The following is a 54,015-nucleotide window of genomic DNA, read 5'->3' as shown; positions in this document are numbered from 1 at the left end:
TGAAAGGGCCGGGGTACGCAGCGACGGGGCCAGGATCTACAAGTCGAAGTCGGGCACGACGTTCTTCGACGAGGGCGACCACTGGGACATCCTGTTCAGGTGACAGGGCCACGGCGCGCACCCATGAAAAAAGGTGTGACGCCGCGCAGGACGCACGACGCCACACCCTTCGGCTGAGGATCAGAACTCGGCAGCCACCAGTTCGGCGATCTCCGCCGCGTTGAGCGCCGCCCCCTTGCGCAGGTTGTCACCGCACACGAACAGGTCGAGCGTGTTCGGGAAGTCGATCGCCTGGCGGACGCGGCCCACGTACGTCGGGTCGTTGCCCACCACGTCGAGAGGCGTCGGCCAGATCCCGTTCTCGGGGTCGTCCATGAGGACCACCGTCGGAGCCGCCTCCAGGATGCGGTGCGCGTCGGCGACCGTGATCTCACGCGCGAAGCGCGCGTGCACGGCCAGCGAGTGCGTCGTGACCACCGGCACGCGGACGCAGGTCGCGGAGACCTTCAGGTCGGGAATGCCGAGGATCTTGCGGGACTCGTTGCGGAGCTTGAGCTCCTCCGAGGCCCAGCCGTCGCCCTTGTTGGACCCGGCCCACGGCACCACGTTGAACGCGATGGGCGCGGGGAACGGCGACTCCTCGGGCAGCTTGTTGGCCAGCACCTTGCGCACGTCACCGGCGCTCTGACCGACCGTACGGTCACCGGCCAGCGCCTCGATCTCGTCGTACAGCCGCGCGGACCCCGCCACCCCGGCGCCGGAGACCGCCTGGTAGGAGGCGACGACCAGCTCGGTGAGCGTGAACTCGGCGTGCAGCGCCCCCATGGCCGCCATCATCGACAGCGTCGTGCAGTTGGGGGTCGAGATGATGCCCCGCGGCCTGTCGCGCGCGTCGAGCGGGTTGACCTCGGGCACGACCAGCGGGACGTCCGGCTCCATGCGGAACGTGCCGGACTTGTCGACGACGACCGCGCCGCGGGCGGCCGCGATCGGCACCCACTCGGCCGACACCTCGTCGGGCACGTCGAAGATGGCGATGTCGATGCCGTCGAACACCTCGGGCGCCAGGGCCTGCACGACGACGTCCTCGCCGCGCACCCGCAGCACCTTGCCCGCCGAGCGCGCGGAGGCGACGAGACGGATCTCGCCCCAGATGTCCTCACGCGAGGACACGATGTCGCGCATGACGGTGCCCACGGCGCCGGTCGCGCCGATCAGGGCCAGACTGGGCCTCTTGCTCATCGTCCTGAACCTCCGTACACCACGGCTTCGACCTGGTCGGCGTCGAGATCGAAGGCGCGGTGCGCGGCCGCCACGGCCGCGTCGACGCCGTCCTGCTCGACGATCACTGAGATGCGGATCTCCGAGGTGGAGATCATCTCGATGTTGACCCCCGCGTCGGCGAGGGCCGCGAAGAACGTCGCCGTGACGCCGGGGTGCGAGCGCATGCCCGCGCCGATCAGCGACACCTTCCCGATCTGGTCGTCGAACAGCAGCGACTCGAAACCGATCCGGGGCTGGATCTTCTTCAGCGACGTCAGCGCCGTCTGGCTGTCGGCCGTGGGCAGCGTGAACGAGATGTCCGTGCGACCCGTGGCGGCGGCCGAGACGTTCTGCACGATCATGTCAATGTTGATCTCGGCGTCGGCCAGCGTTTTGAAGATCGTGGCAGCCTCGCCGACCTTGTCGGGCACCCCGACAACAGTGATCTTGGCCTCGCTCCGGTCGTGCGCGACGCCGGAGATGATCGGCTGCTCCATCTCGGTTCCTTCGGTGTAAGGGTCGGAGACGACCCACGTGCCTTCCTTGGTGCTGAACGAGCTGCGTACGTGGATCGGCAGGTCGAACCGTCGAGCGTATTCGACGCAGCGCAGATGCAGGATCTTCGCCCCGCACGCGGCCATCTCCATCATCTCGTCGTAGGAGATCCTGGGGATCTGCTGCGCCGCGGGCACGATACGCGGGTCGGCGGTGAAGATGCCGTCGACGTCGGTGTAGATCTCACAGACGTCGGCGTTGAGCGCCGCCGCCAGTGCCACGGCCGTGGTGTCGGAGCCACCCCGGCCGAGCGTGGTGATGTCCTTGGTGTCCTGCGAGACACCCTGGAACCCGGCCACGATCGCGATGTGGCCCTGGTCGATCGCCTCCTGGATGCGGCTGGGCGTCACGTCGATGATGCGCGCCTTGCCGTGCGTGGAGTCGGTGATCACACCTGCCTGCGAGCCGGTGAACGAGCGGGCCTCGTGGCCGAGGTTGGCGATCGCCATCGCCAGCAGGGCCATCGAGATGCGCTCGCCCGACGTCAGCAGCATGTCGAGCTCGCGGCCCGGGGGCAGCGGGGACACCTGCTCGGCCAGGTCGAGCAGCTCGTCGGTCGTGTCGCCCATGGCGGAGACGATCACGACCACGTCGTTGCCGGCTTTTTTCGTCGCGACGATCCGCTGCGCGACCCGCTTGATGCAGGACGCGTCGGCGACGGACGAACCACCGTACTTTTGCACAACGAGCGCCACGAGAGTCTCCCGGTTAGGACTGTGAGCTGCCAGTCTACTGGGGGCCTCTCATGCGCCTGTTGGTTCGTACCACTATGTGGATGATCAGACTGTCGTGGCCTCCTCGGCCACGTCGAGCCTGGAGTGCGCCGCCAGGGCCTGCAGCGCGCGCATCGCGGCGCCCGCGTGGTTGCCCCAGGTGTTGAAGTAGGAGTACTGCCACCACCACAGGGCCTCGTGCGGACGCCCCGCGTGGTAGTGGCGCAGCCCGTGGATGAGGTCGGCGGCCACCGCGGTCAGGTCGTCGGACAGCCGGTACGGCGTGACGCTGGTGTCCTTGTACGGGTCGAACACCTCGGCGTAGTCGTCCACCGCCTCCAGCCGCTCCGCCAGGGCCGTGCGGACCCCGTCGATGTCCGGGTCCTCGCTCATCGGCGGCTCGTAGTTGCCCGCGAGGATGACGTCGCGGTTGGCGCCGAGCTTGGCGCCCGCCAGGCTCATCTGGGCGACCTCCACCAGCAGGATCGACCAGATGGCGTCACCGCCCTCGCCGCCCGCCATCCTGGTCAGGCCGTCCACGTAGTTCTGCGCGTGCCCGGAGATCTCTTCCGCCAGGGCGCTCCACTGGTCAGACATCCAGCAGCCTCCGTCCTTCGAACGCGCGGCCCAAGGTGACCTCATCCGCGTACTCGAGATCACCGCCCACAGGCAGACCGCTGGCCAGTCGTGTCACTTTGATGCCCATCGGCTTGACCAGACGGGCGAGGTAGGTAGCCGTCGCCTCACCCTCGAGGTTGGGGTCGGTGGCGAGGATGAGCTCGGTGACGCGGCCGTCGGCCAGCCGCGTCATGAGCTCCCGGATGCGCAGGTCGTCGGGGCCGATGCCGTCGATCGGGCTGATCGCGCCGCCGAGCACGTGATAGGTGCCGCGGAACTCGCGCGTCTTCTCGATCGCCACGACGTCCTTCGACTCCTCGACCACGCAGATGACGTGCGTGTCGCGGCGGGTGTCGCGGCAGATGCGGCACTCTTCCTCCGCGGCCACGTTTCCGCAGACCCGGCAGAAGCGGACCTTCTCCTTGACCTCCAGCAACGCGTGCGCCAGCCGCTTGACGTCGGCCGGATCTGCCGCCAGCAGGTGGAAGGCGATCCGCTGCGCGCTCTTGGGACCGACGCCGGGCAGCAGGCCCAGCTCGTCGATCAGGTTCTGGACGACCCCCTCGTACATGCCTAGAACCCTGGCAACTGTCCGAGGCCGCCGCCACCCAGCCCCTGGGCGAGCGGACCGAGCTTCTCCTGCTGCAGGTCGGCTGCCGCGCGCACGGCGTCGCGGACTGCCGCGATCACCAGGTCGGCGATCGTGTCCGCGGTGTCCTGCGCGTCGCCCGCGTCGATCACGCTCGGGTCGATCTTGAGTTCGAGCAGCTCGCCCGACCCGTTGACGACGGCCGTGACCAGGCCGCCGCCCGATGAGCCCTCGATCTGCGCGTCGTTGAGCTCCTGCTGGGCGCTCACAAGCTGCTGCTGCATGAGCTGTGCCTGCTCCAGCAGCTGCTGCAGGTTGACATCCCCTGGGTTCACCGTCGTGCGCTCCTCGTGGCTCCGCGTTCTTGACTGCCACGAGCCTACGGTGTTTGAGCGAAGTCATGTACTGGCAGGTTCCCCCGTTTCGCACCCGACCTCCGTACGGGCCATCCGGCTCGCGCCCCATGTGCCGCGTGTGACGCCCGTTCCCCCGTTCGGAACCGTCGCCCCGACCTGGCCCTCGTTCCCCCGATGCGGGCCGGCGTCGGCGTGTTTTGGCCGGGTCTCGGCCCCCCTCCAGCGTCCGAGACCCGGCCATCACGCCGGCGGAGCGGCCGCACCACGCCGACGCGTTGGGCAAGGACGTTACGCAGAGGAACGTTGCACACACGTTGCGTTCATTCAATCACCCTCCGCAATCCCCCTGAACGGGTTGCGCTGAGCGGGCGCAGGACGGATGCTCTTATTGACTACTTGGAGTGACCGATGAGTTACGCCCATCTCGACACGTACTCCCGCCTTCTACGCGGAGCACACGAAGCCGTGGCGACAGGTGGGGCCTGGCCGGAGTCGCCCCGCCATCTGATCAAGGCGTCCTGGCGCCGTTCGCTGGACGCGGGGATCGACCTGGAAGGCAAGAGCGCCCCGCTTGTCTACGACCCCGCCTCCATGGGGGACATCCGTAGAACCCACCCCCTTCAGCCCCTGTTGCCCCTGCTCGCCCGCACCCTGTCCGGATTGGCCGATGAGACCGGCCACATCATGATCGTTACGGACAGCGACGGCCGGGTGTTGTGGCGGGAAGGCAACCACTCCGTCATGCGCCGCGCCGACGGGATCGGCCTGGCCGACGGCCACCAGTGGGGCGAGCACGACGTCGGCACCAACGGCATCGGCACCGCCCTGGCCACCGGCCGGCCCGTGCACGTGTACTCGGAGGAGCACCTGATGCGGGTGCTGCACGTCTGGTCGTGCAGCGCCGCTCCGATCACCGACCCCGACTCGGGGCGCGTCATCGGCTGCGTCGACGTCAGCGGCACCGCCCGCAGCCTGCACCCGGCCACCGTCGCCCTGGTGGCCGCCACGGCCAAGCTCGCCGAGACGCAGCTCGCCCTGCGCATGCACGAGCGTGACGAGCGGCTGCGCCGCCGGTTCGAGTCGCTGCGCGGCCGCCCCGGCATCCTGCTGTCGGCCACCGGCCGTGTCATCTCCGGCGACCCAGGCGGCGACCTCGGCGAGCGCGTCCGCCTCGGCAAACAGGCCGGCCGGCGCCTCGTGCTCAGGGACGGCACCGCCGCCCTCCTCGAACCCTTCGCCGAAGGCTTCCTCCTGCGTCCCAGCCCGACGGCCGCCCCACCGGCGCTGACCCTGTCGCTCCTCGGCGAAGGCACGCCCACCGCCTCGTACGGCGACGACGACCGCCCCCTGTCGCTGCGCCACGCCGAGCTCCTGGCCCTGCTGGCCCTCCACCCGCACGGGCTGACGGCCGAGCAGCTCTCCTTCCACCTGTACGGCGACGACGGCAACCCGGTGACCATCAGGGCCGAGATCCACCGGCTGCGCGGGCAGCTCGGGGAGGCCATCGCCGCCAAGCCGTACCGGCTGGTCTGCCCCGTCGAGGCGGATTTCATGAAGGTGCGCCGGCTGCTGTCGTCCGACGATCCCGCGGCGCTGGCGCGCGCCTACCCCGGGCCGTTGCTGCCCCGCTCGGAGTCGCCCGAGATCCGGCGGGAGCGGGACGAGCTGGAGGCCCAGGTGCGGGCCTTCCTGTTGCGGCGCGGAGGGCCTGACGAGCTGTGGGCCTACGCGCAGACGTGCAACGGCCGCAACGACTACGAGGTCCTGGAGCGCCTGGCCGCTCTCCCGCCGACGGACCTCCGCTCCGTCGCCGCCCGCTCCCGCCTCCTGTCCTGACCCCGGCCGCCTTCCCGGGCGGACGGGGCCCCGGCGCGGCCTGCGCCGTCGCGCCGCGAGCACGTCATGCCACCGCCGTCGGCGGCCCCGGCACCTCACGCCGCCGACCAGCGGCCCAGGACGAAGCACACCTCACGCCGCCGGCCAGCGGCCCTCCCGCACTCTGACGGGCACACCGCGCTCCACGGAGATCCCGGCGGTCAGGTGTGGTCGATCTCGCCGATCACCTTGGCACCGAGCTCCCGCTCCAGCAGCGCCATCCCCGAGACGGCGTCCACGTCGGCGTCGGCGTCGTTGAGCGGGTCCACGTCATCGTTCTCGGGGCCCTTGTCGCGGCCAGGGATCGCGTCGGGCCAGGCCGCGGCCCCGCCACGGGCGGCCGGAACGCGCGGCCCCGCCTGAGCCGCCGCCTTGGCCGCCGATCGGGCAGCGGCCAGGCCGGCGCCCGTCTGAACGGTGCTCGTCTGCCCCGCGCCCGTCTGCACCGCGCCCGCGGAAGCGCCGGCCGTGTGCTGGGCGGCGCTGACCGTCTGCATGGGATCGGGGCTGGGCGGGGCGCCGGGGCCGAAGTCGTCGGGAGCGTCGGGCCAGGACTCGTCCGTGGTCTGGCGTCCCGGCGCGCCGGCCGGAGGCTGGTCGGAGTCCTGACCTCCGCCGTCCTCGTGGGAAGCCCCGTGCGAGGCCGTACGTCCCTGAGAGCCGCCCGCGGCCTGACCCCCTTGGGGCGCCGGCACGCCCTGGGCCACCACCTGCGGCCCTGTCACGCCCTGAGGACCCGGCGCGCCCTGAGCGCCGCCCGCAGCCCCGTGGGCTCCCGCAGCCCCGTGGGACGGGGCGGACGGGGCGGACGGGGCGCGGGCCGGGCCGCGAGGAGCCGGGGAGCCGCCGACGACCGCCTCGACGCGCCAGGTGCCGCCGAGCACCTCGCCCAGCACGCCGGCCACCACGACGTCCTTGCCGCCGCCGGTGAAGTTCTTCATCGCGCCGACCTGGCTGAACCCGAGCGTGACCAGGTTGCCCTCGACGCCCACCACCTGGGCGTTGGTGCTCACGTTCGCCCAGACGACGATGCTGCGCTGCTTGAGCGCGGCCAGCACGGCGGCCCACTGCGACTGGACGGCACCGGTGCCCCCAGCCGCCGGAGCCCCGCCCCCCGACGGTGCGGCAGCCTGGTACGACCCTCCGGAAGGAGCGGCGGTGGCCGCCGGGGAAGGGGATGACGCGGCACCCGCGCCGGGACGTACGGGTTCGGGCCAGTCGCCCCCGCCGCCGTCTCCGCTCCCGCCCGGAGCGGCGTGCGCCGGGGACTGCGTGGCGGCCGCAGCGGCAGGGGATCCCGCCGCGTCACCAGCCGCCGACTGCGCCTGACCGGCCGCGGGAGCCGGCGCCGTCACGCCGTGCCCACCCGAGGCGACCTGCGCTCCCACCGAGCTCACCGTCCCGAGACCCGCGGGCGCACCACCGGACGAGGCCACGGGCACACCGGCCGCGGCCCCCGCGTGCGCGCCGGCCCCGGCACCGGCAGGCACACCGGCGGAGGCACGGGCGGCCATCTGGGCGACGGCGCCGCCCCGTTCGAGGCGTTCGAGGCGGGTCAGCAGCGCCGCCTCGCCCTGCGCCGCACCGGGCAGCAGGACGCGGGCGCACATCAGCTCCAGCAGCAGCCGCGGCGAGGTGGCGCCGCGCATCTCGGTGAGCCCGGCGTTGAAGATCTCGGCTGCGCGGGTCAGCTCGGCGGGGCCCATCGACGCTGCCTGCTGGACGAGCCGCTCCAGCTCGTCGGCGGGACGGTCGAGCAGGCCGCTGGAGGCAGCCTCGGGCACGTTCGCCAGGATCACCAGGTCGCGGAAGCGTTCGAGCAGGTCGGAGGCGAACCGGCGCGGGTCGTGACCGCCCTCGATCACCCGGTTGACCGCGTGGAAGACCTGGCCGCCGTCCCTGGCCGCGAACGCGTTGACGACCTCGTCGAGCAGGTCGCCGTCGGTGTAGCCGAGCAGCGAGACGGCCTTGGCGTAGGTGATGCCGTCCTCGTCCGCCCCGGCGAGGAGCTGGTCGAGGATGGACAGCGAGTCACGCGCGGACCCGGCCCCCGCGCGGACGACCAGGGGCAGCGCGGCCGGCTCGAAGGGCACGCTCTCGGAGGTGAGGATCTCCTCCAGCAGCCCCTTGAGCGTCGCGGGCGGCATCAGCCGGAACGGGTAGTGGTGCGTACGCGACTTGATGGTGCCGATGACCTTTTCCGGCTCCGTCGTCGCGAAGATGAACTTCAGGTGCGGCGGGGGCTCCTCGACGAGCTTGAGCAGCGCGTTGAAACCCTCGCGGGTCACCATGTGCGCCTCGTCGATGATGTAGATCTTGTAGCGCGCGGAGACGGGGGCGAAGAAGGCCCGCTCACGCAGATCGCGCGCGTCGTCCACGCCACCGTGGGAGGCGGCGTCGATCTCGATGACGTCGAGGTGCCCCGGGCCGGTCGGAGCCAGCGCGACACACGACTCGCACTCGCCGCACGGGTCGGGCGTGGGGCCCTGCTCGCAGTTGAGAGAGCGCGCCAGGATGCGGGCGCTGGAGGTCTTGCCACATCCGCGGGGGCCGCTGAACAGGTAGGCGTGGTTGATCCGGCCCGTGCGCAGAGCTTGTCTCAGCGGATCTGTGACGTGTTCCTGACCCTTGACCTCGGCGAAGGTCCCGGGTCGGTACTTGCGGTACAGCGCAAGGCTCATACGACCATCCCGCCTGCGAGGGGGCTCTCAACGAAGAGACCCCCCGCACACCCGCCAGAGCCCGCTTATCCTTGCTGCCTTCCGGCCCTGGGGAGGTTCACAGGATGACGCCGCGCGAGGGGTCCCTGGACAGTCTAGCCGCACCCCGCAGTGCTCGCTCCACCCCGCGAGAACCCCCGCGGGAAAACATGGTCTGCACACTCCGAGAAGTCCGGTAAGCTCGTCGGCGGAGGATTCGCCTAGTGGCCGAGGGCGCACGCTTGGAAAGCGTGTATAGGGCAACCTATCAGGGGTTCAAATCCCCTATCCTCCGCCAGCTCAGAGGGGTCGCACCGATGTCGTTCGGTGCGACCCCTCTGGCGTTCCTGCCTCCGGCTCAGAACGAGTGGAGCCATCGGTGGAAGCGCGCGCCGGCGTCGTCGGGCGTCCACGGAGGCAGGCCCCGGAGCAGCTCGTCGTCCGTGGCAGGGCGGGCGCGGAGCGCGGCCTGAATGACGCGTCCGTCCGCCTCCCGACGTGGGCGAAGCCGCGGTCGTGCCAGGGGGTGTAACCGGGGACGGTGATCGTGTAGGCGGTCGCCCTGTCGATGTCCGCGTCCGCCAGGCGTTTTTCGAGCGAGTCCGGGGGCACCAGGCGCAGCGCCACCACGCAGCCGGCCACCAGCAGCCCGGTCAGCACGATCACGGCGGTTCTGGCGCGCCGGTCGCGCAGCAGCATCCCGGCCGCCAGGGCGGGGGGTGCCGCCGAGGAACGCGAGCGCCAGGACGTCGCCGGCCACGCCGGGGTGGATGGAGTGAGCGACTTCCGCGGTCAGCCGAGACACGAGGCCCGCGCCGCACAGGACGGCCACGATCCACGCGATCCGGCGCGGCACGGTCTCTTCGAGAAATGACGCCGTACGGGTGTACGTGATCACCGCGAACAGAGCGAGAAACCACGCGATGATCATTAGGATGCGCTCCTCGAAGCCCGCCGGGTCTTCGGCCTTCCCGCTGGCACCGGGGCAAGGGCAGCGCTCAGGCGCTGACCAGGGCCTTGGAGCGGTCGGTCGCCATGTTGACGGCGAAGGCGCCGAGCACCGTGCCGGTGACGTAGCGCTGGACGCGCAGCCAGACGGGGCGGCGGGCCAGGAACGCGGCCAGCGAGCCCGCGGAGATGACGATCAGGCCGTTGACCAGGGTGCCGACGAAGATCTGCACCGAGCCGAGCGCGAGGCTCTGCAGCAGCACGTGACCCATCGACGGGTCGATGAACTGCGGGAGCAGCGACAGGTAGAGGATGGCGATCTTGGGGTTCAGCAGGCAGGTCAGCAGGCCCATCGAGAACAGCCTGCCCGGCCGCTCCGCCGGGAGCTCGCGCGGCTGGAAGGCGGACAGGCCGCCCGGTCTGATCGCGTTCCAGGCCATCCAGAGCAGGTACGCGGCGCCGGCCAGCTTGAGCGCGGTGTACGCGGCCGGCACGTACGCGAAGAAGGCCGTCAGGCCGATGCACGTGGCGGTCAGGTAGGTGGTGAAGCCCAGGAAGACGCCCGCGAGCGAGATCAGCCCCGAGCGGCGGCCCTGGGTGAGCGAGCGGGAGACCAGATAGATCATGTTCGGGCCTGGTGTGAGCACCATGCCCAGCGAAATCAGTGCAATCCCCAACAAACCCCCGGTCATGGCAGCCACAATATCCGGCGATTCCCGAAATATCATGGCGATTTTGGTCGCTGTGCGTAAGCGAATCGCTACGGGGGACAACTGCGTCGGGGGGAGCGTGCGATGCAGTTCGACGATGACAAGCCACTCGACCCGTCCCAGGTCGAGGACGTACGCGCCTCGGGCCCGCGGCCCGGCGGCGGCGGTGGCGGCGGGTTCGGCGGGATGCCGGGCGGCTGCATGCTGCCCATCGGCGGCCGGGGCGGCGGCTGCCTGCTGCTGCTCCTGGCGGTCGGAGCGATGTTCCTGTTCGGGATCGTGCCCACGCCCTTCACCGGCGACGAGGGCGGCCGGCAGGGGGGCGGGCAGCAGCCCGGCGCCCCTCCGACGGCCTCCCCCAGCGGCAACCTGGCCGAGCGCTGCAAGACGGGCGCCGACGCCGACCAGTCGGAGGACTGCCGCGTCGTCGGCACGGTGAACAGCATCCAGTCCTACTGGCGCCAGGCGTTCCAGGAGCGCGGGCGCAAGCAGTACACCCCCGCCAAGACCGTGCTGTTCTCGCAGGCGGTCGAGACCGGCTGCGGCGCGGCCGACTCCGCCGTGGGGCCGTTCTACTGCCCGGCCGATCGCAAGGTCTACCTGGACCTGACGTTCTTCGACACGCTCCAGCGCGACTTCGGGGCCGAGGGCGGGCCGTTCGCGCAGGCGTACGTGATCGCCCACGAGTACGGCCACCACGTCCAGAACCTCCTCGGCACCATGAACAAGGTCGGCCGCGGCAACCGCCCCGGCGCCGACAGCCCCTCCGTACGCCTCGAACTCCAGGCCGACTGCTACGCCGGCGTCTGGGCGCAGAACGCCGTCAAGACGGGCTTCTACCGGGAGCCGTTCTCCCGGAGCGACATCGACCAGGCGCTCAGCGCGGCCGCGGCGGTCGGCGACGACAGCATCCAGCGGCGCACGCAGGGCCGGGTGACCCCCGACGCGTTCACGCACGGCACCTCGCAGCAGCGGGAGAAGTGGTTCAGCACCGGGTACCAGAGCGGCGACCCCGACCAGTGCGACACCTTCACCGGCGGCATCTAGGCACCGCGCGGCATCCACGCACCATGCGGCGTTCAGGCACCGCGGCCTCCACGCATCGCCACCGCCCGTTCCACCGGCGCTTTCTGTCCCGGGTGGCGAGTCCGCCGATAGGCGGGAGTCTCTCGGGGCAGTGGTCCTGCCAGGCGGCAAGGCGGGAAGGGACCTCAGCATGGATTTCAGGGACCAGGCCGACCTGGACCCCTCGCAGGTGGAGGACCGCGGAGGGAGCGGCGGCGGCGGTGGCGGCGGCTTCTCGGGGTTCCCCGGAGGCATGGTCATCGGCGGGGGCGGGATCGTCAGCCTGATCGTGCTCGTGCTGGTGTTCGTGCTGAACAACGTCGGGGGTGGCGACGAGCCCGCGCAGCGGCAACCCCCGGCCAACCTGTCCGAGCAGTGCCAGACGGGCAGGGACGCCGACCAGTCGGAGAAGTGCCAGGTGGTGGGCGTGGTCAACAGCATCCAGAACTACTGGAAGCAGGAAATTTCCGAATATCGCCTGGCCAAGACCGTGCTGTACTCGGGCGGGTTAAGAACCGCCTGCGGCACGGCCAGCTCGACCGCCGGCCCCTTCTACTGCCCGGCCGACCAGCGCGTGTATCTCGACCTGAGCTTCTTCGACCAGCTCCACAGCCAGTTCGGCGCCAAGGGCGGCCCCTTCGCCCAGGCGTACGTGATCGCCCACGAGTACGGCCACCACGTCCAGAATCTCCGCGGCGCCCTCGACACGGGCAGCTCGGTCCCCATCGAGCTCCAGGCCGACTGCTACGCCGGCGTCTGGGCCCGCAACGCCATCGACACCGGCTTCTACGAGCGGCCCTTCACCCCGGCGGAAATCTCCGAAGCGCTCGACGCGGCCGCGGCCGTGGGCGACGACAGAATCCAGCAACGCACCACGGGCAGAATCGATCCTGAATCCTTCACCCACGGCAGCTCCGCGCAACGCGTCGAGGCCTTCCAGCGCGGATACGAAAAGGGCTCCCCCGCCGACTGTGATCTCAGCGGGCTTGCCCTGACACGGGCGGATAGCACGAGGAATCGGAATCTCTCCTAAAATCAGGGGGGTGATCTTCAAGCTAGTCGGCGACGGACGCCCTTATCCCGACCACGGTCTGACGAACCGCGAGTGGGCCCAGATCCCTCCCCGGCAGGTCCGGCTCGACTCTTTGATCACCACGAAGGCCATGCTGGACCTGCACTCGCTGCTCGCCGCCGACTCCACCTTCTACGGGGACCTCTTCCCGCACGTGGTGCAGTGGCAGGGCGAGCTCTATCTGGAGGACGGCCTGCACCGGGCGCTGCGCGCGGCGCTGCACCAACGATCGATCCTGCACGCCAGGGTCCTCGAACTGCCCAACTGAGAAAGAAAAAGGGAGCCGCGAATCGCGGCTCCCTTTTTCCGTGCCCAGAACCGGTCCCGGCTTCTTGCACCACGAGCGCCACGAACCGGGTTCCGGCTTCTCACGTAGCGGGCCGGTCCGGCCGCGGGCCTTTTTCAACATCATTTTCCAAGGAATGCGAAACGACGACCGTTACCGTTCCCGGCCGGGCCCGTCCGGCTCCGCACGGCCCGTACATGACTGAAGGGGCTCCCGACCTGCTGGTCGGAAGCCCCTTCCGGTGGCGGTGGTGGTGGGATTTGAACCCACGGATGAGTTGCCCCATCACACGCTTTCGAGGCGTGCGCCCTCGGCCACTAGGCGACACCACCGCGGACGAGCTTACCGGATTCTGCGAGTAGCGAAGAACCGAGTCAGTACAGCGCCGCACTCCTCGGCCATCACGCCCATGACGACCTCGGGCCGATGGTTGAGCCGGCGATCGCGTACGACGTCCCAGAGCGACCCCACGGCCCCGCCCTTCTCGTCCGTGGCGCCGTACACGATCCGCTCCACCCTGGACAGCACGGCGGCGCCCGCGCACATCGTGCAGGGCTCCAGCGTCACCACGAGCGTGCAGCCGCTCAGCCGCCACTCCCCGCGCAGCGCGGCGGCGCGACGCAGGGCGAGGACCTCGGCGTGGGCGGTCGGGTCGGCGGCGGACTCGCGGTCGTTGCCCGCCGCGGACAGCACCTCGCCGAGCGGGTCGAGCACGACCGCCCCCACGGGGATCTCCCCCCGGCCGGCGGCCGCGACGGCCTCCGCCAGAGCCAGGCGCATGGCCTCCTGGTAGGTCACGACGAGCGGCGCGTCACCGCAGGCGGTCGAGCTCGTCGGCGAACGACAGCCGCTCCGCGATCACCGACAGGATGTCGGCGGGCAGCATGCCCTCCTCCACGCTCAGCTCCAGCAGCTCCTCGGAGCTCACACCCAGATCGCTGAGCAGCTCGAAATCGCCCGCGGGCCGCACGCCGAGCCCGTTGCCGTCCTTGTCGGGCACCACGCCGGCGAACTCGGCGAACAGCTCGCCCAGGCTGTCGGCCACGACGGCGTGCACGTCGGAGAGGAACACCCGCGGCTCCTCCTCGCCCCGGTACCGGGCGATGGCGAACCATTCGTCCTCGACCTCGACACAGAGCAGGGCCAGTTCGTCGCCGGTCAGGCCCAGCGCCTCCGTGACCGCGTCACCGAAGTCGTCGACGATCTCGGCGTCCCCGAGATCGACCTCGGCCCCGCTCCAGCCGTCGGTGGTCCTGACGAAGGCCGCAGAAAAGGTGTTGGACGCCATGTCCGCGCTCCAGGGGGGTCAGCCGAAGACCGATTCGATGGCACGCTCGAACGGATCGGAGAACCCGAGCCGCGCGGCGATGCTGGACAGCACATCTTCGGGCAGCAGATCAATGTCGCCGGAGAGGATGCCCAGCTCCATCTCGTCCAACCCGAGATCGGCGAAGATCGACAGATCTCCGGCGGGGAGCACGGTCTCCTCGTCCTGGAGGATCTCGTCGAGCTCCTCCTCGTCCGGTACGGGGACGTCGAGGTATTCGAGCACCTGGCGCGCCAGCGGGAAGTCCCACGAGGCGGCGATGTCGGACAGGAACACGTCCACCCGATCGCCCAGGACCCGCAGCGCCACGAAGAACTCGTCGCCGACGGCGACCAGGCCGATCGTGCCGCTCTCGCTGGGCTGCTGCTTCAGGGCATGGATGAGCCCCTGCAGGTCGGACGTCAACGTGGCCGGCAGGAGCTCGGCCTGCCAGCATTCATCTTCTCGATAGACCACGATGGCGAAGTCAAGAGCGTCCTCGTCTGTCATCGCCATCCCCACCCGACCTCTGACACGACAGATATCACCAGGACCCAATCGTTCCAGACCCGGCCACCGGGCGTGTGCCTCTCGGGCCAAATTGTGATCAAAACCAAAGATGTGAGCCGCCAGCGACGCTGTGTAACGTTCCAAGCTCGCAGGTGAGGGGGGTCCTCAGCACGGCGTGTCAGGAGATAGCGTGGTGACCCATGGAGACCCTCGTCGTCGATCATCCGCTCGTGGCACACAAGCTCACCACGCTGCGCGATGTCCGCACCGACTCGCCGACCTTCCGCAGGCTCGCGGACGAGCTGGTGACGCTGCTCGCGTACGAGGCCACGCGCGACGTGCGGGTCACCGAGGTCACCGTGGAGACGCCGGTCTCGCCCGCCAGCGGTGTGCGCCTGGCCAAGCCGTACCCGCTGGTCGTGCCCATCCTGCGCGCGGGGCTCGGCATGCTCGACGGCATGACGAGGCTGCTGCCCACGGCCGAGGTCGGCTTCCTGGGCATGATCCGCAACGAGTCCACGCTCCAGGCCGAGACGTACGCCACGCGGCTGCCCGACGACCTGTCCGGGCGGCAGTGCTACGTGGTCGACCCGATGCTGGCCACCGGCGGCACGCTGGCGGCGGCCGTGCAGTTCCTGTTCGACCGGGGCGCCGTCGACGTCACGGCCCTGTGCCTGCTGGCCGCGCCCGAGGGGCTGGCCTACATGGACAAGGTGTTCGCCAATTCCGGCAAGCCGATCCGCGTGGTCACCGCGGCGCTCGACGAGCGGCTCAACGAGAACGGCTACATCGTGCCGGGCCTGGGCGACGCGGGCGACCGCCTCTACGGCGTGGCCTGACCCCCCGATCAATCCCGAGAAGCCTCTTTCCCGTCACGCGGGGTCATCACTTCGTTACATACTGTGGTTGGGTGGGTACGAAGAGACAGGAAGGCAACTTCCGCATGCGCGTGGGGGAGCACGATGACCGATCACACCGAGACGGATCCGACTCCGTACGCGGACGTGGAGACGGTGCTGTGCGACGAGTTCGCCGGCATCCACTCCGCGACCACCGTAACGCGGTGCGTGGAGGCGGCGCACTACGGCGCGCTGGAGGTCACCGGCTATGCCCATCCCAGCCTTGTCGAGCGCATCGCTCGCAAGCACCTTCACGTGCTGGCTCTGGTGGCCAGCGAGCGTGGCTAAGCAAGATCGAAACTAACCTGCCAAGTCACCTTTACCCGGGCACTCAGGTGGGTAATGTAGTTGGCGGGTGGAGTGGGTAAGTGGCACGGAGGCGACGGTGCAGGTCAAAAAGGTCCTCACATACGGTGGTATCGCATTTGTTGCGTACTACCTGTTCGCGCGACCAGCTGACGCCGCGGACGCGGTGAGAGGAGCGTTCGACACGGTGTTCAACGCGGCCGACTCGCTGGCCCAATTTGTGAACAGCCTCTCATGAGACTTGTGACCCACGGGGACTCCGCTCCATCGTCGGTCAACCGCTACCTCCTCCCCCACGAACAACAGGTCATCATGGTGCGGCGGCATCCTGCCATCCTGCTGCGCCCGGTCGCCGAGGTGCTCGGCGGCCTCATCGTCGCCGGGCTGCTCAGCAAGTTCTTCGGCGGCGGCGAGGCGGGCGGCACGGCGCTCGTCGTCGTCTGGTGGCTCTGGCTCCTGCTGCTGATCCGTTTCGTCTGGAAAGTCGCGGAGTGGTCGGTCGATTACTTTGTGGTGACTTCCAAGCGAATGTTGCTGACCACGGGCCTGATCACGCGCAAGGTCGCGATGATGCCCCTGGGCAAGGTCACCGACATGAGCTTCCAAAGATCTCTGCTTGGGCGCATGCTCGGTTACGGTGAGTTCATCCTCGAGTCGGCCGGCCAGGATCAGGCTCTGTCAACGGTCGAGTACATTCCGTATCCGGAAACACTGTACCTCGAGGTCTGTCAGATGCTTTTTCCCAGCAAGGACGACAGCGACGATTAATCTCGGCGTGGCAAATTCTTCACGCGGGGATACCAGATTCGGCTACTTCATGCAATCATTGCGTGTTGTTGACCCTTCCCCGCCCTGAGAGATGAGATGCCGAGTCAGGGAACCATCGGTGACCGCGTCCGAGGACTGCGGCTGAACAGGCGGATGTCTCAGGCCCAGCTGGCCGGACCCGACCTGTCTGACAGTTATGTCTCGCTCATTGAGTCGGGTAAGCGCACGCCGACTCCTGTGGTGGCCCGGCTCCTCGCCGAGCGCCTGGGGTGCACGACCGAGTTCCTCCTTCACGGGATCGAGCCTCGGCAGCGCATCGACACCGAGCTCGGTCTGCGTCACGCCGAGCTCGAGCTGCAGCACGGAGACCCGTCCATCGCCGCCGACCGCTTCACGGAGATCGTGAAGGCCGCCGACGAGGAGAACGCCATGCTGACCGCGCAGGCGCGGTTCGGCAGGGCGCGTGCGCTGGAGGCCCAGGGCAGGCTGGGTCAGGCCGTCGAGGCGTTCGAGCGCCTCAGGAGGGAGGCCGCGGCTCACCCCGAGCGGCTGGCCGACCTGCCGCTCACGATCGCGCTGAGCCGCTGCTACCAGCGGGCGGGCGACCGCCTGCGGGCCCGCGACCTGGCCGCCGCCGCGCTGGCCCAGGCCGAGCGGCTGTCCATCACGCGGGGCGAGCTCGCCACCGACCTGGCCGCCGCGCTGATCGAGGCGCGCAGCGAGAGCGAGAGCGACTCCCCCGAGCTGACGTACGTCAGGCGCGTGCTCGATCTGTCAGGCGTTCCTGAAGTTGTGGACCGTTCCGGAGAGATCCAGGCCCTGTGGCACGCCAGTGCCGCCGCGGCGGCGGGTGAGGACTCGGCGCTGGCCGTGCGCCTGGCCGACGACGCGATCGGGGCGGGCCGCCAGTCCCGGCTGGCGTTGCAGCTCGCCAGGACCGCCATGCACTGGTCCAGGATCCCCACCGGGCCGATCGAGGAGGCTGAGCGGTTCATCGCGAGCGCGGTCAGGGCGTTCGCGGCGTCCCCCGGCACCTCGCGGGAGCACGGTGAGAGCCTCATCGTGCACGCGCGGGTCAAGCTGCGGGCCGGCGACCCGGCCGCGGCGAGCGAGCTGGCCACCACGGCGCTGGGGCTCTCGCACGACCACTCGGGCACGACGCCCGCCGAGGCCCACCTCGTGCTGGCGTCCATCGCGCTCGACGGTGACGGCGACGCCTCCGCGCACCTGCGTCACGCGCACGAGCTGCTGGTCACGCTCGACCGTCCGGTGTTCGGCTCCGACCGGCAGGCTGCCCGCTGCTGGCGCGAGCTGGGCGACCTGTACGGCAGGGCGCTGGCCACAGCACAGCAGACGGCGGCATATCGTAAGGCCCTCGAAGCTGCCGGAGTCCGCTCCGCCATGGCAGGGGTGACGGTAGACGCCGCAGTGTCCCGCTAGAACCTCCGGGAGCTCCAGATTTGGCGTTTTGAGTCTGGAATAATTAGGGTCTACCAGTCATTGACTCATAGGATGACTGGTTTCCCCGGAGGAGGCGGACTGTGAGTCTGCGTACGGCGCAGCGGGCTTCGCTCGTCGACCAGGTGATCGATCAGCTCAAGGAGCAGATCACATCAGGGTCGTGGCCGATGAACGGCAAGATCCCGACCGAGACCGTGCTCGCTGAGCAGCTCGGGGTGGGGCGCAACACCGTTCGTGAGGCCGTACGCGCGCTCACGCACGCCGGGCTGCTCGAGTGCCGTCAGGGGGACGGCACTTACGTCCGCGCGACCAGCGAGCTGTCCGGCGCGATGCTGCGCCGGCTGCGCCAGGCCGAGCAGCTCGAGATCCTCGAGGTACGCCGTGCGCTCGAGGTCGAGTCGGCCCGCCTGGCCGCCACCAGGCGCACCGACGAGGACATCAGGCGCATCGAGGCCGCGCTGGCCGAGCGCGAGCGGGCCTGGGACCTGGACGACCCCGACTTCTTCGTCGAGGCCGACCTGGCCTTCCACATGGCCGTCGCGCACGCCACCCACAACCTCGTGCTCATCGACCTGTACGAGGACTTCTCGGCGGCGCTGAGGGCCAGCATCACCGCCGCGGGCACGTCGCTCAACAAGAGCTACATCCCCCACGACGCGATCGCGCGGGCCATCGCCGCCGGCGACGCGGCGGCGGCCGAGCGGGCCGGGCACGCCTGCATGGAGCACATCCTCATCGCGCTCACCGAGTCGTAGGCCGCAACTCCGCCGCGTGGTCGCGGGCGAAGGCGAGGAACGGCGTGGCCGGGCGGCCCAGGACGTTCTCGAAGTCAGGGGTCGTGTAGTCGCCCCAGCCCCGCGCGTACGCGGTCAGGTACTCCCCCGTGACCTTGGCGTCCCACTCGGGCAGCCCCGCCTCCAGCATCGAGCGCACGCCCGCCTCCAGGGGCACCGGCTGGTAGCCGATCGGCGTGCCGTACACCTGCGACAGGTCCTCCGCGACCGTTCCCAGCGAGATGCTGGCCGGGCCCGTGAGAGTGTAGGTGGCGCCCTTGTGCCGCGCGGGAGCGCGCAGGACCTCGGCGGCGAAGTCGCCGATGTCGCGCACGTCGACCATGCCGATCCTGCCCTCGCCCAGCGCGCCGTACAGGGTGTCGCCGTTGACCGAGCCGAAAAGGTTCTGCATGAAGAAGGCCGGGCGCAGGATGGTCCAGTCGAGGCCGGAGGCCGCGAGCTCCACGTCCGACAGGGCGTGCAGGCGGCCGTTGCGGGTCGGCGCGTCGTGCGCGGCGCCGATGGCCGACATGCGCACCACGTGGCTCACGCCCGCCTGCCGCGCCGCCCAGACGGCGTTCATGCTGCGGTGCGGCGCGTGCGGCCCCATGGCGGTCAGCAGCCACAACGTCTTCACACCCCGGAACGCCTCATCGAGCGTGGCGGGCTCGTCCAGGTCGCCGATCGCGACCTCCACGCCCGCCGGCGCCTTGGCCGGGTCGCGCACCAGCACCCGCACGTCCGCGGTGCCTTCGAGGGAGCGCAGCACGGCGCGGGAAACGGTGCCGCCGGCACCGGTGATCAAGATGGTCATGACAGGGTCCCCTCCTCTGTGGAGACAAGCTCGTCGATCAGGTCGAAGAAGGCCCGGATGCCGGGCAGGTTGGCGCCCTTCGCCCGCGATGCGGCGAAGTCGGCGCCCGATCGCCACTCCACGATGTCCAGCCACTCGGCAGGGGACACGCGGACCAGCTTGGCGTCCAGGAATCCGGCCCTGTCCGCCTGGAAATCAGCGATCATCCCCGGTCGTGCCGCGAGCAGGTCGCCGGCACGCTCGGGAGACACCCGGAACCGAGTGAGTTCCACCGTCGTCGTCATGACCCGACAATATAGTAAGAATTAGTGACGGTCAAGATTAGTGACTAATTGGGGAGTGTGTGGTGCGCAGGAGCCAGCGCAAGCAGGAGGATCCGGATCTCGGCGTGCTGTCCAGCCGGACGCTCTTCGCCCTGCAGCGGGAGCTGTTCACGAAGCTCGGCGAGCAGGGGCATCCGGAGTTGCGGCCCAGGCACGGGGCGGTGATGGCCTACCTGGACGTGGAGGGCAGCAGGGCCACCGACCTGGCCGCGCAGTCGGGCCAGCACAAGCAGGTGATCGGCACGCTGGTGGACGAGCTGGTGGCGCTCGGGTACGTGGAGCGGCAGCCCGACCCGGCGGACCGGCGGGCCAAGCTGATCGTCCCGACCGAGAAGGGGCTCGACCACATGGCCAGGTCGGACGCCGTCCTCGCCGAGATGGAGGCGGAGCACGCCAAGGCGGTCGGCGAGGAGGCGTACGCGGAGTTCAAGCGGGTGTTCAGGCTGGTCGCCGAGCGCCAGACAGGGTCGTGAGACTCAGGTCTGGCGCAGCGACATGACCAGGTAGCGGAAGGCCGGCGCGGCGTCGCCGGGCACGTCCTGGATGAGGGCCGGCCTGGTGGGCGACTCCATGTTGATGCGGGCCAGCTCGCTCTCGATGCCCGTCAGCCCGTCGAGCAGGAACTGCGACTGGAAGGCGATCTGGATGTCCTCGCCGCGCAGCTCGCACGGGACCACCTCGGCGCCGCGCCCGATGTCGCCGCCGCCCGCCTGGATCAGCACCTGCCCCTGGCTGAACGACAGCCGGATGGCGGTGTTGCGCTCGGCCACCAGGGCGACCCGCTTGATCGCCCCGACGAACGGCGCCACCGCGACGTCGGCCCTGATCGACCAGTCGGAGGTCAGCCGCGCGCGGTAGTCGATGAACTGCTCGTCGAGCAGCCGCACGGTCGTGCTGCGCCCGACGCTCTCGAACCCGGCCACCCCGTCGCCCATCGCGATCGAGACCTCGCCGCCGCGCAGCGACTTGGCCACCTCGACCAGCACCCGAGCCGGCACCATGGCGGAGACGGCGACGTCGGGGCGCGCGGGACGCCAGGCGAAGTCGCGGGCGGCGATGCGGTAGCGGTCGGTCGCCGCCATCGCCACCGACTCGCCCTCGATGTCGACCCTGATGCCGGTGAGCATCGGCAGCGTGTCGTCGCGGCTGGCGGCCGGCGCCACCTGGCCGACCGCGGAGGCGAACACGCCGCCGCCGACCGCGCCGATGCTCTCGGGCATGACCGGCAGGGTCGGGAAGTCCTCGACCGGCATCGTGATCAGCCCGAACTCGGCGCTCCCGCAGGTCAGCACCGCCTCCGCGCCCTCGGTGACGATCTCGACGTCGTCGGCGGGCAGGCTGCGGCTGATCTCGGCCAGCAGCCGGCCGGGGATCAGCACCCGCCCCTCCTCCGCCACGTCGGCGTCGACCGCGGCCCGCGCGGAGACGTCGTAGTCGAACGCGGACAGGGTGAGCTCCTCACCTGCCTCCAGCAGCAACCCGGACAGGACAGGCACCACGGGACGGCTGGGCAGGATTCGGGCTGCCCATGCCACCGCTTCTGCAAGAACATCGCGGTTAACCCGGATTTTCACCTGAAACCACCTCTTCGTCGCGCCATGCCTCTATGAAAATAGCCGCTGCGACCGACAACTCTGAGCGGTTCCCCGCGGGAGGTCAGCGGCTGTTGAGGTAGGCGAGCACGGCCAGCACGCGCCGGTTGTCGTCGTCCGACGGCGCCAGGCCGAGCTTGGCGAAGATCGAGGCCGTGTGCTTGGCCACGGCGCTCTCGCTGAGGTAGAGCCGCTGCGAGATGGCGGCGTTGGAACGCCCCTCCGCCATGGCCTCCAGCACCTCGCGCTCGCGCGGCGTGAGCGCGGCCAGCGGCTCGTTCCTGGCGTTGCTGGCGATCAGCTTGGCGATCACCTCGGGGTCCATGGCGGTGCCGCCCTCGGCCACCCGGCGTACGGCGTCCACGAACTGCTCGGCGTTGAAGACCCGGTCCTTGAGCAGGTAGCCGATCCCGCCCGAGCCGTCGGCTAGCAGCTCGCGCGCGTAGAGCTGCTCGACGTGCTGGGACAGCACGAGCACGGGCAGGCCGGGGATCTGCTTCCTGGCCGCGAGCGAGGCCTGCAGGCCCTCGTCGGTGTGCGTGGGCGGCAGCCGCACGTCCACGATCGACACGTCGGGGCGCAGCTCCAGCAGCCCCTTCAGCAGCTCGGGGCCGCTCTCCACGGCCGCCACGACCGTGAAGCCGTGGGCCTGGAGCAGGTGGACCAGGCCGTCCCTGAGCAGGTAGAGGTCTTCGGCGATCAGTACGCGGTTCATCAACACCAGGGTTTCGTCGGGGTGGCATCCGCCATGAACTTCTCGCGGTCGTGCGTGGCGGGAATGCGGATGGCCATGACATGCATGAGGACGCCGAGCAGAATCATGCCGGTGATCGTCGGCCACTGCCAGTGCTCGGGCAGGTGCAGCGCGAGGAACCAGGTCTTCTCCTCGATGCCGAAGACCTTGAAGATCCCGGCCACGATGCCCTGCGGGAACGTCGGGCACCAGGCCGTGGCCCAGAGGATCACGACTGTGGCGGTCTTCCAGCGTGGCATCTTGGTCGACGCGCCCGTCCAGTACGTGGGCAGCACATTGGGCAGCTCCATGCTCACGGTCGTGGGGCCACCCGGAGGGCTGTGCACGGCGAGCACGCCGTCGAAGGCGGCCAGCCGCCGCTCGATGCCCGCCAGGCCGCTGCCCTTGGCCGGGTCGGCGCCGCCCATGCCGTCGTCGGTCACCGTGACGCGCAGGGTGGCGGCGTTGGTGCTGATGTCCACCGTCGCGGTGCGGGCGTCGCCGTGCCGCGCGGCGTTCGACAGCAGCTCGCTGACCGCGAAGTAGACCGCCGCCTCCACCGGGGCCTCCGGCCGGTGCGGCAGGCTCACCTCCACGGTGACGTCGAGCGGGCTGTCCATGGCCAGGGCGCGCACGGCGTCGGCCAGGCCGCGCTCGGCGAGGACCGGAGGGTGGATGCCGCGGATGACCCTGCGCAGCTCCGTGAGCGTCTCGGAGGAGGCGTCCCTGGCCTTGGCCAGGAGCGCCTTGGCTGCCTTCGGGTCGGTCTCGACGAGCTGCTCGACGGCGCCCAGCGTCATGCCGATCGCCACGAGCCTGGCCTGCGTGCCGTCGTGCAGGTCGCGCTCGATCCTGCGCATCTCGGCCGCCTGGGAGTCCGCCGCCAGGTTGCGGGTGCGCTGGAGGTGGCTCACCTGGCCGGCCAGGCGGCTGGCGGCGGTCGGGTCCAGCAGCTTCTTGCTCCACAGGCCGTAGACGCGCAGGCCGCGCCCGGGGAGCAGCAGGAGCAGCGGCGCCAGCGCCACCTTCACCAGCGGATCGAGCAGCAGCCAGACCTCGTCGCGCCAGGTGGCCGGGTCGCTCACCAGCCACTTCCACCGGTTGTTCCAGGCCGGCACGCGGGGGGTCTTGTAGAGCGTGCGGTCCGAGCGGTACATCCCGTCGGCCTGCGGGACGGGAGGCGGGGGCGCCGGCAGGTACGGGGACTCGATCGTGACGTCCGTCCAGTCGCGTACCAGCCTGCGGTTGAGCTCGGCCAGCTCCCTGACCAGCATCGCCTGCGGCGGGAACAGGAAGACCATGCCCAGGGCGAAGGACAGGAGCAGCATGACGCTCATCACGCCGGCCATGGCGGCCTGCACGACGATGAGCGCGAGCAACGCCAGAACGCGGCCGTACCTTCGCAGCATGCCCCCAGTGTGCGTTAACCAGCCGCTCCATGACACTGCACTTAGATACACCCTTGCCGGGCATCCAGCCGGATTACCCGCTCGATGAGGCGCTTCTAGCGTCGTCACCATGAAAATCATCGAGGTCAGGAACCTGCGCAAGCAGTACCCGAAGCACCTGGCGGTCGAGGATGTCTCGTTCGAGGTGGCCGAGAGCGAGATCTTCGGCATCCTCGGGCCGAACGGCGCCGGCAAGACCACCGCGGTCGAGTGCGTGGCCGGCCTGCGGCAGCGCGACGGCGGCACCATACGGGTGGCCGGGCTGGACCCCCGCGAGGACCGCGACGAGCTGCGCCGCGTGCTGGGCATGCAGCTCCAGAGCGCCGCCATGCCGGACAAGATCAAGGTCTGGGAGGCCATGGACCTGTACGCCTCCTTCTACCCCGACCCCGCCGACTGGAGGGAACTGCTGGAACGGGTGGGCCTGTCCGCCAAGCGGGACGCCCTGTTCAAGGACCTGTCCGGCGGGCAGCGGCAGCGGCTGTCCGTGGCGCTGGCCCTGGTCGGCCGGCCGCGCGTGGCGGTGCTCGACGAGCTGACCACCGGCCTCGACCCCCAGGCCCGCAGGGACACGTGGGAGCTGGTCGAGCAGGTACGCGAGACGGGCGTGACGATCGTGCTGGTCACCCACTTCATGGAGGAGGCCGAGCGGCTCTGCGACCGGCTCGCCCTGATCGACGCCGGCAAGGTGGTCGCCACCGACACGCCTGCCGGGTTCATCGCCCAGGCGGGCGGGGAGCAGCGGGTGCGCTTCCGGCCGTCCGCCCGCTTCGACGACGCCGTGCTCCTGGCCCTGCCCGAGGTGCGGACGGTCACCAGGAACGGCGATTCGGTCGTGGTGAGCGGCTCGGGGAACCTGGCCCCCGCCGTCACCCTCGCCCTGGCACACCACCAGGTCGTCCCCGGAGACCTGCGCATCGAGCAGGCCACGCTCGACGACGCGTTCCTCGCGCTGACCGGAAGGAAGCTGTCATGAAGCTGCTCGTCATGGAGGCCAAGCTGCACCTGCGTGAGTGGCCGTCCCTGCTGTTCACCATCGGGCTGCCGGTCGGGCTGCTGATCGTGCTGGGAGTCAGCATCCCGAGCTTCACCGAGGTGCAGGACGGCGGCCAGCGGATCGTGGACACGCACATGCCGAGCACCATGGTGCTGCTCGCGCTGCTGACGCTGTCGTGCAGCGTGTTGCCGGCGGTGCTGGCCACGTACCGGCAGCAGGGGGTGCTCAGGCGCATGTCCACCACTCCCGTGCATCCCGCGCGGCTGCTGGGGGTGCAGCTCCTGATCAACCTGGCGGTCGGGACCGTGTCCACGGTCATCCTGATCCTGGCCGGCTGGCTGGCGTTCGGCTCCGCGCCGCCGCGGGCGTGGGCCTGGTTCATCCTGGTCTTCCTGCTCGGCACCGCCGCCCTGCTGGCGATCGGGCTGGTGATCGCCGCGCTCGCGCCGAGCGCCAAGTCCGCGCCGGGAATCGGGTCGGTGGTGATGTTCCCGCTGATGTTCCTGGGCGGGATGTGGGTACCGCGCGAGATCATGCCGGACCCGCTGCGGGCGATCAGCGACTTCTCCGTGGCCGGGCCGTTCACCCAGGCGCTCAAGGACACGTGGGCGGGACAGCCGCCGCAGCTCATGCACATGATCGTGGTGGCCGCGGGGCTGGTCCTGTTCGGCGCGCTGGCGGTGCGGTCGTTCCGATGGGAGTGAAGGACCCCTCCGCCGCAGGGGCGCGGAGGGAGGCGTCAGCGCCCGGCCCACACCGGGCGCGCGCCCGTGACGTTGGTCATCAGCGAGTACAGCGAGGACGAGGCCGTGATGAACATGCGGTTGCGCTTGAGCCCGCCGAACACCAGGTTGGCCGTGAACTCGGGCAGCTTGAGCCGGCCGATGAGCGTCCCGTCGGGGTCGTAGCAGAGCACCGCCTTGCCTGCCGCGATCCACAGCCGGCCGGTGTCGTCGAGCCGCAGGCCGTCGTAGTTGTCCTGCTCACCGCCCTCGGCGAAGACCTTGCCGCCGCCGAGCGTGCCGTCGTCGCCCACCTCGAAGACCCGCAACTGCCTGGCCCGCGTGTCGGCGACGTAGAGCCGCCGCTCGTCGAGGGAGAAGGCCAGGCCGTTGGGCCGGACGAAGTCGTCGGCCACGATCCGCACCTCGCCCGTCACCGGGTCTGCCCGGTAGACGTGGCAGCCGTCGATCTCCTGCTCGGCGGCCACGCCCTCGTAGTTGCTGAGGATCCCGTACGGCGGATCGGTGAACCAGATGGAGCCGTCGGAGCGCACGACCACGTCGTTGGGGCTGTTGAGACGCCTGCCCTGCCACCGGTCGGCGATCACCGTGATCGAGCCGTCGTGCTCGGTGCGCGTCACCCGGCGGTTGCCCTGCTCGCACGAGACGAGCCGGCCCTCGCGGTCGAGGGTGTTGCCGTTGGTGTAGCCGGACGGCTGCCGGAACGGGACCACCGCGCCGCTCATCTCGTCCCAGCGCAACATCCGCTCGTTGGGGATGTCGCTCCAGACGAGGAAGCGCCCGGCCGGGAAGTACACCGGCCCCTCCGCCCAGCGGGTGCCGGTGTGCAGGATCTCGACCTTGTCGTCTCCGCCGACCGCGCCGAACCGCTCGTCCAGCACCTCGAACTCCGTGGGAATCGTGTCCGTCATGCCGACCACCATACGCTGTTCGGCAATACTGCGGTATGACCGGATAGCATTCGGTTGTGGATGACATCGACAGGATGCTGGTCGGGTTGCTCCAGGAGGACGCCACGCGGTCGTACGCGGCTCTGGGCCAGGCCGTGGGGCTGTCCAGCGGGGCCGCGCACGAGCGGGTACGCAAGCTGCGCGAGCGCGGCGTGATCAGGCGGACCACGATCGAGGTGGACCAGGAGGCGCTCGGGCGGGCGGTGACGGCGTACGTGCTGGTGGACGGCGGCTCGTGGATGGGCGACGCCGGCGAGGCGCTGGCGGCGATCCCGGAGGTCGAGGAGGCGCACGTCATCGCGGGCCCCGCCTCGGTGCTGCTGAAGGTCCGGACGGCCGGCACCCGCGAGCTCCAGGACGTGCTGCGCCGGGTCTTCCAGGTGGACGGCGTGACCGGGACGCGGACGATCGTCGCGCTGGAGACGCTCTTCGAGCGATCCCTCAAGTAATCTCCAGGTATGACGAAGGTCGCCTGGAACACCAAGGAGCTCACCGTCGGCCAGCTCGCCGAGCGCAGCGGCGTCGCGGTCTCCGCCCTGCACTTCTACGAGGCCAAGGGGCTCATCAGCAGCCGGCGCACCGCCGGCAACCAGCGCCGCTACAGCCGCGACAGCCTGCGCAGGGTCGCCTTCATCCGGCTCGCGCAACGCATCGGGATCCCGCTGAAGGTCATCAAGGACGCGCTGGCCGAGCTGCCCGACGAGCGCACCCCCACGCGCGACGACTGGGCCAGGCTGTCGGCCGCCTGGCGCGGTGAGCTGGACGACCGCATCGAGCAGCTCCAGCGGCTGCGCGACGACCTCACCGACTGCATCGGCTGCGGCTGCCTCTCGCTGGACCGGTGCCCGGTCGCCAACCCCTACGACCGGCTGGGCGAGGAGGGACCGGGCGCGCGGCGCATCGACACCCGGCTCTGCCCGCCCCAGCAGAACTGCTGCAGCCCTACGCCTTGCTAGCGGGCGGGACGATCAGGGTCGGCCGGTGGGCGTGGTGCAGCACGTGGTTGGAGACGCTGCCCAGCAGCACCGAGCGCACCCCGGCCAGGCCGCGCGAACCGGTCACGATCACCGAGGCGTCGAGCTCGTCGGCGACGTCCACGATCGTCTTCCAGATCGACTCGTTGTCGGCCACCGCCCGGTAGGTCACGTCGCTCAGCCCGGCCGCGACCGCCAGCTCGGCGCCCTCCCTGGCGTGCTGCTCGGCCTGCGCCTTCGCCTCGTCCTCCGTGCCCGGGTCGATCGCGCCCGCGGCCAGCGGGTACTTCTTGAGCTGCACGAGCAGCGGCTCCCACACCGTGACGATCACCGTGGGCTCGGCCGTGAGGTGCTTGGCGGCGAACTCGATCGCGGCGCGCGCGTCAGCCGAGCCGTCGTAGGCGACGAGGATGGTCATGGCGGTCTTCCCTTCGCTTCAGTCACCCGTTAGAGCACCGGAGCGATCACTGCCATTCCTCGGCCGGCTGTCTGGTCGGTCACACGCGGCTCAGTGCTGGGCCATGTCCACGAACCGGCTGTAGTGACCCTGGAAGGCCACCGTCACGGTCGCGGTGGGGCCGTTACGGTGCTTGGCCACGATCAGGTCGGCCTCGCCCGCCCTGGGCGACTCGGGCTCGTACGCGTCCTCCCGGTGCAGCAGGATGACCATGTCCGCGTCCTGCTCGATCGATCCTGATTCGCGAAGGTCGCTGACCTGGGGGCGCTTGTCCGTACGCTGCTCGGGGCCACGGTTGAGCTGCGAGATCGCGATGACGGGCACCTCGAGCTCCTTGGCCAGCAGCTTGATGGCACGGGAGATCTCCGAGACCTCGTTCTGGCGGCTCTCGGTCTTCTTCGGCGAGCTCATCAGCTGGAGGTAGTCGATGACCACGAATTTCAGGTCGTTGCGCTGCTTGAGCCGCCGGCACTTGGCCCTGATCTCCATCATCGACATGTTCGGCGAGTCGTCGATGAACAGCGGCGCCTCGGCCACCTCGCTCATCCGGCGGGCCAGGCGGGTCCAGTCGTCGTCGCCCATCATGCCGGAGCGCATGTGGTGCAGCGCCACGCGGGCCTCGGCCGACAGCAGACGCATGGTGATCTCGTTGCGGGACATCTCCAGCGAGAAGATGACCGTGGTCATCCCGTTCTTGATCGCCGCGGATCGGGCGAAGTCCAGCCCCAGCGTCGACTTGCCGATGGCGGGACGGGCGGCGACGACGATCATCTGGCCCGGGTGCAGGCCGTTGGTGAGCTGGTCGAGGTCGGCGAAGCCGGTGGGGACGCCGACCATCTGGCCGCCGCGGCTGCCGATGGCCTCCAGCTCGTCGAGGGCGCCCGGCATGATGTCGGCCAGCGGCGCGTAGTCCTCGGAGGTGCGGCGCTCCGTGACCTGGTAGATCTCGGCCTGGGCGCGGTCGACGAGGTCGTCGACCTCCTCGTTCTGGCCGCCGTAGCCGAAGGAGACGATGCGGGTGCCGGCCTCGATGAGGCGGCGCAGGATGGCCTGCTCGCGGACGATCTTGGCGTAGTAGCCGGCGTTGGCCGCGGTGGGGACGACGGCCGTCAGCGTGTGGAGGTAGGCCGCGCCGCCCACCCTGGCCATCTCGCCGCGCTTTTGCAGCTCGTCGAAGACGGTGACCGCGTCGGCGGGCTCGCCCCGGCCGTACAGGTCGGTGATGACGTCGTAGACCATCTGGTGGGCCGGGCGGTAGAAGTCGTCGGAGCGCAGGATCTCCACGACGTCGGCGATGGCGTCCTTCGACAGCAGCATGCCGCCGAGGACCGACTGCTCCGCCTCGATGTTGTTGGGAGGTGTGCGTTCGAAACCCGGGCCTGCGCCCACTTCTTCGTCAATGCTCACCGCGCCCCCTCGAACAGCTTGCAGGCGGTCGCACCACCCCCACTTGTAGTCGACCGGTGTGACAGTTTCCCGGAGTCACGCGCCATCGGCAACGTGACCTGTGGACAACCCTGTGGCCGAGCTGTGGATGACCGCCCCCAGGGTGTGAACGGCCTGTGGACAGAGCCTGGGGATAACTCTTGCGGATATCCACCGAAGCCACCCTGACCAGGGCGAACAGTGTCCACTGGCTGTGGAGGAAAGAAAGTTGGCCCGACACGCCGCGTAAGGCTCATAATGGACGAATGCCCATTACATCCAGAGATCGGGAGATTCTCCGGCTGGCTGTGCCCGCCTTCGGGGCGCTGGTGGCCGAGCCGCTCTTCCTGCTCGCCGACTACGCCATCGTGGGCCACGCCCTCGGCACCACGGCGGTCGGCGCTCTGGGTGTGGCGGGGACGGTCCTGACGACGCTGGTGAACCTGTGCGTCTTCCTCGCCTACGGGACGACGGCGTCCGTGGCGCGCCGGTCGGGGGCCGGCGACCACGTGCGGGCCATGCGCAGCGGCGTGGACGGCATCTGGCTGGCCCTGGCGCTCGGGGTCGCCGTGATCGCGGTGTGCTGGCCGCTGGCGCCGGCGATCGTGGACCTGTTCGGGACGGTGGGCACACAGGCGGCGCAGGCCGTGACGTACCTGCGGATCAGCCTGCTCGGCGCGCCCGGCATGCTGGTCGTGCTGGCGGGGACCGGCGTGCTGCGCGGGCTGCAGGACACGGCGACGCCGCTGGTGGTGGCCGTGGGCTCGTTCGCGTTGAACGCCGCGCTGAACGCCTGGTTCGTGCTGGGGCTGGGGTGGGGCATCGCCGGCTCGGCGTGGGGGACGGTGCTGGCCCAGACGATCGGCGCGGCCGTCTACCTCGTGGTGGTGGCGCGGGGGGCCGCGCGGCTGGGGACGCCGCTGACGCCTTCGGTGGTGGGGGTCAAGGAGGCCGGTACGGTGGGGTTCGCCCTGTTCGTACGTACGCTGTGCATGCGCATCGTGATCCTGGCCGCCACCGTCATCGCCACCAGGATGGGCGAGGCCGAGCTGGCCGCGTACGCGCTGGCCACCCAGGTGTGGACGCTGCTCGCCCTGGCCCTGGACGCCATCGCCATCGCCGGGCAGGCCATCACCGGACGCTCGCTCGGGGCAGGCGACGTCGACACCACCCGCGCCGCCACGAGACGGATGGTGCAGTGGGGCATCTGGTCGGGGATCGTGCTCGGGCTGCTCGTGCTGGCGGCCAGGCCGCTGCTGCCCGGGCTCTTCGACGCCGACCCGCGGGTCGCCGGGCTGCTGCTCGACCTGCTGTGGCCGGTGGCGCTGCTCCAGCCGCTCTGCGGGGTGGTGTTCGTGCTGGACGGCGTGCTCATCGGGGCCGGCGACCAGCGGTATCTCGCCTGGGCCGGGGTGTGGACGACGCTCGCCTACCTGCCGGCCGCCCTGGTCGCCGCCGGTCTGGGCGTGGTGGCGCTGTGGTGCGCGCTGGGCGTGTGGATGGGGGCCCGCCTGATCACGCTGATCCGCCGCGCCAACGGAACCGCCTGGCTGGTAACCGGCACGTGATGGATTCGTGCTTGTTGTTGTCCACGTAGTGAGACATGGTGGGCGAGTTCCCTGAGCGGGGTGTTCCTTGTCCACCATTCTGCGACGACTGCCGCCTTCCGAGGCGACCGGCCTGCGTACCGGCGCCCGGCACAGCCTGGCCGAGGTCTACCGCCCGGCCGACCTGGTCGTGCTCGGGCTCGGCGTGATGATCGGCGCGGGCATCTTCAGCATCGCCGGGGAGCAGGCGGCCACCACGGCCGGGCCCGGAGTGATCCTCTCGTTCATGATCGCGGGCATCGCGTGCCTGCTGGCCTGCCTGTGCTACGCCGAGCTGTCGTCCACGATGCCGACCTCCGGCAGCGCGTACACCTTCACCTACGTCATCTTCGGCGAGGTCTGGGCGTGGATCATCGGCTGGGCGCTGATCCTGGAGCTGCAGTTCGCCGCCGCGGTGGTGGCCAGGGCGTGGGCCGCGATCGCGGTCGGGGCGATCTCGCACTTCGGGGTCCGCGTGCCCGCCGCGGACCTCGTCCAGGACGGCCTCGTGCTCGTGATCCTGGTGCTGCTCACGGGCATCGTGGCGCTGGGCGCGCGGGTCGGGCTGCGGGCATTGTGGATCATGGTGTCGGCCAAGCTGCTGGCCATCGGCGCGGTCATCGTGGTGGGCGTCGCGCACATCGACGTGGCCAACTTCGGCGACTTCTACGTGCCGCCGCAGACGCTGAACACGGCTCCGGCGACCGTGCTGGAGATCTTCATCGGGGAGGGCCAGGCGTTCGGCTGGTTCGGCATCTTCGCGGCGGCCTCGGCGATCGCGTTCGCCTACATCGGGTTCGACATCGTGGCCACCTCGGCGGAGGAGACGGCGAACGCGCCCAGGGCCGTGCCGAGGGGCATGATCCGCAGCCTGGTGATCGCCACCGTCATCTACCTCGCGGTGGCGCTGGTGATGATCGGCATGGCGCCGTACACGGAGATCTCCGAGGAGATGCCGCTGGCCGGCGCGTTCCGGGCGGTCGGCGTGGACTGGATGGTGCACGTCATCGACGCGGGCGCGGTGCTCGGGCTGACCACGGTGATCCTCGTGCTGATCGTGGGACAGACGCGGGTGCTGTTCTCGATGGCCCGCGACGGGCTCATCCCCCGCCGGCTGGCCACGGTGAGCCGCCGCTACCACACGCCCACGCGGGTGACGCTGGTGATCGGGCTGGTGGCGATCGTGCTGGCCGAGTTCGTGCCGGTGCTGACGATGCAGCAGCTCGTGGTGATCGGGACGCTGTTCGCGTTCGCGTTCGTGGCCGCCGGGGTGATCGTGATGCGGCGGCGCATGCCGCACCTGGAGCGGGGCTTCCGGGTGCCGCTGTCGCCGCTGCTGCCCGCGCTGTCGCTGGTGGCCACGCTCTGGCTGATGGTGAACCTGCGGGTGCTGACCTGGGCCTGGTTCGCCCTGTGGATGGCCTTCGGCCTGCTGGTCTACCTCGTGTACGGCCGCCGCCACAGCCTCCTGGCGCGCCCGGAGGCCCCCTCGAAGCACCCCCAAGGCCGCCACCGCCGCTAGGGCCTAGAACCGCCCCGACTCCAGGACGCTGCGCAGGAACTCCTGGGTGCGCGGGTTCTCGGGCGAGGTGAAGATCTGCTCGGGCGGGCCCTTCTCCACGAGAACCCCGCCATCGAGGAAGCACACCACGTCCGAGATGTCGCGGCAGAAGCCCATCTCGTGGGTCGTCAGGATCATCGTCATGCCCGACTCCTTGAGCTCCCTGATGATCCCCAGGACCTCCACCACCAGCTCGGGGTCGAGCGCCGAGGTCACCTCGTCGAGCAGCATCAGCCTGGGCTGCGTGGCCAGCGCCCGGATGATCGCCACCCGTTGCTGCTGCCCGCCGGAGAGCTGGTCGGGGTAGGCCTTCGCCTTCTCCGCCAGGCCGAACCTGGCCAGCAGCTCGCGGGCCTGCTCCCCCGCCTGCGCCCTGGCCACCCCGTGCACCTGCCTGGGCGCCAGCGTGATGTTGTCCAGCACCGTCATGTGCGGGAACAGGTTGAACGACTGGAAGACGATGCCGAGCCGCTTGCGCACCTGGTCGACGTTCACCCGCGGATCGGTGATCTCCTCGCCGTCGAGATGGATGGCGCCGTCGTCCACCGTCTCCAGCAGGTTGACGCAGCGCAGCAGCGTGGACTTGCCCGAGCCCGAGGCCCCGATCAGGCTCACCACCTCGTGCGACTCGACCTCCAGGTCGATGCCGCGCAGCACGCTGTGGCCGTGGAAGTTCTTCCACACCCCCTCGATGGTCAGGACGCTCATGCTCCGCGCCTCCTGCGCGTACGGGCCGCCAGATGGTCGGTGAGCCGGGCCATGGGGATGGTGAGCAGGATGAAGATCAGCGCGGCGGCCAGGTAAGGGGTGTAGTCGAAGGTGTTGAAGGTGTGCATCTGCGCCTGCCTGAGCGCCTCCAGCGGCCCGATCGTCGCCACCAGCGCCGTGTCCTTCTGCAACGAGACGAAGTCGTTGAGCAGCGGCGGCACGACCCTGCGCGTGGCCTGCGGCACCACCACGAACCGCATGGTCTTGAGGTGGCTCAGGCCGAGCGAGCGGGCCGCCGCCACCTGGCTGGGATGCACCGACTCGATGCCCGAGCGGAACACCTCGGCCACGTACGCCCCGTACGAGAGCGTCAGCGCGATGATGCCCAGCGTCGCCTTGTCGAACGGGATGCCCTGCAACTTCAGCGCCGGCAGCCCGAACCCGATCAGGTAGATCACCAGGATCGTCGGCACACCGCGGAAGACATCGGTGTAGAGCGTGGCCAGGGCCCTGATCGGGAAGAACGCCGGCGTCCTGATCCCCCTGGCCAGCGCGACCAGCAGGCCGATGGCGAGGATGAGCACCTCTGAGATCAGGAAGATCCTGATGTTGAGCAGGAACCCCTCCAGCACGTCCGGCAGCGCCGCGACGAACTGCTCACCGTCGAAGAACGTCTCCCGCACCCGCGGCCAGCCCGGCGAGCTGGTGATCCCCCAGACCACCAGCACGATGAAGACGATCGTCGAGGCCGTCGCGATCGAGGCCGAGCGGCGGGCGCGCGACCTGCGTACCCGCTCCCGCTCGACCTGCCGCTCCGACTTGACCCATTCGCTCATCGCAGCTCGGGGGCACCGGCCGCGGAGCCGAGCCACTGCTGCTCGATCTTGGCCAGCTCACCCTTCGACTTCAGCGCGTCCACGGCCTTGTCCACGCACGGCTTGAGCGCGCTGCCCTTCTCCATCACCAGCCCGAACTCCTCGGGCGTGCCGCCCGTCGAGCTGAACTGGCCCAAGATCTTGGAGTTCTCCACCTGGGCGGCCGTCACGTAGAACGCCGTCGGCAGGTCCACGACCACCGCGTCCACCTGGTCGTTCTTCAACGCGGTCACGACGTCGATCTGGTCGTTGAAGACGTCGGGGTCGTCGGCCGGCTTGATGACGTCCCTGACCGCGTTGAACGAGGTGGTGCCCACCTGCACGCCGATCTTGGCGTCCTTGAGCTCCGCCAGGCTCTTGGCCCCGGCGTACTTGCCCTTCTCCGACACCACCACGGCCTGCTTGACCGTGTAGTAGCCCTTGCTGAAATCGACCGCCTCCGCCCGCTGGGGCGTGATCGAGACCTGGTTGATGTCGAAGTCGAACTGCTTGTCGCCCGGCGCGAACGCGGCATCGAACTTCACGGTGCTCCACTGCACCTCACTGCGGTCGAAGCCCAGCTCCCCCGCCACGGCGAACGCCACCGCGCTCTCGAAGCCCTGCCCGTTGCTCGGGTCGTCGTCCTTGAACCACGGCTCGAAGGCGGGTTTGTCGGTCCCGATGGTCAGCTTGCCCGGGGTGAGCAGCGACAGCTGCTCCTTGGTGCAAGCGGTGGACGTCGTGGGAGCAGCCGTAGTGGCCGTGTCGTCCACAGGAGCACAACCGACGACGGCCACGGCCACGGCAAGCAACAGCAAAGGGCGAACGGCCATGGCCTTGCCTCCAGGGGGAACGCGCTAAAGAACGAACGGCATTCTACGCCGCCCGTATAGGGAATCCCGTCCCAGGGTGCCCCTCGCCACGGCAATCGGCCTGCTTCGGGCTCGCGTAACGGCGGTCAGCCGGTGACGGGTTCAGCGGCCGTTTCCTGGAGGGCCATCAGCCGGAGTACGGCGGGTGGTGAGCCACGGCTTTGCCGTGAACAAAAGAAGGCCCCCGCACGCGGCGGAGGCCTTCAAGTGGAGATCAGCCCGCCACGACCTCAACGTCGATCGGCGCGGACACCTCCGGGTGGAGCTTGACGGTGACGCGGTGGGAGCCGACGCTCTTGATCGCGTTGACGATCTCGATGCGGCGGCGGTCGAGCACCGGCCCGCCGGCGGCCTTGACGGCGTCGGCGATGTCGCCCGTCGTGATCGAGCCGAACAGCCGGCCCGACTCGCCCGCGCGGGTGGTCAGCCGGACGCGCAGCGCGCCGAGCTGGCCGGCGACCTCCTTGGCGGTGCCGAGGTCGCGGATCTCGCGGGCGTCGCGAGCCTTGCGGATGGTCTCGATCTGCTTCTCGGCGCCCCGCGTCCAGCGCATGGCGTAGCCGCGCGGGATGAGGTAGTTACGGCCGTAGCCGTCCTTGACCTCGACGATGTCGCCGGGGGTGCCGAGGCCGGAGACCTCGTTGGTGAGGATGAGCTTCATATCGACAGGCCTCCTTAGCGCGCGGTGCTCGTGTAAGGCAGCAGGGCCACCTCACGGGCGTTCTTGATCGCGGTCGCCACGTCACGCTGGTGCTGGGTGCAGTTGCCCGTCACCCGGCGCGCACGGATCTTGCCGCGGTCGGAGATGAACTTCCGCAGCAGGGCCGTGTCCTTGTAGTCGACGTAGGAGATCTTGTCGTGGCAGAACAGGCAAACCTTCTTCTTGGGCTTGCGCAGTGCCGGCTTTGCCATCGTGGTGCTCCTTTCAGAGCCCCGCCTTCAGGGCGGGAATGGACTCGGGCTTGTGGACTGGGATTAGAAAGGCGGCTCGTCGCTGAAGTCGCTGCCGCCGCCGCCGAAGCCGCCGCCGCCCTGCTGGCCGCCGCCGCCGCCGTAACCGCCGCCGCCCTGGAAGCCGCCGCCCTGGGGCGGGGCGGGCGTGGCGGAGGCCCACGGGTCGTCGGCCGGGCCGCCGCCGAAGCCGCCACCGCCGCCACCCTGACGGGAGGTGCGGTTGACCTTGGCGGTGGCGTTACGCAGGGACGGGCCGACCTCGTCGACCTCGACCTCGTAGACCGTGCGCTTCTCGCCTTCCTTGGTCTCGTAAGACCGCTGCTTGAGCCGCCCCTGCACGATGACCCGCATGCCGCGCTGGAGGCTCTCGGCGGCGTTCTCCGCCGCCTGCCGCCAGACGTTGCAGGTCAGGAAGAGGCTCTCGCCATCCTTCCACTCGTTGGTCTGTCGATCCATGAACCGCGGAGTGGACGCGATGCGGAATCGAGCCACCGCTTGCCCCGTCGGGGTGAAGCGCAGCTCCGGGTCGTCGACGAGGTTGCCGACGATGGTGATTACGGTGTCGCCTGCTGCCATGGCTAGCGCTCGCCTTCCTGCACGCCTTCGCTTGGGTTACGGCTCAGAGTACGGGGCTCCTCCGACAAAAGCCGGAGGTTAGTGCACGTCGGGACGCAGGACCTTGGTGCGCAGAATGCCCTCGTTGAGGTTCATCTGCCGGTCGAGCTCCTTGACCGTCGCGGGCTCCGCGGACAGGTCGATGACGGCGTAGATGCCTTCGGACTTCTTGTCGATGTCGTAGGCGAGACGGCGACGGCCCCAGACGTCGACCTTCTCCACGGTGCCGCCGTCGTTGCGGACCACGGTGAGGAACTGGTCGAGGGACGGCGCGACGGTGCGCTCATCGAGCGAAGGGTCCAGAATGACCATTACTTCGTAACGACGCATGCGGGACTCCTACCTCCTCTGGACTCTTGCGGTCACGACACTCTGCCGTGACAGGAGGACGCTGACGTCTTGGCCCGGGCGGCCCCATTTCGGCACCCGGGGCGATGGATCACCCATCACAACGCAGCGTGCCCCAGGTTACCAGCCGTGAGTAGGTGGGAAGGCCTGTAGGAAACCAAGGGGGTGGTGGCTGTGCCACATGTGCTTCAGCCCTCCGAAAGGGAGCGGTTCAGGCTCACGCTCAACCCGGATGGACGTCCGCACCCGGTCGAGAACATCCTGGCCATCGCCACGCTCGTGTGTGGTGTGGTCGCCTTCGTCTCGACGTTCTGGACCTCGGCGCACGCGATCGCGTCCTGGTTCGGCTCGCTGGGCTTCGGTATGGGTCTCTATTCGCAGTACATCTCCGCCACGACGCCGCAGCGCTCGCTCAACATCGTCGGCCTCGTGGGATCGTTCGTGGGTGCCGCGCTGGGCATCGCCCACGGCGGTTTCCTCCCCCATACATGAGCCAACGGCCCCGGTCGCCCGGGGCCGTTCACTTTATGTGACTCACCCGATGTGCAGGTCTATGCCGAGCAGGACCAGGAACCAGAGGAACACCGCGAGCAACGCCTCCGCGAGATCCCGGAGCAGCCCCGGCGTGATGTAGTCGTACACCCAGGCGACGTAGATGCCGATGATGACGTAGACGAGAACGATCAGCGCCCGTAAGCGCCAGCGGCTCATATGTGTTCTCCTCGGGGGTAGGGGGTGTCCCCGCGACTGCCCTGAGCTGCTGATGCCAAACGGATATCCTCGGTGACATGGTGCTAATCGGAGCTCATGTCGATCAGGACGACCCCGCCGCCCACGCCGCGGAGGTCGGGGCCGAGGTGGTGCAGTTCTTCCTCGGCAACCCGCAGGGCTACGACAAGCCCGTGCTGCCGGCCAAGCCGGTCGAGGGGGTGGACGTCTACATCCACGCCCCGTACCTGATCAACGTGGCGACGACCAACAACCGCATCAGGATCCCCAGCCGCAAGCTGCTGGAGCAGCACCTGAAGGCGGCCGCGAGCCTCGGCGCCAAGGGCCTGATCGTGCACGGCGGTCACGTCAACAAGAGCGACGACCCGCAGACCGGGTTCGACAACTGGCGCAAGGTGTTCGAGCGCATGGAGTGCCCCGTCCCGGTGCTGATCGAGAACACCGCGGGCGGCGGCAACGCGATGGCGCGCAAGCTGGAGCGCATCGCCCGACTGTGGGATGCGCTCGACGGCTTCGACGTGGGTTTCTGCCTCGACACCTGCCACGCCCACGCCGGCGGCGAGGAGCTGATCGACCTGGTCGACCGGGTCAAGGCCATCACCGGCCGCATCGACCTGGTCCACTGCAACGACTCTCGCGACGACTTCGACTCCGGCGCCGACCGGCACGCCAACCTGGGCAGGGGGAAGATCGACCCCGAGCTGATCCTGGCGGTCTGCCGGGCGGCCGGCGCGCCGATCGTGGTGGAGACGCCGGGCGAGGGCCAGGCGGAGGACATCGCGTTCCTGAGGAAGAACCTCTAGCGAATACACACAGCCTGTGGATAACTTCCCTGGATTACCGAGACGGGAAAGTGGGTAAGGGCCCGCGCCGGCCTCAGCCCGCCCAGGCGCCGCTCAGGAACCGGCCGGCGTTGACCAGCATCAACGGCCCCGAGATCAGCCCGTACAGCACGATCACCCACGCCCGCCTGGTCGCGAGCCTGGCGACCAGCACCCACAGCGGGAACCACAGCAGCAGCGAGCGCGGGATCGACAGGTAGTACGCCGAGGTCATCAGCGCCGCCGCCTGCGTGCCCGTGTAGACGGCCTCGCTCCAGCGGCGCAGCGCGAGCAGCCACACCAGCCCGGCGACGGCCACCACCACCCCGGCGATCTCCATCCGGAAGGCCACCGCGAAGTCGCCCGAGCCCATGGCCGAGCGCCAGGTCGTCGCCCACGCCTGCCACGGCCAGGCGAAGTCGCGCCCCCAGCCGGCCTCCTGGGCGTGCTTCCAGGCCAACCAGTCGCCGGTCCTGCCGTACTGGTAGTACGAGTACGCCACCAGCGGCACCAGCGGCACGGCGAGCCACCCGGCCCGACGCGGCGACTCCCTGCGCATCACGAACTCCACCACGAGCGCGACCGCGAGGAACAGCCCCGTGATCCGCACGCACGAGGCGCCCGCCGCCAGCAGCGCCGCCGATGGCCAGTTGCCCTGCCGGGCGGCCAGCCACGCCGGGATCGCGAAGGCCAGGAAGAGCGACTCGCTGTAACCCGCGGCCAGGAACACCGCCATCGGGAAGAGCAGCAGCGCCAGCACCGCCACCCACCCGGAGGCGCCCTCGACCTCGGCCAGCCGGGCCAGCGCCAGCATCGCGACCGCCCCGGCGACCAGCGAGACCAGCAGCCCGGCCGCCGCCCAGTCGGGCACCACGAGGTGCACCAGCCGCAGCACCGCCGGCAGGCCGGGGAAGAACGCGGGCAGCCCGTCGTCCGGCGGCCTGCCGGGTTCGCCGTCGTAGCCGTACTGCGCGATCGTGATGAACAGGGTGGCGTCCCACTTGCGCCACCTGTCGAGGTACTCGCCCAGCGTCACGCCGAGCAGCGTCGCGACGAGCAGCCCGGCCCGCGAGCCGAACCACAGCAGCAGCGCGTCCCGACCGGCCGAGCGAGTGATCATCTGAAGGCGGACTGCAAGGTGAACCGGTCGGGCGCGTCGTCGAACACGCCGCCTGCCTGGTCGTCGATGTCGGCCTGCCGGACCACGTCCTTGTCCGGGCGCAGGATGTCACGCACGACGAACGCCATCATGATGCCGATCGTGATGATCCGGCCCCACACGGCGGTGAAGTACGTGTCGTCACCGATGCCCAGGTCGCCCCGGCTGAGCGGCGGCTGGGCGAGCAGGTAGAGCCAGATCGCGACGAAGTACCAGACCTCCGCGAGCTGCCACAGCACCAGCGGCTTCCAGTTGGGCCTGGCCAGCACCGCGAACGGCACCAGCCACAACACGAACTGCGGCGACCACACCTTGTTCGTCATCATGAACGCGGCCAGCGCCAGGAAGCAGATCTGCGCCAGCCGGGGCCGGCGCGGCGCGGCCAGCGCCAGCACGGCGATGCCCACGCACATGATCGCCAGCGACACCATGCCCAGCGTGCTCACGTCGGCCTCGCCCAGGACCGGCCAGCCCTTGTTCTGGAAGAACAGCCACGGCGAGCCCCAGTCCACCCCGCGTTCCTGCGAGAAGACGTAGAACCTGCGCCACCCCTCCCAGGCGAAGACCATGAACGGCACGTTCACCACGAGCCACGCGCCCGCCGCCGAGCCCGCCGTGACCAGGAACGGCCGCCATCGCCCGGTACGCCACGTCAGCAGGAACAGCGCGCCCAGGAACATCAGCGGGTAGAACTTGGTCGCGATCGCCAGCCCCAGCAGCACCCCTGCCGCCACCTGGCGCTGCCGCTTCCAGGCCAGCAGCATGCCCATGGACAGCGCGCCGGCCACCAGGTCCCAGTTGATGTAGGCCGCCAGCACCACGGCCGGCGAGATGGCGTACCAGAGCGGGTCCCAGCGCCGCGTCGGGCCCGCCACCGCGGCCATCAGCAGCACGCCGGCCACGAGGCAGAGGCCGAGCAGGATCACCGTCAGGTCGTAGAAGCGCACCGCCTGCGCGACGGGGTCGGGCTCCAGCGCGCGGGCGATCCAGCTGATCACCTGCATGACCTCGCCCAGCACCACCGGGTACTCGACCTGCTTGTCGAACGGCACCTGGGCGAAGTAGGGGTCCTGGGTGGCCAGCGCCCTGTCGAAGTACAGGGGGTAGATGTCGGTGTAGCAGAAGTTCGTGTAGGTGGAGACCTGGTCGTTCCACCCGCCGGTACGGCACGGCAGCCGCACCACGTACGCAAGGGTCGCCCCCAGGGCCGCGATCAGCCCCAGGGGCAGGTACGGCACGGCACGCGCCACCCAGGGGGCGCGTGCCTCGGTGCTCGTCACTGGTCCTCTGGCCGGGTGGTCTTCGGTTGTGTCCCGCCGGTTCTGTGCTCCGGCGCGGATCCCTGGCCCGCCAGGCCCACGTCGTCGGGGTTGGTCTCGGAGAACTCGTCCTCGGCGCCGTCGTCGTCCACGCTCACGTCATCGTCGGGAACGGTGGTGTCGTTGCTGTCGCAGCCGATGAGGCAGTCGTCCGCGCCGTCGTCGAACGGGTTGTCCGAGCCGAACGGGTTCTCGTCCTCCTGCGTCGGCGTCGGCGTGGGCGTCGGGCTCGGCACGATGTTCTCGGGGACACCCACCTCGGCCCGGTCCGGGAACTGCTCGATCGGCAGGTTCTCGTGGGCCATCTGCATGAACTTCTGCCAGGCGATGGTGGGCGGGCCCGCACCCTCGAAGCCGAGCGAGACCTCCCTGACCGTGGTGTAGGGGTTGTCGTTGTTGTACTTCTTGCTGCCCTTGCGGAAGATCGGGCAGTTGGAGTGCTGCGGCGCGACGACCTTGCCCGTCTTGGTCACGCACTGCTCGCGGTAGAACCCGACCGCGGTCGAGATCTGCGGCGTGTACCCGACGAACCAGGCTTCCTTCTCGTCGTTGTTCGTGCCGGTCTTGCCGGCGGCCGGCCTGTTGCCCAGGCCCTTGCCCGCCGCGGTGCCGCCCGGCTGGAGGACGGCCTGCATGGCGATCGTGGCGTCGGCGGCGACACCCGGGTTGATGACCTCCTTGGCGACGGCCTGCTCCGGGTAGGCGACCTTGCCGTTCTGCTTGACCTCCTGGACGACGTGGTACTTGGTGTACTTGCCGCCGTTGGCGAAGATCGAGTAGCCCGCTGCCTGCTCGACCGGCGTCACCAGCGCGCTGCCGATCGCGAACTGGAAGTGGTGCTCGTTCACGTCGTCTTCCATGCGCTTCTGGTCGAAACCAGCCGCCTCGACGAGGTTCTTGACGTCATCGAGCTGGCCCGGCAGCTTGAACGCCATGGACACGTACGCGGTGTTGACCGACGCCGCGGTGGCCTTGACCACGTCCACGGACACGCCGACGTTGTGGCTGTTCTTGATGCCGCCCTCCTGCTGGCCCGGCAGCTCCTTCGGCACCGTCTGGTTGCCCGGCACGTAGCTCTTGAGCGAGTAGCCGGCCTGCAGCCAGGCCGCCAGCACGTACGGCTTGAACGCCGACGCGGCCTGCTTGGTGGACTGGAAGGGCTCGTTCCACGGGTCGGTGAGATAGTCGTCGCCGCCGTAGAAGGCCAGCACGCGCCCGTTCTTCGGGTTCACCGCGGCCAGGCCGCCGTGGAACTCCGTGCCCAGGTTGTACGCCTGCATCGTGCTCTTCACCGCCGTCTGGGCGGCCTTCATGAGCCTTCTGTCGAAGGTCGAGACGATGTGGTAGCCGCCGCTCTTGATCTCTTCCTCGGTCAGGCCGCGGGTCTCCAGCTCGGCCAGCACCTGCTTGACCATGTAGCCGTTGAGCCCGCCCAGGTCGTCGTTGCCCGCGGAGGCGCGCGTCTTGGGGAACTTGGCGGTCTGCGGGAGGTTGCCGTACTTGTCGGGCCACAGCTCGGCCATGTTCTTGATGACTTCCTTGAACCGCCACTGCAGCGCCGAGGAGTTGTGGTCCCAGTTGGGCTGCTGGATGCGGGCGGCGAGGTAGGCGCCCTGCTCGGGGGTCAGCTTCGCGGCGGTGATGTTCTTGCCGGGGAAGTAGGCCTTCGCGGCGGCCTCGACGCCGTACGCGCGGCCGAAGTTGATGGTGTTGAGGTAGGTCTCGAGGATGTCTTGCTTCGACATGGTCTCGTCGAGCTTGACCGCGACGAAGATCTCCTTGACCTTGCGCTGGATCGAGACCTCCTGGCTGAGGCCGTCGTAGTAACCGCGAGCCATCTGCTGGGTGATCGTCGAGGCGCCCTGGAGCTGCTGACCCGTGACGGTGTTGTACACCGAGCGGACCATGCCGGAGACGGAGATGCCGGAGTCTTCCCAGAACGTCTTGTTCTCGATGGCGACGGCGGCGTTCCTGACGTCCTCGTCCATCTTGGCGAACGGGACGATCTCGCGCTTGAAGCCGAGCCTGGCGATCTCGTTCTTGCCGTCGCGGAAGTAGATGGTGCTCTGCTGGGCCGTCGCCTCGCTCTGCGCGGAGGTGGGGACCGGGGTGTTGGCGTACGCGACCATGATCATGCCGAACAGGCCCGCCGCGAGCACCACGGTGCCGGCCACGACGATCTTCCAGCTCGGCACGAACCTGCGCCAGCCGCCCCGGCCGCCGCCGTCCTTCTTCGTCGGTGGGCCCGGAGGCTCGGGCGGCTCGCCCGAGCCGCGCCGGCGCGAGCGGCGCGGCGCGTCACTGATGATCGTCTCCTGGTTACCCAGCGTGCGCGTGTCCTGGCGGCTGCGGGAGCGCGGCGGCGGCTGCTCCGGATGGCCCCCAGGCGGCGGCTGCTGCTGGGGACGACCCCCCGGCTGCGGCTGCTGGGGATGGCCTCCACGCTGCGGCGGCTGCTCGGGATGGCTTCCGCGCGGCTGCTCGGCATGCCCCGCACGCGGCTCGGCGCGTCCGGCAGGTGGTTCGTCGTACGGCTGCGCGGCCATCGCGCCGGTCTGCTCGTAGGCCGCTTCAGGACGACGGGGCGGCTGGGCCGCACCCCACCCCGGCTCGCCGGTTTGGGGAGGAGAACTCTGGGGCACAGAACGGGATGAGTTGGATCGACGGCGCCTCCCCGGGCGGGCCGTCCCCTCATTCATGCTGCTACTCACACGTCCTCGCAACGTCGTCGGAAACATAAACGGCGGTTGGGCGTGAACTCCTCGCCGCCCTCGGTCTTCACGCTCGTCCGGCGAGGTCAGGCGGTCCGTTCCCGAGGACGTACGAAACCGTCAGGTGATTCCAGGAACAACCTTGGCAGACCTCGACAACGTACACCCGGAACTCATCGTAATCATGAGCCATGGCGACGAGTTCTGATGTGACCTTTGCCTGACCGGCATGCCTCCCGAGGGAGTCGCCGTAGACATAGGTCACGTTGGTGACGTTCTCCTTTTCGCACACCGGGCAGGGGCGTTCGGTCGGTTCGCCGAAGTGGCGCGCCGCGCGAAGGAGGTAGGGCTGTGCGTCACAGACGTCGCGGCGCGAGGCATCCCCCGAGCGCAGGGAGCGGACGACCGCCCGCTTCGCGAGGCCGTAATCCACCACCCTTCTCTGTGACCACATGAGCGCCAGACTACGGCGTTTTACGGGTTCATCCCAACGCCTTGGCAGATTCATAGATTGCGGGCATATAGCGGACCGACGTATCTTGGGGATGTATCGGCTCGATACATCGACGCGAGAGGGGGCGGTTCCAGTGGCCAGCGGACAGGGCAGGGTCTTGGAACTGGCCGTGCTCGGGTCGCTGCACGAGACGCCGCTACACGGCTACGAGCTGCGCAAACGGCTCAACGCCCTGCTGGGGATGTTCCGTGCGTTCTCCTACGGGTCGCTGTACCCCTGTCTGCGATCACTTCTGGCTCAGGGCCTCATCGCCGAGGAGCAGCCCGCTCCGAACGCGATCGTCGGCGGCAGGTCGAAGATCGTCTACAAGCTGACCGCCGAGGGCAAGGAACGCCTGCAGGACATGCTCACGCAGGCCGGTCCGTCCGCATGGGAGGACGAGAGCTTCGGCGTGCACTTCGCCTTCTTCCGCCACACCGAGGCCGAAGTGCGGTTGCGCATTCTCGAGGGCCGCCGTAGCCGGCTGGAGGAGCGCCTCGACGCGGTGCGTACTGCGCTGGCGCGCACCAGGGAGCGTCTCGACAGCTACACGCTCGAGCTGCAACGTCACGGGCTCGAGTCCGTCGAACGCGAGGTGCGCTGGCTGAACGAGCTGATCGCAACGGAGCGTCGGGCCTCGTCAGAGGAGAGGCCCGAAAGAGATACCACGTCAACTGATGAGTAAGGGAGCGAGTGCGATGGGTTCGGTTCGCGTGGCCATTGTCGGTGTCGGCAACTGCGCGTCGTCGCTGGTCCAGGGCGTTCACTACTACAAGGACGCGGACCCGGACACACGGGTCCCGGGCCTGATGCACGTGAAGTTCGGCGACTACCACGTCGGCGACGTGGAGTTCGTCGCCGCGTTCGACGTGGACGCCAAGAAGGTCGGCCGCGACCTGTCCGAGGCGATCGTCGCCAGCGAGAACAACACGATCAAGATCTGCGACGTCCCGCCCACGGGGGTGACGGTCCAGCGCGGCCACACCTTCGACGGCCTTGGCGAGTTCTACCGCGAGATCATCGAGGAGTCCGACGAGGCGCCCGTCGATGTGGTCCAGGTGCTGCGTGACAACCAGGTCGACGTCCTCGTGTCGTACCTTCCGGTGGGGTCGGAGGAGGCCGACCGCTTCTACGCGCAGTGTGCGATCGACGCCAAGGTGGCGTTCGTGAACGCGCTGCCCGTCTTCATCGCCTCCGACCCCGAGTGGGCGGAGAAGTTCACCAAGGCCGGCGTGCCGATCGTCGGCGACGACATCAAGTCGCAGGTCGGCGCCACGATCACGCACCGGGTGATGGCCAAGCTGTTCGAGGACCGCGGGGTCGAGCTGCTGCGCACGTACCAGCTCAACTTCGGCGGCAACATGGACTTCATGAACATGCTGGAGCGCAAGCGGCTCCAGTCGAAGAAGATCTCCAAGACGCAGTCGGTCACCTCGCAGATCCCGCACGAGATGGGCAAGGCCGACGTGCACATCGGGCCGTCGGACCACGTGCCGTGGCTGGACGACCGCAAGTGGGCCTACGTGCGGCTGGAGGGGCGCTCGTTCGGCGACACGCCGCTGAACCTCGAGTACAAGCTCGAGGTGTGGGACTCGCCGAACTCGGCCGGGATCATCATCGACGCCGTACGGGCGGCCAAGATCGCGCTCGACCGGGGCATCGGCGGGCCGATCCTGTCCGCTTCCTCGTACTTCATGAAGTCGCCGCCGAAGCAGTTCTCGGACGACGAGGCCCGGGAGTACGTCGAGAAGTTCATCAGGGGCGAGGTCGAGCGCTGACGCGCTGAGCTCGTGGCGCCGCCTTCCCGCACGAGCGGGGGGCGGCGCTGTCGTTCACGGGCGCGCGGCCGGCGGCAGGTCGCCGGCCGAGGCCGGCTGCCAGGCGAGCGGGTCGGAGCCGAGCTCGGCCAGCAGCGGCACCTGCTCCCGGCACCAGGGCGAGATCGCCAGCAGCCCGTTCTGGGCCCCCTCGGCGAACTCCTTCCACGGCATCCAGCGGGTCTCCGCCACCTCGTCGGGGTTCGGCGTGACGGCTGAGTCGACCGTGACCCGGTAGACGGGGCAGAGCTCGTGCTCGACGATGCCATTGGCCATCTCGGCGCGGTAGGAGAAGGCGGGCAGCATGAGGTCGGCGCGCCCGGCCGCGAGCCCCAGCTCGTAGGAGAGCCGGCGCAGCACCGCGCGGTCCACGGGCTCGCCGGGAAGCGGGTGACCGCAGCAGCTGTTGGTCCAGACGCTCGGCCAGGTGATCTTGTGGTCGGCCCTCTTGGTGAGCAGCACGCGGCCTTCACGATCGAAGACGTAGCTGGAGAACGCCAGGTGGAGAGGGGTTTCGCGGCCGTGCACCGACGTCTTGGGCGCGGTGCCGAGCGCATGGCCGGCAGGGTCTACCAGCACAACGTGTTCCTCAGTGGTCACGCTATGAAGCGTACGAGATCATGTGCACCGCTCGGAACCCCGTGCGCACCTGCTGCACCAGCATCCTAAAGGAGGAGGGACGGGGCTAGGCTGGCGGCGTGTCTTTCGTCGCCGATCTCCGCGTGGTCCTGCGGGGCAGGGACTTCAGAAGGTTGTTCAGCACCCGGCTGGTCTCCCAGTTCTCCGATGGGATCTTCCAGTTCGGGGTGACCGGGTTCGCCTTCTTCAGCCCCGAGAGCCAGACCACCGCGTTCGAAGTGGCCGCCGGGCTGGCCGTGCTGCTGTTGCCGTACAGCGTGCTCGGGCCCTTCGTCGGCGTCTTCATCGACCGATGGTCGCGGCGGCAGATCCTCGTGGTGGCGCCCTTCATCCGCGGCATGCTGCTGCTGCTCGCCGCCGGGCTGGTCGCCGCCGACGTGCCGGATCCGTGGTTCTACGCGGCGGCGCTGGCCGTGCTGGGCGTCAACCGGTTCTTCCTGGCCGCGCTCGGCGCCTCGCTGCCGCACGTGGTGCCGCCGGAGCGGCTGATCTCCGCCAACGCGGTCGTGCCGACCTCGGGGACGGTGGCCACGTTCGTCGGCGCCGGCCTGGGGTTCCTGCTGCGGGAGATCTTCGGCGGCACGGATTTCGGCGTGGCGCTGCTCCTGGTCACGTCCGGCGTGGTGTTCACGATGAGCGCGCTGGTGGCGCGGACGATGGACCGGCAGCTGCTCGGGCCGTGGCCCGACCCCAACCGGCCGCAGGCTCGCCAGGCGCTGCGCAACGTCGTCACCGGGCTCACCGACGGGGCCAAACACCTCGTGCGGCACCGGGTGGCCGCCGCGACGATGGGCGCGATGGCCACGCACCGCTTCCTGTTCGGCATGTGCACCGCGCTCGGCATCATCCTCTACCGCAACTACTTCACCGACGGCGACGCCGACGCGGCGCTGCGCGGCGTCGGCCTGGTGGTGGTGGCCGCCGGCGTCGGCACCGCCCTGGCCGTGGTCATCACCCCGTACGCGACCGAGCGGTTCGGGATCGAGCGCTGGGTGCAGATCGCGCTGGTCGCGGCCGGGGTGCTGACGGCGGCGCTGGTGCTGCCGTTCCAGGAGTGGGGGCTGCCGGTGGCCGGGTTCGTGCTGGGGCTGGCCGGGCAGAGCGTCAAGATCTGCGCCGACACCACCGTCCAGCGCGACGTGGAGGACATCTACCGGGGCCGCGCGTTCTCGATCTACGACATGCTCTTCAACGGCATGTACGTGCTCGCCGCGGCCCTCTCGGCGGCCATCCTGCCGGCGAACGGCAAGTCGTACCTGGCCGTGGTGATCATCTCGATCGGCTACCCGCTGGCGGCGCTCGCCTACCGGACGATCACCACGAGGTCACGCGCCGAGGCCGTTTGAGCCGGCCCACTCCAGCAGCGCCGCGGTGGCGGCCTCCTTGCCGATCATGCCCTTGTCGAGCCTGAGCTCGAGCAGGAACTTGTAGGCCCGCCCCACCACCGGCCCCGGCCCGACCCCCAGCACCTGCTGGATCTCGTTGCCGTCGAGCTCGGGGCGGATCTTGGCCAGCTCCTCCTCGTCGGCGAGCCGCGCGATGCGCTCCTCCAGGTGGTCGTAGGTCCGCGACAGGGCCGCCGCCTTGCGCTTGTTGCGGGTGGTGCAGTCGGCCCTGGTCAGCTTGTGCAGCCGGCTCAGCAGGTGACCGGCGTCGCGCACGTAACGGCGCACCGCGCTGTCGGTCCACTCCCCCGTGCCGTAGCCGTGGAAGCGCAGGTGCAGCTCGACCAGCCGGGCGACGTCGGAGACCACGTCCTTGGGGAACTTCAGCTCGGTCATGCGCTTCTTGGTGAGCTGCGCGCCGACCACCTCGTGGTGGTGGAAGGAGACCCGCCCGCCCGCCTCGTGGCGGCGCGTCTTCGGCTTGCCGACGTCGTGCATGATCGCCGCCCAGCGGAGAATCCGGTCGGGCTTGCCGTCCTCCTCCTGCGCGATGGCCTGGTCGAGCACGGTGAGCGAGTGCTCGTACACGTCCTTGTGCCGGTGGTGCTCGTCGATCTCCAGGCGCAGCTTGGGCAGCTCGGGCAGCACGTGGGCGGCCAGGCCGGTGTCGACCAGCAGGCGCAGGCCCTCGCGCGGGTTCGCCCCGCAGATCAGCTTGTCGAGCTCGTCGCGGATGCGCTCGGCCGAGACGATCTCGATGCGCTCGGCCATCGCGGTCATCGCCGCCACGGCCTGCGCGTCCACGTCGAACCCGAGCTGCGAGGCGAACCTGGCGGCCCGCAGCATGCGCAGCGGGTCGTCGCCGAACGACTGCTCGGGAGTGCCCGGCGTACGCAGGAGCCGGGCCCGCAGGTCGGCCAGGCCGCCGTACGGGTCCACGAACTCGTGGCCGGGCAGGCGGACCGCCATCGCGTTGACCGCGAAGTCGCGCCGCTCCAGGTCGGCGTCGAGCGTCTCGCCGTACATGACCTCGGGCTTGCGGGACTTGGGGTCGTACGACTCGCTCCGGTACGTGGTGATCTCGATCAGCCAGCTCCCCTTGCGCAGGCCGACCGTGCCGAAGTCGATGCCGATCGTCCATACGGAGTCGGCCCAGTCCCGGACGATCTCCAGCACCCGCTCGGGGCGCGCGTCGGTGGTCAGGTCGAGATCATTGCCGATGCGGCCGAGCAGGAGGTCGCGCACGGGACCGCCGACGAGGGCCAGCTCGTGGCCCTTGTCGGCGAACAGGCGGCCGAGCTCGTCGGCCACCGGAGCGATCTTGCGGAACAGGTCGTTCATGGCCCGCTGCTGGCTTTCGGTCAAGGTTGAGTCGGACAAACTGAGTCGGCCTTCTGCTTCCGGAACATATCCCCCGAGCCACACCAGGTCCGGGTTACCGTCGGTCAAGGGACCGTCGGGGGCCATGGACTTCAGGCAAGGAGGACTATATGAAGGACGCCCTCGCGATCCACCGCTGGCTCCTCGCACGCCAGGTCCATCATGAGATCGTACGCCTTCCGCGTCCCATGACATGCGCGGAAGAGCTGCCTGAGACGATCTCCGCCGCTCCTGAGCGGTGCCTGATGGTCACGGTGCTCGAAGTCACGACCTGGGTCGGCCGCGAGGTCGTCATCGGGGTCACCTCCCCCGTCTCCTCGCCGCCCCGGCCCGGAGCCGTCGGCGGATTGCTCGGCGCGCGCCAGGTGCGCCCCGCGCCCGCGCACGTCGTCAACGTCACCACCGACTACGCCTGCGGGCTGGTGTGCCCGCTGCTGCTGCCGGAGTCGCTGCCGATGTTCATCGACGACCGGCTGCTGGCCGACAACGAGCCGCTCTTCACCCCCACGGGCGAACGTCACACGGCCCTGGCGATGCGTTCACTCGACCTGCTGGCCGTCCTGCCAGGCAAGATGGTCGACCTGCACGGCTCGCACCGGCGAGGAGCGCGCGCGGCGGTCGCGCGACGGCACTGAACCCGTACCATTGCGGGCGTGCGTCGTCGTAGTCCAGCTCGGGCATCCGCGTGATCCGTAAGGCCGCGCTGCTCGCCGCGCTGTCCGCCGCGTTGCTCGCCCCCACGGTGGCGGTGACGCCGGGCTCTGCTGCCGCGAAACCCGCGGTCACAGCGCAGAGGCAGAGCTTCGCGGTGTCGATCTCGTCGATCACGCCGGAGGCGCCGAGGAACGTGACCGATGAGATCAAATTCACCGGCACGGTGCGCAACGACACGGGGTCGCCCCAGTACAACGTCTCCATCCGGCTGCGCTACCAGTCGCAGCCGTTCGCCGACCGCGCCGCCCTGAGCGCGTACGAGGCCGACCCGGCGGCGATCCCGCCCCTCGTCTCCTCGGTCTCCTCGATGTACATCCCGACGCTGGCCGCCGGGGCGCAGCAGGAGTTCGAGTTCACCGCGACGCCCTCGCAGCTCGGCTACCGGTCGTTCGGGGTCTATCCGGTCGCCGTGGACGTCGCGCCCAACGGCGTGTCCCAGGCGATGCAGCGCACCTACCTGACCTACGCGCCGGCCACGCCGCAGAAGCTGCCGCGCAACAAGATCGCCATCGCGCTGCCCGTCATCGACCAGCCCCACCGCTCCACCGACGACGGCGCCTTCGTGGACGACAAGCTGAGCCAGGCGCTGACCGGCCGGGGCCGCCTGGCCGACCTGGCCAGGATCGCGCAGTCCGCGCCGACCACCGTCACCTGGGTGTTCGACCCGGCGCTGCTCGACGACATCAGCAGGATGGCCAAGGGATACAGCGTCAAGACGAAGGACGGCGAGGAGAAGAAGCCGGCCAGCGCCGAGGCCGACCAGTGGCTGAAGACCATGCGCAGCGCGCTGGCGGCCTCCCCCGTGGTCGCGACCCCGTACGCGGATCCCGACGTGGCGGCGCTGGCGCACCAGGGGCTCGACACGCAGACCGCGCGGGCCATCGAGCTGGGCGGGCAGACGGCCAGGTCGCTGCTCAACCAGAACGCGAAGACCAACATCAACTGGCCGGCCAACGGCTTGCTCGACCCCGACGCGCTCGACCTGCTCTCGGTCAGCGAGGTCGACACCGTGCTGCTCAACTCCACCAACCTGCCGCCGCAGCAGCCCGTCACGACCACGCCCGACGCCGCCTCGACGCTCGACTCGGTCAACGGCCCCGTCACCGCGCTGGTCGCCGACGCCGAGCTGAGCCGCCTGTTCGAGCCGGCCACCAGCACGTCCGTGCTGCTCAGCACGCAGCGCTTCATCGCCGAGACCGCGATGATCGCCGCCGAGCAGCCCCAGCCCGGCCAGCAGGTCCAGCCCGGCCGGCAGGCCGCGCCCAGGTCGCTGGTGGTGGCCCCCTCGCGGCGCTGGAACCCCAACCCGACGCTCGTCACCGCCCTGATCAAGGCCGCGGACCGGCTGCCGTGGCTGCAGCCCGCCAAGCTGGAGTCCATCAAGCCCGGCAAGGCCTCCGTCCCGCGTGCCGGCCTGGCCTACACCGACCAGGACCGCAAGGAGGAGCTGACCCGCAAGTACCTCGACCCGGTCAAGGAGACCTGGGCGAAGGCGCAGCTCACCTCGCTGATCACGGCGCAGAAGACGCAGTCCCGCTTCGACGCGGCGGTGCTGCGGCTGACCTCCTCCGCCTGGCGCAACAGCACGCGGATGGGCCGCTCGGTGACGACCGTGGTCGGGAAGGCCGTGGACGACCAGCTCGCCGAGATCAAGATCACTGGGGCCAGCCCCGACTCGCCGCGCACGCTCGCGGGCAGCAACGGCGTGGTCCCGATCAGCGTGAAGAACGAGCTCAGCGCCCAGATCAAGCTCTACATCGAGGTCAAGTCCGACAACCCCGAGCTGCTGACGGTGACGTTCGAGCAGACGGAGCCGCTGACGATCGGCGGCGGGCAGAGCGGCACGGTGCAGGTCCCGATGAACGCCGCCCCCGACACCAGCGGCGACGCGACGGTGACCGTGCAGCTCAAGACCGTCGACGGGCAGCCGTACGGCAAGCCGCAGCGGCTGACGATCCGCACGACCGGCTACACGGGGATCGCCCTGGTGATCGTGGGGGCGGCGCTGACCGTGATGCTCGCCGCCGTGGTGACGCGGCTGCTGCGCCGCAGGTCCCACCGCAAGCTCGCGCGTGCCGCCAAGAACCGGGAGAGTGAGACCGTATGAGCCGCATGCTGCGGGCCAGCGCCATCATGGCGGCGGGCACCATGGTGTCCAGGGTCACGGGGTTCGTGCGGACGATGGTGCTCGCCTACGCGATCGGCACCGCGGCGCTGGGCGACGCCTACAACGCGGCGTACGCGATCCCGTACAGCATCCTCGACCTGCTGCTCCTCGGCGTGCTGAGCAGCGTCGTGGTGCCGATGATCGTGCGCGCCCAGCAGCAGGACGAGGACGGCGGCCGGGCCTACGAGCAGCGGCTGCTGACGATCGCCACGGTGGCGCTGGTCGCGGTGGCGGTGCTCTCCGTGCTGGCGGCGCCGCTGCTGATCGACCTCTACACCGACTGGGACCCGGGCAGCAGGAAGTTCGAGGTCGCGGTCATGCTGGCCCGCTTCATCCTGCCGCAGCTCGCCTTCTTCGGCGTGGGCGCGGTGGCCGGCGCCATTCTCAACACCCGCGACCGTTACGGCGCCCCCATGTGGGCGCCCGTGCTCAACAACGTGGTCGTCATCGCCGTGTTCGTGCTCTACGCCGTGGTCGGCACGGGCCGCGACATCGAGGGCGTCACCACCTTCGACCTGGCGCTGCTCGGTGTGGGCACCACGGTCGGCATCGTCGCCCAGGCGGCGGTGCTGATCGTGGCGCTGCGGCGGGCCGGGTTCGCCTTCGTGCCCCGCTTCGACCTGCGCAACGCGCGGCTGGGCGAGATGGGCAAGGCGGGCGTCTGGACGATCGGCTACGTCGTCGTCACCCAGCTCGGCTTCATGCTGACGGTGAACCTGGCCAGCTCCGCCGGCAACGTGGTGGCCGGGCACGGCATCAGCCCGTACACGCTGGCGTTCCAGCTTTTCCAGCTCCCGTACGGCGTCATCGGCGTCTCCGTGATCACCGCGATGCTGCCGCGCATGAGCCGGGCCGTCTCCGAGGGCCGGTTCGAGGACGTACGCGCCGAGTTCGGGTCGAGCGTGCGGCTGGTCTGCTCGCTGATGGTGCCGGTGTCGCTGCTGCTCATGGTGCTCGGGCCGGCGATCACCGTGCCCATCTACGGCCACGGCGCCAACACCATCCCCGATGCCGTCTACATCGGCAACGTGCTGCAGGTGTACGGGCTCGCGCTGGTGCCGTTCGCGATCTTCCAGCTCCTGCTGCGGGTCTTCTACAGCTTCGGCGACACCCGGACGCCGGTGTTCATCGGGGCCGGTACGACGGCGGTCAACGCGCTGTTCATGGTGCTGCTGTACCTGGTGCTGCCGCCCGCGTACGCGGTGATGGGGCTGGCGCTCGCGTACGCGATCGCGTACGGGCTGGGCGCGGTCCTGGCCTGGTGGCTGGCCAGCCGCCGGGTGGGCGGTCTCGGCGGCTGGGCCGTCGGCATGTCGCTGACCAGGATGTACCTCGCCGGCCTGCCCACGGCCGTGCTGGCGCTGGCGGCCGTGTGGGTCGTCACCGGCGTGTTCGGCGGGCTCGATTTTCTCAATTCGGTCATAGTGCTCGCTATCGGCGGCGGACTCGGTATGGTGCTCTATCTCGGCGTGGCCCACAGAATGCGCATCCCGGAGGTCAACTCGATCGTTGGGATGGTCGCGAGGCGGGTAGGTCGGTAAAGAACGCGGGCGGAATCTTCTCGGCACTACCATGGAGCCCGACACGCGCGAATGGAAGCAGGAGGGGCGTGGGCGGATCCACCCGGCATAGCGTGCCTTCGTGGGACACGGCCACGCAGGTGAGTCGAACCATGAGCACGCCCGATCGGCCAAGCGGAGTGAGCCAGTGAGCAGCACGTCGGCCGTCGAACCCGGCACCCGTCTCGCCGAGCGTTTCCGGCTGGAGGACCGCGTCAGCGAGTCCGACGGCGCCACGCTGTGGAAGGCGATCGACGAGATCCTTGCCCGCCCCGTGGCGGTGCACACCTTCGCACCCGATTTTCCCCGGGTCCACGAGGTCGTCACGGCCGCCCGCGCCGCGAGCCGGCTGACGGACCCGCGCCTGACCCAGGTGTTCGACGCCGCCGAGGACGA

Annotated in this window: 60 protein-coding genes, 2 tRNA genes and 1 other RNA gene (2 of these 63 running past the window's edge); 29 read left to right on the top strand and 34 right to left on the bottom strand. The window is 69.7% G+C overall.

Annotation, left to right across the window (positions count from 1 at the left end):
- Positions 1-103 carry the 3' end of a hypothetical protein gene (locus tag ACBJ32_RS38340; RefSeq protein WP_375130896.1) on the top strand. The gene continues 833 nt to the left of window position 1, outside the view, so the window shows 103 of its 936 coding nt (coding positions 834-936); its start codon lies beyond the left edge, outside the window; it ends in the stop codon at positions 101-103.
- Between the two features lie 77 nt (positions 104-180).
- Here the strand turns inward: ACBJ32_RS38340 and ACBJ32_RS38335 are convergent, their stop codons facing one another.
- From ACBJ32_RS38335 to ACBJ32_RS38315, 5 genes are all read right to left on the bottom strand, one after another.
- Entirely contained in the window at positions 181-1,242 is a 1,062-nt protein-coding gene (locus ACBJ32_RS38335) for an aspartate-semialdehyde dehydrogenase (RefSeq protein ID WP_375130895.1), read from the bottom strand.
- On the bottom strand, positions 1,239-2,513 hold the full coding sequence (locus tag ACBJ32_RS38330) for an aspartate kinase (RefSeq protein ID WP_253754901.1): 1,275 nt from the start codon (positions 2,511-2,513) through the stop codon (positions 1,239-1,241). Before ACBJ32_RS38330 ends, ACBJ32_RS38335 begins: the two co-directional genes overlap by 4 nt.
- Before the next feature lie 84 nt (positions 2,514-2,597).
- Positions 2,598-3,128 carry a DUF5063 domain-containing protein gene (locus tag ACBJ32_RS38325; protein WP_185111399.1) on the bottom strand — a complete coding sequence of 177 codons (531 nt, stop codon included), beginning with the start codon at positions 3,126-3,128 and terminating at the stop codon, positions 2,598-2,600.
- Positions 3,121-3,720, bottom strand: coding sequence for a recombination mediator RecR (recR, locus tag ACBJ32_RS38320; protein ID WP_357880723.1), 600 nt, complete (start codon positions 3,718-3,720; stop codon positions 3,121-3,123). The genes ACBJ32_RS38325 and recR overlap by 8 nt, the downstream gene beginning before the upstream one ends.
- A gap of 2 nt (positions 3,721-3,722) precedes the next feature.
- Positions 3,723-4,073: a YbaB/EbfC family nucleoid-associated protein gene (locus tag ACBJ32_RS38315; protein ID WP_139629532.1), complete on the bottom strand. Its 351-nt coding sequence runs from the start codon at positions 4,071-4,073 to the stop codon at positions 3,723-3,725.
- A gap of 429 nt (positions 4,074-4,502) precedes the next feature.
- Between ACBJ32_RS38315 and ACBJ32_RS38310 the strand changes: the two genes are divergently transcribed.
- Positions 4,503-5,930, top strand: coding sequence for a GAF domain-containing protein (locus ACBJ32_RS38310; RefSeq protein ID WP_375130894.1), 1,428 nt, complete (start codon positions 4,503-4,505; stop codon positions 5,928-5,930).
- A gap of 200 nt (positions 5,931-6,130) precedes the next feature.
- Here the strand turns inward: ACBJ32_RS38310 and ACBJ32_RS38305 are convergent, their stop codons facing one another.
- Complete coding sequence (locus ACBJ32_RS38305) at positions 6,131-8,650, bottom strand: DNA polymerase III subunit gamma and tau (protein WP_375130893.1); 2,520 nt, start codon at positions 8,648-8,650, stop codon at positions 6,131-6,133.
- Between the two features lie 31 nt (positions 8,651-8,681).
- Positions 8,682-8,777: signal recognition particle sRNA small type (gene ffs, locus ACBJ32_RS38300), an RNA gene on the bottom strand.
- Positions 8,778-8,878: 101 nt separating this feature from the next.
- Here ffs and ACBJ32_RS38295 point away from each other — a divergent pair.
- Positions 8,879-8,966 (top strand) — tRNA-Ser (locus ACBJ32_RS38295).
- Positions 8,967-9,236: 270 nt separating this feature from the next.
- Entirely contained in the window at positions 9,237-9,542 is a 306-nt protein-coding gene (locus ACBJ32_RS38290; RefSeq protein ID WP_375130892.1) for a hypothetical protein, read from the top strand.
- Between the two features lie 124 nt (positions 9,543-9,666).
- On the opposite strand, the gene ACBJ32_RS38285 is transcribed toward ACBJ32_RS38290, so the two are convergent.
- A complete protein-coding gene (locus ACBJ32_RS38285; protein WP_375130891.1) occupies positions 9,667-10,266 on the bottom strand; it encodes a LysE family translocator in 600 nt (199 codons plus the stop codon).
- Between the two features lie 144 nt (positions 10,267-10,410).
- Here ACBJ32_RS38285 and ACBJ32_RS38280 point away from each other — a divergent pair, with 144 nt between their 5' ends.
- From ACBJ32_RS38280 to ACBJ32_RS38270, 3 genes are all read left to right on the top strand, one after another.
- The gene (locus ACBJ32_RS38280) at positions 10,411-11,373 is read left to right on the top strand and encodes a neutral zinc metallopeptidase (RefSeq protein WP_375130890.1); all 963 of its coding nucleotides are present in this window, start codon (positions 10,411-10,413) and stop codon (positions 11,371-11,373) included.
- A 169-nt stretch (positions 11,374-11,542) separates the two neighbouring features.
- Positions 11,543-12,424, top strand: a complete 882-nt coding sequence (locus ACBJ32_RS38275) for a neutral zinc metallopeptidase (protein WP_375130889.1) — start codon at positions 11,543-11,545, stop codon at positions 12,422-12,424.
- Positions 12,425-12,434: 10 nt separating this feature from the next.
- Entirely contained in the window at positions 12,435-12,731 is a 297-nt protein-coding gene (locus ACBJ32_RS38270; protein WP_043615040.1) for a type II toxin-antitoxin system VapB family antitoxin, read from the top strand.
- 260 nt (positions 12,732-12,991) lie between these two features.
- Here the strand turns inward: ACBJ32_RS38270 and ACBJ32_RS38265 are convergent.
- The 4 genes from ACBJ32_RS38265 to ACBJ32_RS38250 form a co-directional block, all read right to left on the bottom strand.
- Positions 12,992-13,081 (bottom strand) — tRNA-Ser (locus ACBJ32_RS38265).
- Positions 13,082-13,091: 10 nt separating this feature from the next.
- Complete coding sequence (tadA, locus tag ACBJ32_RS38260) at positions 13,092-13,529, bottom strand: tRNA adenosine(34) deaminase TadA (protein WP_375130888.1); 438 nt, start codon at positions 13,527-13,529, stop codon at positions 13,092-13,094.
- Positions 13,530-13,560: 31 nt separating this feature from the next.
- Positions 13,561-14,037, bottom strand: coding sequence for a tRNA adenosine deaminase-associated protein (locus ACBJ32_RS38255; protein WP_357880697.1), 477 nt, complete (start codon positions 14,035-14,037; stop codon positions 13,561-13,563).
- A gap of 18 nt (positions 14,038-14,055) precedes the next feature.
- Positions 14,056-14,571 carry a tRNA adenosine deaminase-associated protein gene (locus ACBJ32_RS38250; RefSeq protein WP_375130887.1) on the bottom strand — a complete coding sequence of 172 codons (516 nt, stop codon included), beginning with the start codon at positions 14,569-14,571 and terminating at the stop codon, positions 14,056-14,058.
- A gap of 194 nt (positions 14,572-14,765) precedes the next feature.
- On the opposite strand from ACBJ32_RS38250, the gene upp reads away from it, so the two are divergent.
- From upp to ACBJ32_RS38220, 6 genes are all read left to right on the top strand, one after another.
- A complete protein-coding gene (gene upp, locus ACBJ32_RS38245; protein WP_357880694.1) occupies positions 14,766-15,404 on the top strand; it encodes a uracil phosphoribosyltransferase in 639 nt (212 codons plus the stop codon).
- 123 nt (positions 15,405-15,527) lie between these two features.
- Positions 15,528-15,752 (top strand): hypothetical protein, encoded by a 225-nt coding sequence (locus tag ACBJ32_RS38240; RefSeq protein WP_148440699.1) that lies wholly within the window; start codon positions 15,528-15,530, stop codon positions 15,750-15,752.
- A 97-nt stretch (positions 15,753-15,849) separates the two neighbouring features.
- Positions 15,850-16,008 carry a hypothetical protein gene (locus tag ACBJ32_RS38235; RefSeq protein WP_168010888.1) on the top strand — a complete coding sequence of 53 codons (159 nt, stop codon included), beginning with the start codon at positions 15,850-15,852 and terminating at the stop codon, positions 16,006-16,008.
- The gene (locus ACBJ32_RS38230) at positions 16,005-16,538 is read left to right on the top strand and encodes a PH domain-containing protein (protein ID WP_357880691.1); all 534 of its coding nucleotides are present in this window, start codon (positions 16,005-16,007) and stop codon (positions 16,536-16,538) included. Before ACBJ32_RS38235 ends, ACBJ32_RS38230 begins: the two co-directional genes overlap by 4 nt.
- 96 nt (positions 16,539-16,634) lie before the next feature.
- Positions 16,635-17,978: a helix-turn-helix domain-containing protein gene (locus ACBJ32_RS38225; protein WP_375130886.1), complete on the top strand. Its 1,344-nt coding sequence runs from the start codon at positions 16,635-16,637 to the stop codon at positions 17,976-17,978.
- 101 nt (positions 17,979-18,079) lie between these two features.
- Entirely contained in the window at positions 18,080-18,754 is a 675-nt protein-coding gene (locus tag ACBJ32_RS38220) for a FadR/GntR family transcriptional regulator (RefSeq protein ID WP_357880685.1), read from the top strand.
- On the opposite strand, the gene ACBJ32_RS38215 is transcribed toward ACBJ32_RS38220, so the two are convergent.
- Together ACBJ32_RS38215 and ACBJ32_RS38210 are read right to left on the bottom strand one after the other, a co-directional pair.
- Entirely contained in the window at positions 18,741-19,586 is an 846-nt protein-coding gene (locus tag ACBJ32_RS38215; RefSeq protein WP_375130885.1) for an SDR family oxidoreductase, read from the bottom strand. The two genes, ACBJ32_RS38220 and ACBJ32_RS38215, sit on opposite strands and share 14 nt — an antisense overlap.
- A complete protein-coding gene (locus tag ACBJ32_RS38210; protein WP_375130884.1) occupies positions 19,583-19,870 on the bottom strand; it encodes a hypothetical protein in 288 nt (95 codons plus the stop codon). The genes ACBJ32_RS38215 and ACBJ32_RS38210 overlap by 4 nt, the downstream gene beginning before the upstream one ends.
- Positions 19,871-19,932: 62 nt before the next feature.
- Here ACBJ32_RS38210 and ACBJ32_RS38205 point away from each other — a divergent pair, with 62 nt between their 5' ends.
- On the top strand, positions 19,933-20,382 hold the full coding sequence (locus ACBJ32_RS38205; RefSeq protein ID WP_375130883.1) for a MarR family winged helix-turn-helix transcriptional regulator: 450 nt from the start codon (positions 19,933-19,935) through the stop codon (positions 20,380-20,382).
- Positions 20,383-20,385: 3 nt separating this feature from the next.
- On the opposite strand, the gene dnaN is transcribed toward ACBJ32_RS38205, so the two are convergent.
- The 3 genes from dnaN to ACBJ32_RS38190 form a co-directional block, all read right to left on the bottom strand.
- Positions 20,386-21,483: a DNA polymerase III subunit beta gene (gene dnaN / locus ACBJ32_RS38200; protein WP_375130882.1), complete on the bottom strand. Its 1,098-nt coding sequence runs from the start codon at positions 21,481-21,483 to the stop codon at positions 20,386-20,388.
- Between the two features lie 82 nt (positions 21,484-21,565).
- Complete coding sequence (locus ACBJ32_RS38195) at positions 21,566-22,216, bottom strand: response regulator transcription factor (protein ID WP_357880671.1); 651 nt, start codon at positions 22,214-22,216, stop codon at positions 21,566-21,568.
- Positions 22,216-23,643 (bottom strand): sensor histidine kinase, encoded by a 1,428-nt coding sequence (locus ACBJ32_RS38190; protein WP_375130881.1) that lies wholly within the window; start codon positions 23,641-23,643, stop codon positions 22,216-22,218. The genes ACBJ32_RS38195 and ACBJ32_RS38190 overlap by 1 nt, the downstream gene beginning before the upstream one ends.
- A 109-nt stretch (positions 23,644-23,752) precedes the next feature.
- On the opposite strand from ACBJ32_RS38190, the gene ACBJ32_RS38185 reads away from it, so the two are divergent.
- Together ACBJ32_RS38185 and ACBJ32_RS38180 are read left to right on the top strand one after the other, a co-directional pair.
- Positions 23,753-24,658 carry an ABC transporter ATP-binding protein gene (locus tag ACBJ32_RS38185; RefSeq protein WP_375130880.1) on the top strand — a complete coding sequence of 302 codons (906 nt, stop codon included), beginning with the start codon at positions 23,753-23,755 and terminating at the stop codon, positions 24,656-24,658.
- On the top strand, positions 24,655-25,383 hold the full coding sequence (locus ACBJ32_RS38180; RefSeq protein ID WP_375130879.1) for an ABC transporter permease: 729 nt from the start codon (positions 24,655-24,657) through the stop codon (positions 25,381-25,383). Before ACBJ32_RS38185 ends, ACBJ32_RS38180 begins: the two co-directional genes overlap by 4 nt.
- 35 nt (positions 25,384-25,418) lie before the next feature.
- On the opposite strand, the gene ACBJ32_RS38175 is transcribed toward ACBJ32_RS38180, so the two are convergent.
- The gene (locus ACBJ32_RS38175; protein WP_375130878.1) at positions 25,419-26,333 is read right to left on the bottom strand and encodes an SMP-30/gluconolactonase/LRE family protein; all 915 of its coding nucleotides are present in this window, start codon (positions 26,331-26,333) and stop codon (positions 25,419-25,421) included.
- 56 nt (positions 26,334-26,389) lie between these two features.
- On the opposite strand from ACBJ32_RS38175, the gene ACBJ32_RS38170 reads away from it, so the two are divergent.
- Both ACBJ32_RS38170 and soxR read left to right on the top strand, forming a co-directional pair.
- On the top strand, positions 26,390-26,821 hold the full coding sequence (locus ACBJ32_RS38170) for an Lrp/AsnC family transcriptional regulator (RefSeq protein ID WP_357880656.1): 432 nt from the start codon (positions 26,390-26,392) through the stop codon (positions 26,819-26,821).
- Positions 26,822-26,830: 9 nt separating this feature from the next.
- Positions 26,831-27,328: a redox-sensitive transcriptional activator SoxR gene (gene soxR / locus ACBJ32_RS38165; RefSeq protein ID WP_375130877.1), complete on the top strand. Its 498-nt coding sequence runs from the start codon at positions 26,831-26,833 to the stop codon at positions 27,326-27,328.
- On the opposite strand, the gene ACBJ32_RS38160 is transcribed toward soxR, so the two are convergent.
- The gene (locus ACBJ32_RS38160) at positions 27,315-27,764 is read right to left on the bottom strand and encodes a universal stress protein (protein WP_375130876.1); all 450 of its coding nucleotides are present in this window, start codon (positions 27,762-27,764) and stop codon (positions 27,315-27,317) included. The two genes, soxR and ACBJ32_RS38160, sit on opposite strands and share 14 nt — an antisense overlap.
- 90 nt (positions 27,765-27,854) lie before the next feature.
- On the bottom strand, positions 27,855-29,210 hold the full coding sequence (gene dnaB, locus ACBJ32_RS38155; protein WP_375130875.1) for a replicative DNA helicase: 1,356 nt from the start codon (positions 29,208-29,210) through the stop codon (positions 27,855-27,857).
- A gap of 284 nt (positions 29,211-29,494) precedes the next feature.
- Between dnaB and ACBJ32_RS38150 the strand changes: the two genes are divergently transcribed.
- Complete coding sequence (locus ACBJ32_RS38150) at positions 29,495-30,796, top strand: MATE family efflux transporter (RefSeq protein ID WP_375130874.1); 1,302 nt, start codon at positions 29,495-29,497, stop codon at positions 30,794-30,796.
- A gap of 67 nt (positions 30,797-30,863) precedes the next feature.
- On the top strand, positions 30,864-32,336 hold the full coding sequence (locus ACBJ32_RS38145) for an APC family permease (RefSeq protein ID WP_375130873.1): 1,473 nt from the start codon (positions 30,864-30,866) through the stop codon (positions 32,334-32,336).
- A gap of 3 nt (positions 32,337-32,339) precedes the next feature.
- Here the strand turns inward: ACBJ32_RS38145 and ACBJ32_RS38140 are convergent, their stop codons facing one another.
- From ACBJ32_RS38140 to rpsF, 7 genes are all read right to left on the bottom strand, one after another.
- Positions 32,340-33,083, bottom strand: coding sequence for an amino acid ABC transporter ATP-binding protein (locus ACBJ32_RS38140; protein WP_375130872.1), 744 nt, complete (start codon positions 33,081-33,083; stop codon positions 32,340-32,342).
- Positions 33,080-33,919, bottom strand: coding sequence for an amino acid ABC transporter permease (locus ACBJ32_RS38135; protein ID WP_375130871.1), 840 nt, complete (start codon positions 33,917-33,919; stop codon positions 33,080-33,082). Before ACBJ32_RS38135 ends, ACBJ32_RS38140 begins: the two co-directional genes overlap by 4 nt.
- Positions 33,916-34,770, bottom strand: a complete 855-nt coding sequence (locus tag ACBJ32_RS38130) for an ABC transporter substrate-binding protein (protein ID WP_375130870.1) — start codon at positions 34,768-34,770, stop codon at positions 33,916-33,918. Before ACBJ32_RS38130 ends, ACBJ32_RS38135 begins: the two co-directional genes overlap by 4 nt.
- A 253-nt stretch (positions 34,771-35,023) precedes the next feature.
- The gene (gene rplI / locus ACBJ32_RS38125; RefSeq protein ID WP_357880627.1) at positions 35,024-35,470 is read right to left on the bottom strand and encodes a 50S ribosomal protein L9; all 447 of its coding nucleotides are present in this window, start codon (positions 35,468-35,470) and stop codon (positions 35,024-35,026) included.
- A gap of 14 nt (positions 35,471-35,484) precedes the next feature.
- A complete protein-coding gene (gene rpsR, locus ACBJ32_RS38120) occupies positions 35,485-35,721 on the bottom strand; it encodes a 30S ribosomal protein S18 (protein WP_020543048.1) in 237 nt (78 codons plus the stop codon).
- Positions 35,722-35,784: 63 nt separating this feature from the next.
- Positions 35,785-36,339: a single-stranded DNA-binding protein gene (locus ACBJ32_RS38115; protein ID WP_375130869.1), complete on the bottom strand. Its 555-nt coding sequence runs from the start codon at positions 36,337-36,339 to the stop codon at positions 35,785-35,787.
- 78 nt (positions 36,340-36,417) lie between these two features.
- Positions 36,418-36,708: a 30S ribosomal protein S6 gene (gene rpsF / locus ACBJ32_RS38110; protein WP_026214314.1), complete on the bottom strand. Its 291-nt coding sequence runs from the start codon at positions 36,706-36,708 to the stop codon at positions 36,418-36,420.
- 201 nt (positions 36,709-36,909) lie between these two features.
- Here rpsF and ACBJ32_RS38105 point away from each other — a divergent pair, with 201 nt between their 5' ends.
- On the top strand, positions 36,910-37,218 hold the full coding sequence (locus ACBJ32_RS38105; protein WP_375130868.1) for a hypothetical protein: 309 nt from the start codon (positions 36,910-36,912) through the stop codon (positions 37,216-37,218).
- A gap of 42 nt (positions 37,219-37,260) precedes the next feature.
- Here ACBJ32_RS38105 and ACBJ32_RS38100 read toward each other — a convergent pair whose 3' ends face one another.
- Positions 37,261-37,437, bottom strand: a complete 177-nt coding sequence (locus tag ACBJ32_RS38100) for a hypothetical protein (protein WP_020543052.1) — start codon at positions 37,435-37,437, stop codon at positions 37,261-37,263.
- 77 nt (positions 37,438-37,514) lie between these two features.
- Between ACBJ32_RS38100 and ACBJ32_RS38095 the strand changes: the two genes are divergently transcribed.
- Positions 37,515-38,258 (top strand): deoxyribonuclease IV, encoded by a 744-nt coding sequence (locus ACBJ32_RS38095; RefSeq protein WP_375130867.1) that lies wholly within the window; start codon positions 37,515-37,517, stop codon positions 38,256-38,258.
- 73 nt (positions 38,259-38,331) lie between these two features.
- Here the strand turns inward: ACBJ32_RS38095 and ACBJ32_RS38090 are convergent, their stop codons facing one another.
- The 4 genes from ACBJ32_RS38090 to ACBJ32_RS38075 form a co-directional block, all read right to left on the bottom strand.
- A complete protein-coding gene (locus ACBJ32_RS38090) occupies positions 38,332-39,396 on the bottom strand; it encodes a mannosyltransferase family protein (RefSeq protein ID WP_375130866.1) in 1,065 nt (354 codons plus the stop codon).
- Positions 39,393-40,715 (bottom strand): glycosyltransferase 87 family protein, encoded by a 1,323-nt coding sequence (locus tag ACBJ32_RS38085; RefSeq protein WP_357880611.1) that lies wholly within the window; start codon positions 40,713-40,715, stop codon positions 39,393-39,395. The genes ACBJ32_RS38090 and ACBJ32_RS38085 overlap by 4 nt, the downstream gene beginning before the upstream one ends.
- Entirely contained in the window at positions 40,712-43,300 is a 2,589-nt protein-coding gene (locus ACBJ32_RS38080; protein WP_375130865.1) for a transglycosylase domain-containing protein, read from the bottom strand. Before ACBJ32_RS38080 ends, ACBJ32_RS38085 begins: the two co-directional genes overlap by 4 nt.
- Positions 43,301-43,532: 232 nt before the next feature.
- Positions 43,533-43,919 (bottom strand): DUF5318 family protein, encoded by a 387-nt coding sequence (locus tag ACBJ32_RS38075; RefSeq protein WP_357880605.1) that lies wholly within the window; start codon positions 43,917-43,919, stop codon positions 43,533-43,535.
- A gap of 133 nt (positions 43,920-44,052) precedes the next feature.
- Between ACBJ32_RS38075 and ACBJ32_RS38070 the strand changes: the two genes are divergently transcribed.
- Both ACBJ32_RS38070 and ACBJ32_RS38065 read left to right on the top strand, forming a co-directional pair.
- Positions 44,053-44,643, top strand: a complete 591-nt coding sequence (locus ACBJ32_RS38070; protein ID WP_185111346.1) for a PadR family transcriptional regulator — start codon at positions 44,053-44,055, stop codon at positions 44,641-44,643.
- A gap of 13 nt (positions 44,644-44,656) precedes the next feature.
- Entirely contained in the window at positions 44,657-45,736 is a 1,080-nt protein-coding gene (locus tag ACBJ32_RS38065) for an inositol-3-phosphate synthase (protein WP_375130864.1), read from the top strand.
- Positions 45,737-45,790: 54 nt separating this feature from the next.
- On the opposite strand, the gene idi is transcribed toward ACBJ32_RS38065, so the two are convergent.
- On the bottom strand, positions 45,791-46,375 hold the full coding sequence (gene idi / locus ACBJ32_RS38060; RefSeq protein WP_375130863.1) for an isopentenyl-diphosphate Delta-isomerase: 585 nt from the start codon (positions 46,373-46,375) through the stop codon (positions 45,791-45,793).
- Between the two features lie 98 nt (positions 46,376-46,473).
- Here idi and ACBJ32_RS38055 point away from each other — a divergent pair, with 98 nt between their 5' ends.
- The gene (locus ACBJ32_RS38055; protein WP_375130862.1) at positions 46,474-47,760 is read left to right on the top strand and encodes an MFS transporter; all 1,287 of its coding nucleotides are present in this window, start codon (positions 46,474-46,476) and stop codon (positions 47,758-47,760) included.
- On the opposite strand, the gene ACBJ32_RS38050 is transcribed toward ACBJ32_RS38055, so the two are convergent.
- The gene (locus tag ACBJ32_RS38050) at positions 47,740-49,140 is read right to left on the bottom strand and encodes a CCA tRNA nucleotidyltransferase (RefSeq protein ID WP_375130861.1); all 1,401 of its coding nucleotides are present in this window, start codon (positions 49,138-49,140) and stop codon (positions 47,740-47,742) included. The genes ACBJ32_RS38055 and ACBJ32_RS38050 overlap by 21 nt on opposite strands.
- Before the next feature lie 149 nt (positions 49,141-49,289).
- On the opposite strand from ACBJ32_RS38050, the gene ACBJ32_RS38045 reads away from it, so the two are divergent.
- The 4 genes from ACBJ32_RS38045 to ACBJ32_RS38030 all read left to right on the top strand — a co-directional run.
- Positions 49,290-49,814: an aminoacyl-tRNA deacylase gene (locus tag ACBJ32_RS38045; protein WP_375130860.1), complete on the top strand. Its 525-nt coding sequence runs from the start codon at positions 49,290-49,292 to the stop codon at positions 49,812-49,814.
- A gap of 50 nt (positions 49,815-49,864) precedes the next feature.
- The gene (locus ACBJ32_RS38040) at positions 49,865-52,000 is read left to right on the top strand and encodes a DUF6049 family protein (RefSeq protein WP_375130859.1); all 2,136 of its coding nucleotides are present in this window, start codon (positions 49,865-49,867) and stop codon (positions 51,998-52,000) included.
- Positions 51,997-53,601, top strand: coding sequence for a murein biosynthesis integral membrane protein MurJ (gene murJ, locus ACBJ32_RS38035; protein WP_375130858.1), 1,605 nt, complete (start codon positions 51,997-51,999; stop codon positions 53,599-53,601). Before ACBJ32_RS38040 ends, murJ begins: the two co-directional genes overlap by 4 nt.
- A 166-nt stretch (positions 53,602-53,767) precedes the next feature.
- A protein-coding gene (locus tag ACBJ32_RS38030) for a protein kinase family protein (RefSeq protein WP_375130857.1) crosses the window boundary here: on the top strand, positions 53,768-54,015 show its 5' end (the start). Its footprint extends 1,279 nt past the window's final position; only the first 248 of its 1,527 coding nucleotides appear in the window; it begins with the start codon at positions 53,768-53,770; the stop codon falls past the right edge of the window.

The sequence above is a fragment of the Nonomuraea sp. GTA35 genome, assembly GCF_041950525.1.
GTDB lineage: Bacteria > Actinomycetota > Actinomycetes > Streptosporangiales > Streptosporangiaceae > Nonomuraea.
Note: the sequence above shows the minus strand (reverse complement) of the source record. Positions and strands in the feature narration are given on the sequence as shown.

Bases quoted from the DNA above. Each gene is read 5' to 3' on its own strand.
- ACBJ32_RS38335 (WP_375130895.1), bottom strand. From the start codon at position 1,242: ATGAGCAAGAGGCCCAGTCTGGCCCTGATCGGCGCGACCGGCGCCGTG.
- ACBJ32_RS38325 (WP_185111399.1), bottom strand. From the start codon at position 3,128: ATGTCTGACCAGTGGAGCGCCCTGGCGGAAGAGATCTCCGGGCACGCG.
- recR (WP_357880723.1), bottom strand. From the start codon at position 3,720: ATGTACGAGGGGGTCGTCCAGAACCTGATCGACGAGCTGGGCCTGCTG.
- ACBJ32_RS38310 (WP_375130894.1), top strand. From the start codon at position 4,503: ATGAGTTACGCCCATCTCGACACGTACTCCCGCCTTCTACGCGGAGCA.
- ACBJ32_RS38305 (WP_375130893.1), bottom strand. From the start codon at position 8,650: ATGAGCCTTGCGCTGTACCGCAAGTACCGACCCGGGACCTTCGCCGAG.
- ACBJ32_RS38290 (WP_375130892.1), top strand. From the start codon at position 9,237: ATGTCCGCGTCCGCCAGGCGTTTTTCGAGCGAGTCCGGGGGCACCAGG.
- ACBJ32_RS38285 (WP_375130891.1), bottom strand. From the start codon at position 10,266: ATGGTGCTCACACCAGGCCCGAACATGATCTATCTGGTCTCCCGCTCG.
- ACBJ32_RS38280 (WP_375130890.1), top strand. From the start codon at position 10,411: ATGCAGTTCGACGATGACAAGCCACTCGACCCGTCCCAGGTCGAGGAC.
- ACBJ32_RS38275 (WP_375130889.1), top strand. From the start codon at position 11,543: ATGGATTTCAGGGACCAGGCCGACCTGGACCCCTCGCAGGTGGAGGAC.
- tadA (WP_375130888.1), bottom strand. From the start codon at position 13,529: ATGCGCCTGGCTCTGGCGGAGGCCGTCGCGGCCGCCGGCCGGGGGGAG.
- ACBJ32_RS38255 (WP_357880697.1), bottom strand. From the start codon at position 14,037: ATGGCGTCCAACACCTTTTCTGCGGCCTTCGTCAGGACCACCGACGGC.
- ACBJ32_RS38250 (WP_375130887.1), bottom strand. From the start codon at position 14,571: ATGGCGATGACAGACGAGGACGCTCTTGACTTCGCCATCGTGGTCTAT.
- upp (WP_357880694.1), top strand. From the start codon at position 14,766: ATGGAGACCCTCGTCGTCGATCATCCGCTCGTGGCACACAAGCTCACC.
- ACBJ32_RS38240 (WP_148440699.1), top strand. From the start codon at position 15,528: ATGACCGATCACACCGAGACGGATCCGACTCCGTACGCGGACGTGGAG.
- ACBJ32_RS38230 (WP_357880691.1), top strand. From the start codon at position 16,005: ATGAGACTTGTGACCCACGGGGACTCCGCTCCATCGTCGGTCAACCGC.
- ACBJ32_RS38225 (WP_375130886.1), top strand. From the start codon at position 16,635: ATGCCGAGTCAGGGAACCATCGGTGACCGCGTCCGAGGACTGCGGCTG.
- ACBJ32_RS38215 (WP_375130885.1), bottom strand. From the start codon at position 19,586: ATGACCATCTTGATCACCGGTGCCGGCGGCACCGTTTCCCGCGCCGTG.
- ACBJ32_RS38210 (WP_375130884.1), bottom strand. From the start codon at position 19,870: ATGACGACGACGGTGGAACTCACTCGGTTCCGGGTGTCTCCCGAGCGT.
- ACBJ32_RS38195 (WP_357880671.1), bottom strand. From the start codon at position 22,216: ATGAACCGCGTACTGATCGCCGAAGACCTCTACCTGCTCAGGGACGGC.
- ACBJ32_RS38190 (WP_375130881.1), bottom strand. From the start codon at position 23,643: ATGCTGCGAAGGTACGGCCGCGTTCTGGCGTTGCTCGCGCTCATCGTC.
- ACBJ32_RS38185 (WP_375130880.1), top strand. From the start codon at position 23,753: ATGAAAATCATCGAGGTCAGGAACCTGCGCAAGCAGTACCCGAAGCAC.
- ACBJ32_RS38180 (WP_375130879.1), top strand. From the start codon at position 24,655: ATGAAGCTGCTCGTCATGGAGGCCAAGCTGCACCTGCGTGAGTGGCCG.
- ACBJ32_RS38175 (WP_375130878.1), bottom strand. From the start codon at position 26,333: ATGACGGACACGATTCCCACGGAGTTCGAGGTGCTGGACGAGCGGTTC.
- soxR (WP_375130877.1), top strand. From the start codon at position 26,831: ATGACGAAGGTCGCCTGGAACACCAAGGAGCTCACCGTCGGCCAGCTC.
- ACBJ32_RS38160 (WP_375130876.1), bottom strand. From the start codon at position 27,764: ATGACCATCCTCGTCGCCTACGACGGCTCGGCTGACGCGCGCGCCGCG.
- ACBJ32_RS38150 (WP_375130874.1), top strand. From the start codon at position 29,495: ATGCCCATTACATCCAGAGATCGGGAGATTCTCCGGCTGGCTGTGCCC.
- ACBJ32_RS38140 (WP_375130872.1), bottom strand. From the start codon at position 33,083: ATGAGCGTCCTGACCATCGAGGGGGTGTGGAAGAACTTCCACGGCCAC.
- ACBJ32_RS38135 (WP_375130871.1), bottom strand. From the start codon at position 33,919: ATGAGCGAATGGGTCAAGTCGGAGCGGCAGGTCGAGCGGGAGCGGGTA.
- ACBJ32_RS38130 (WP_375130870.1), bottom strand. From the start codon at position 34,770: ATGGCCGTTCGCCCTTTGCTGTTGCTTGCCGTGGCCGTGGCCGTCGTC.
- rplI (WP_357880627.1), bottom strand. From the start codon at position 35,470: ATGAAGCTCATCCTCACCAACGAGGTCTCCGGCCTCGGCACCCCCGGC.
- rpsR (WP_020543048.1), bottom strand. From the start codon at position 35,721: ATGGCAAAGCCGGCACTGCGCAAGCCCAAGAAGAAGGTTTGCCTGTTC.
- ACBJ32_RS38115 (WP_375130869.1), bottom strand. From the start codon at position 36,339: ATGGCAGCAGGCGACACCGTAATCACCATCGTCGGCAACCTCGTCGAC.
- rpsF (WP_026214314.1), bottom strand. From the start codon at position 36,708: ATGCGTCGTTACGAAGTAATGGTCATTCTGGACCCTTCGCTCGATGAG.
- ACBJ32_RS38100 (WP_020543052.1), bottom strand. From the start codon at position 37,437: ATGAGCCGCTGGCGCTTACGGGCGCTGATCGTTCTCGTCTACGTCATC.
- ACBJ32_RS38095 (WP_375130867.1), top strand. From the start codon at position 37,515: ATGGTGCTAATCGGAGCTCATGTCGATCAGGACGACCCCGCCGCCCAC.
- ACBJ32_RS38090 (WP_375130866.1), bottom strand. From the start codon at position 39,396: ATGATCACTCGCTCGGCCGGTCGGGACGCGCTGCTGCTGTGGTTCGGC.
- ACBJ32_RS38080 (WP_375130865.1), bottom strand. From the start codon at position 43,300: ATGGCCGCGCAGCCGTACGACGAACCACCTGCCGGACGCGCCGAGCCG.
- ACBJ32_RS38075 (WP_357880605.1), bottom strand. From the start codon at position 43,919: ATGTGGTCACAGAGAAGGGTGGTGGATTACGGCCTCGCGAAGCGGGCG.
- ACBJ32_RS38065 (WP_375130864.1), top strand. From the start codon at position 44,657: ATGGGTTCGGTTCGCGTGGCCATTGTCGGTGTCGGCAACTGCGCGTCG.
- ACBJ32_RS38050 (WP_375130861.1), bottom strand. From the start codon at position 49,140: ATGAACGACCTGTTCCGCAAGATCGCTCCGGTGGCCGACGAGCTCGGC.
- ACBJ32_RS38045 (WP_375130860.1), top strand. From the start codon at position 49,290: ATGAAGGACGCCCTCGCGATCCACCGCTGGCTCCTCGCACGCCAGGTC.
- murJ (WP_375130858.1), top strand. From the start codon at position 51,997: ATGAGCCGCATGCTGCGGGCCAGCGCCATCATGGCGGCGGGCACCATG.